Consider the following 55,518-nt stretch of genomic DNA (forward strand, 5'->3'; position numbering starts at 1 on the left):
GGCGGGCCGCTTCGACGCGGAAATCGTGCCGGTGGCGATTCCGCAGCGCAAGGGCGAGCCGCTGCAGTTCGCGACCGACGAATTCGTGCGCCACGGCGTGACGGCTGAGTCGCTCGCGGGCCTGAAGCCGGCGTTCAACAAGGAAGGCACGGTGACGGCGGCCAACGCCTCGGGCCTGAACGACGGCGCGGCAGCGGTCGTGGTGATGTCGGCGAAGAAGGCCGAAGCGCTGGGCCTCACGCCGCTCGCGCGCATCAAGGCGTACGCAAGCGGCGGCGTGGACCCGAAGATCATGGGCATGGGCCCGGTGCCGGCCTCGAAGCGTGCGCTGGAGCGCGCGGGCTGGTCGGTGAACGACCTCGATCTCATGGAGATCAACGAGGCCTTTGCCGCGCAGGCGCTGGCCGTGAACAAGCAGATGGGCTGGGACACGTCGAAGATCAACGTGAACGGCGGGGCGATTGCGATCGGTCACCCGATTGGTGCGTCGGGCTGCCGGATTCTCGTGACGCTGCTGCACGAAATGCAGCGCCGCGACGCCAAGCGCGGTCTCGCCTCGTTGTGCATCGGCGGCGGCATGGGTGTGGCGCTCGCGCTCGAGCGCGCTTGATTGCGCTTTTAAGGCAATAAGCAGCGTAGTAACCAGGCAGCAAGCGGCTCGTCGCACGCGCAAGCAGCGGCGAGCCGCCAGTAGTAGCAACCACGCGCAATACCAGAAATTAATCAGAAGCCGCGCGGTATTCGCCTTGTCCTCGTCTTGGGTGGAAAGACGAAGCGGGGCAACAGTGCATGTGGCGCCTGCACGCATGATGCGTGACGCCACGGTTTGATTGACGCTCAACTCTCGCGGATATATAGGATGACTAATCGTATTGCATTGGTGACAGGTGGTATGGGCGGCCTTGGCGAGGCCATCAGCGTGAAGCTGCATGATGCGGGCTATCGCGTCGTCGTGACGCATTCGCCCGATAACGCGGGCGCCAAAGACTGGCTGGCGCGCATGAAGGAGACCGACCGCGAATTCCACGCGTACGGCATGGACGTAGCCGACTACGACTCGTGCCAGCGCGGCGCGCAGAAGATCCAGAGCGAGATCGGCCCCGTCGATATTCTCGTGAACAACGCGGGCATTACGCGCGACATGACGTTCCGCAAGCTCGACAAGGTCAATTGGGACGCCGTGCTGCGCACGAATCTCGACTCGATCTTCAACATTTCGAAGCCGCTGTGCGACAGCATGGTCGAGCGCGCGTGGGGCCGCATCATCAACATTTCGTCGGTGAACGGTTCGAAGGGTTCGGTCGGCCAGACCAACTACGCTGCCGCGAAGGCCGGCATGCACGGCTTCACGAAGTCGCTCGCGCTCGAAGTGGCGCGCAAGGGCGTGACCGTGAACACCATTTCGCCGGGTTATCTCGCCACGAAAATGGTGACCGCCATTCCTCAGGACATTCTCGACACGAAGATCCTGCCGCAAATTCCCATGGGCCGCCTTGGCAACCCGGGTGAAGTCGCGGCGCTCGTGCTGTTCCTGTGCTCGGACGAAGCGGGCTTCGTGACCGGCGCAAATATTCCTATCAACGGTGGCCAGCACATGCAGTAACGCTATGCCAAACATGTACCGCGCATGAATGATGTCAGGCGAATTTCGCCTGATGGATGCGCGGCGCATGTCGCGTCGGCAGGCACCGCCAGGCACCCGCGGGCCCCGGTAACGCGTACCGACCGCCGCATTGCAGGGCACGTATAAAGCGCGCCGTGCAATGCGGCGGTTTTGCATGTGGCGCCCGGTTTGCGGGGCACGAACGCGGTCGGGGGTGCCGCTATAATTGGCCACCCCAAGCGTGACCGGAGACCGGCCTTTGTCGAGCATTGCGAAACTGCTGTCCATCCTCGAACTCTTTTCCGAGGCGCGGCCTTTTCTTTCCGCCGAACAGGTGGCGGCCGAACTGCAATGCTCGGTGCCGACCGCTTACCGCTATCTGCGTGAACTCGTCGATACCGGCATGCTGCTGCGCTTCGTGGGCGGCGAATATGGCCTGGGCCCGCGCATCATCACGCTCGACTACCATCTGCGTATTTCCGATCCGCTGCTCAAGGCGGGGCAGCCGGTCATGCGCGAGCTGGCGGAGCAATCGGGCTTCGACGCCGTGATGTCGCGCTGGTATGGCAACGAGCTCGTCGATACCCATCGGGAATCGCACGACGCCGTGTTCGACCTGCGCTATGGACGCGGCCGTCCGCGCCCGCTCTTTCTTGGCGCGGCACCGAAGGCGATCCTCTCCACGTTTCCCAAGGCGAAGCTCGCCGCGTTGTTCGAGCAGTACCCCGAGGACATCGCGGCTAGCGGGCTGGGCAACTCGCTCGAAGAATTCCGCGCGAGTCTGCTCAAGATCCGCCGCGCGGGCTTCTATCTCTCGAAGGGCGAACTCGAAGCGGGCATGTCCGCCGTCGCTTCGCCGCTCTTTACCGACGCATCCGGCGAAGCCGTGGCCTCGCTCGCGCTCGTCGTGCCCGAGCAACGCCTCGCGTTCTTCAACCTGGAACGCGTGGTCGAGGCCGTGAAGGACGCCGCCGCGCGCATTTCCACGCGCGTGCGTGCGTTGATCGAGTCATAAAGCCGCGGTGCGGCGTCACGCTACGCCCATACGCGCCGCCATCTCCCTTTCCCACACCGCGCGCGGGCGGAAACCCGGCAACGTGCTCGCATGGCGCTCGACTTCGGCCAGCAACGCCTCGTCGGGCAGCGTGAAGTCCACGCTCACACGCATGGGCTGATCCACGTACCACGGCGTGTCGATGAAAATCTCCAGCCGGTTGCCCTCCGGATCGCGCGCATAGAACGAGATCGCATTGCCGTGCGTGACCGCCACGATTTCCTCCATGCCTTCCTCCACGAAGCGCCGGTGAAAGCGCTTGAGCGTGGCGAGGCTGTCCGCTTCCAGTGAAATCTGGTTGATCGGATTGAACGGCAACTGCTCGGGCCTGCCGCTCGCCAGCACGATCTGGTGATGCACACGCGGATCGCGGCTGAGAAAGACCAGGCTGACCGCGCCGCGCGGTGTGGGCAGCGTGCCGCGGTCCGTCACCGTAAATTCGAGCACACGCGTATAGAAGTCTTCGACCTTCGCCATGTCGGTCACGAAAAAGCCCATGTGGCTGAGCGTGAGGCCGGTTCGCTTCGTGGTTGGTTCGGTGTTCGGCACAGTCATGCTGTCTCCAGTCGTAGTGATAAACCCTGATAAAAATCAAGTTGTGTGGCGCGTTTTTCGTAGTGTATTCTCAAAATACGATAAACGCACCAAGAAATACGCGTTTCGATTCCAAGGAAAATCCACTCTTTATCAGCGGAGCATCATGAAACTCGCCAGCTTTTCTACCCATGAAGGTTCGTCGTTCGGCGTTGTGCTCGACGGCGCGGTGTTCGACCTCAAAAAGCGGCTTGGCGGCCGCTATGCAGACCTCAAGTCGCTGATCGCGGCGGGCGCGTTTGCAGAAGCCGAGCGGGCCGCAAGCGTTGGCAAGGGCGACTATCCGCTCGCCGAAGTCGCGCTCGAGCCTGTGATTGCGAATCCGCAGCAGATCTTCTGCGTGGGCCTGAACTACGCCGAGCACGTGAAGGAGACCAACCGCGAAACCACCGAGCAGCCGGTGATCTTCATGCGTCTGCCGGCATCGCAGGTGGGCGCGGGCGAGCCCATGCTGCGTCCGCGCGAGTCCACGCAGTTCGACTATGAGGGCGAGATCGCCGTGATCATCGGCGAGGGCGGCCGGCGCATCGCCGAGGCCGACGCGTGGCGTCATATCGCGGGCTACAGCTGCTACAACGACGGCTCGGTGCGCGACTGGCAGCGCCACACGGGCCAATGGGGACCCGGCAAGAACTTCTACCGCACGGGCGCGTTCGGCCCGTGGATGATCACGAGCGACGAGATCGAGCCGAATGCGCTGATGACGCTCGTCACGCGCCTGAACGGCCAGGAAGTGCAGCGCGCGACCACGGAGATGCTGATTCACGGCATTGCGAAGCAGATTGCGTATCTCTCCACCTTCACGCCGCTGTTCCCCGGCGACGTGATCGTGACCGGCACGCCGGGCGGCGTGGGCGCGAAGCGCAATCCGCCGCTTTTCATGAAGCATGGCGACGTGGTGGAGGTCGAGGTGGATCGCATCGGCACGCTCAGGAATCCCGTCGCGGACGAAGCGTAAGTTGCAGGCCGCCGCCCGCACCATGCGGGCGGCGCGGCTATCCACGCAATTATCCATGCAGTTAGCCATGTATCAGGTGAATGGGATGAAGGATGTCGTAAACAATTCGGTATGCAAAGCAAATCCGGCGCCCGACTATGATGTCGCGATCATCGGCTTCGGGCCGACCGGCGCGACGCTCGCCAATCTGCTCACGCTGCGCGGCCTGAAGGTCGTGGTGTTCGAGCGCGACAAGGACGTGTTCCAGCTGCCGCGCGCCGTGCACTTCGACGGCGAATGCATGCGCGTGTTTCAGACTGTCGGCATTGCGCAAACGCTGCTGCCGAACCTCTTCGTCGGGCCCGGCATGAAGTTCGTCAACGCGCGCGGCGAACTGATGATCGACTGGAGCCGGCCCGGCGGCATCGGCCCTCAGGGCTGGTGCGCAAGCTACAAGTTTCATCAGCCGGATCTCGAACGGGCGTTGCGCGCGCAACTGTGTGCGCGCGGCGGGGCCGACGTGCGTTTGCGGCACGAGGTGTTCGCGCTCGACGAACGCGACGACCACGTGCGCATTCGCTTCGAAGATACGGCACAAGGGCGACTCGCTCACACGACAGCGCGTTACGTGGTGGGTTGCGACGGCGCGCGCTCGACGGTGCGCCGCTTCATCGGCACGGAACTCGCCGATCTGAAATCGCACGAGCGCTGGGTCGTAGTGGACGTGCTGCTCGCGGGCGAGCGCGCCGATCTCGGCGACTACTCGATCCAGTACTGCGACCCTGCGCGCCCGACCACCTACACGCGCGGACCGCACAACCGCCGCCGCTGGGAAATCATGGTGATGCCGGGCGACGACGAGCGCCGCGTCGGCACGGCGGAATGGATCTGGGAGCGCCTCGCACGATGGATCACGCCCGAGCACGCGCAACTCGAACGCTCGGCGATCTACACGTTCCATTCGGTGATCGCGCAGGGCTGGCGGCGCGGCAGGCTGCTGATCGCGGGCGACGCGGCGCACCAGACGCCGCCGTTCATGGGGCAGGGCATGGCCGCGGGCATACGCGACGCTTCGAACCTCGCGTGGAAACTCGCCGACGTGATCGAAGGCGCGCTGCCCGAAACGCTGCTCGACACTTACGAGAGCGAGCGCGAGCCGCATGTGCGCACGTTCATCGAAACGGCGGTGCAGTTAGGCGGCGTGATTCAGGCCACCGACAGCAACGCTGTGGCCGCGCGCGACCGCGAGATGACGGCGGCGATTCGCGAGTTCCGCACGCCGCAACCGCGCTTGGGGCCGGGCTGGCACGCAAGCGAGGCTGGTGGCGAGATCGGGCCGCAACCCGTGTTCGACGACGGTACGCGTCTTGACGACGCAGTGGGCTATCGCTTCGCGCTGATCGCTGACGAAGTGCTGGCGGTGCACGCACGAGACGCGCTTGCGAACGCGGCACAACGCGAGCGGGTGGCGATCGTTCCCGCTTCGCACGAGTCGCTTCGAACCTGGCTCGCGCAAACCGGCGGGCGCGCCGTGTTGCTGCGGCCCGACCGCTACGTTGGCGGCGTGGCGCGCGACGCGGGCGAACTGGATGCACTGCTCGAACGCGCAGGCGTTGCGCGTGCGCCGCAGCCGCGCGAGGCCGCGGCAGCTTGATCCGGCTTGACCAGGCTTCTGGGCGGCCCGCAAGGGAACGCGGCCGCCCGGGCCGACGTTTTTGAAGAAAGAGGCGCAGGACGAAGATCCGCTAGCAGCCCAAAAGCGCCGCCATGTCAAATCATTAAGGAGAGCAAATGGAGACGACCCCCTCACTGCCTGTGTCGCAGGCCGCCGCGCCTGGCCTGAGCCGCGCCCAATGGAAGATGATCCTCATAGCGAGTCTGGGCGGCTCGCTGGAATTCTATGACTTCGTAATTTACGGCTTCTTCGCCCACTCGATCGCCGCGCAATTCTTTCCGGCGAGCGACCCGCTCGTGAGCATGCTGCTGACGTTTTCGGTGCTTGCCATCGGCTATATCATCCGGCCGCTCGGCGGCATTGTGCTCAGCAGCCTTGGCGACCGCATTGGCCGACGTCCCGTGTTCGTGGGCTCGATCGTCGTCGTGACGGTAGCGACGATCTGCATTGGCCTGTTGCCCAATTACGCGCACTGGGGCTTTGCCGCGCCGATTGCGCTGATTGGCTTGCGCGTGCTGCAAGGTTTTTGCGTGGGCGGCGAAATGCCGGGCGCGATCACCTATGCGGTGGAGGCGGCGCCGCGCCGCGCGGGCCTCGCGGCGGGCGTGATCGTCTGCGCGATCAATACGGGCGTGATGCTCGCGACGATCGTCAATCTCGCCGTGCAGTCCACGCTCAGCCCTGCGGACGCCGCGAGCTACGGCTGGCGCATTGCGTTCCTCGTGGGCGGTGTGTGCGGGATCGTTTCGTATCTGCTGCGCCGCAATCTCGACGAGTCGCCCGAGTTCAAGCAGATGCAGGGCGCGGTGGTGAAGCAGCCGTTTCGCGAAACGCTGCGCCATCATCGCGGCGCGGTGGTGGGCGGTGCGCTCTCGATCGCGGTGATGGCGGGTTTCAACGGCGTGCTCTACGGTCACATGCCCGCGTATCTGATTCAGACGTTGAACTACGCGCCGCGCGACGCAGCGCTCGCACAGAATGCGTATTTGCTCGTGAGTTCGGTGGGACTGCTCGCGGCGGCCTGGGCAGGCGACTTCGTGCCGCGCCGGTACTTGCTGCGCGTTTCGTGCGTGCTGCTCGCCGCGCTTGCGTGGCCGTTCTATACGGCACTTGCGGCGCACAGCGTGAACGTGGTCGTGCTGTTCGTGCTCGCTGCGCTGGTGTTCTCGCTCGCAAGCGGCACGTGGGCCTCGGTGCTTGCCGACCTCTTTCCGGTGCAGGTGCGCTTCAGCGGCATTGCGCTTGCGTACAACGTTTCGGTGGTTGTGTTCAGCGGTTTTGCGCCGTTGCTCTGCGCGGCCTTCGTGCGCATGAGCGGATCACTCGCGGCCCCTGCGTGGTACGTGAGCGGATCGGCGTTGATCGCTCTGGCGGCGAACGTCGGGCTGCACGCCTCGTCGCGCTCGCGACTGGAGCGCTCGGCGGCAGCGGCGGGCTAGCTGCGTTCCATTGTCCGGGCACGCCCGATGCGCTAGCTGGCAAGCGGCGTATTGCGCCGGCAAGGAGGCAGCCATGAAGCATCACGAGAGCCCGAACGACGACGGCACGCACGTCAAGCATCCGCAGCACGAAAGCAGTGAGCCGCTGGCGCGGCGTCACCCGCATGAGCCGCGCTCGGTGGGCCGCCAGGGGTATAGCGACGTGGAAAGCGGGCAGGAGGACACGGACCGCTGGGGCGCAGACGCCCACCAGGAGCGCACCAAGAACGACGCTCACGTGAACCGCAATTCGCAACAGGGGCGGCGCTGACCGCTGAAGCGCTTGCGCCTGCCCCTGAGTGCGCGCTCTTACTTCGGCGAAACGTCGATATCGCCGAAGTATTTGCGGGCGAGCGACGTGACCGTGCCGTCGGACTCGATCTTCGCGATGGCCGCGTTCAGGCGATCTCGCAAGGCCGTGTCGCCCTTGCGGATGCCGAACGCCACGCCGCTGCCCAGAATCTTGTCGTCGCGCACGGCCTCGCCCACGAACGCGAAGCCTTTGCCTGCTGGCTGCGAAAGAAAGCCTTTCTGGCCAGCGGGCGCGAGCACGAGCGTTGCGTCCAGGCGTCCCGCGCCGAGGTCCGCGTAAATCTGGTTCTGGTCCTGGTAGGGCACGACCGTTACGCCCGCCGGCTCCCAGTGCACCTTTGCGTAGGTTTCCTGAATCGACGATTGCAGCACGCCCACACGCTTACCCTTGAGCGACGCTGCGGTGGCCACGAGCCCGCTGTCACTGCGCGCGATCAGGCGGCTCGGCACGCGATAGATCACCGTGGTGAAGTCGATGGCCTCGCGGCGCTTTTCGGTGGCGTTCATCGCCGAGTTGATGGCGTCGAACTTGCGCCCTTGCAGTGCGGGAATCAGGCCGTCGAATGACGTCTCGACCCATTTGCAGGTCATGTTCGCCTTCGCGCACACGGCATTGCCGATGTCGATATCGAAGCCCTGCAGCGTGCCGTCCGAGGCCTTGGTTTCGAAAGGCGGATACTGCGCTTCTACGCCGAAGCGCAACAGGTTTGTGTCCGCGAACGCCGATGCCGGGCCGAGCACGCCGTACACGCATGCGAGCGCGAGGAGCGCGTTGAGTCGCTTCATGGTGATCTCCTTGCCTATCATTGCCTATCAGTTTGCCTAAGAGTTTCGTTGTGTTCCGAACGCCGTTGCCTCAAATCGCGCACAGGCGGCGCGCGCCTTCGAGCAATGTTTCGTCATCCTTGGCAAAGCTCAGGCGAATGATGCCTTCGTCGGTACCGTCGGTGTAGAACGCCGAGAGCGGAATCGTCGCCACGCGGGCATCGCGGATGAGCCGCAGCACGAAGTCGCTATCGCGCTCTTCGGAGAAGGCGCGAAAGCGCGCGAGCATGAAAAAGCTGCCTTCGCTCGGCAGCAGTTCGAATCGCGAGGTTTCCAGTGCGCGTGCGAGCAGGTCGCGCTTGTTCTGGTAGAACGCCGAGAGGCCCAGATAGCTTTGCGGCTCGGCAAGCGCTTGCGCGAACGCATACTGCATGGGCGTGTCGGCGGAAAATACCATGAACTGGTGGACCTTGCGGATTTCGTCCATCAGCGCGGCGGGTGCGAGGCAGTAGCCCACGCGCCAGCCCGTGACGTGATACGACTTGCCGAACGACGACACGATCACGCTGCGCTCGGCAAGCTCGCGGTAGCGCGCCATGCTTCGGTGCGGCGCGCCGTCGAACACGACGTGCTCGTACACTTCGTCGGAGAGAATCACGATGTCGGTGTTGCGCGTGAGCGCCGTGAGCCGCGCGATGTCGTCCTCGCCGAATATCGTGGCCGTGGGATTGTGCGGCGTGTTCACGATGATCATGCGCGTGCGCGGCGTGATGGCCGCGCTCACCGCGTCCCAGTCCACGCGGAAATGCGGCTGCGCGAGCTTGATCGCCACGGGCTTTGCGCCCTGCAGGCGCACGATGGGCGCATAGCTGTCGAACGAGGGCTCGAAATAGATCACTTCGTCGCCGGGATGCACGAGCGCGCTGATCGTGGAGTAGAGGCCTTCGCTCGCGCTCGCAAGCACAGTGACTTCGCTCGACGGATCGTAGTGCGCGCCGTGAAGCGTCTCGAACTTGGCGGCGAGCGCTTCGCGCAAGTCACCGAGACCCGCCATCGGCGCGTACTGGTTGTGGCCCGCGCGCATGGCGGCGGCCACGTCATCCACGAGTTTCGCGCTCGGGTCGAAATTCGGCGCGCCTTGCGAGAGGTTCAGCGCCTGATGCTCGGCGGCAAGCTGGCCGATTACCGTGAAAATGGTCGTGCCTACATCGGGCAGCTTCGAGCGGGGCTGGGCAGCGCTCTGCATGGTCGGTCTCCCTTCGGGCGGCGCGCGGCCGCGTGACTTGAAAGGTGCAAGGCCGCGCACTGAGTGTGCCTCGCACGAAGCGGCCCATTACGCCGAAAGAGCGCCCCGTGTGCAATCGATTAATTCTCATGCCCGCCATGCACGGCGCTCATGGCGGCATGGACGGCGGCATGGACGGTCGCACTACGGCGCTGCGCGGTCTTGTTCGATCCACTCGCTGAACAACTGCACCTTCTTCTGCTGCGCCACGCACTCGGGGTACACGAAATAGTAGCGCGAGCCCGTGGGCACGGCGAGCTCGAACGGCATGACGAGGCGTCGTGTCTCGACATCCTCGCGCACGAGCGTGCGGTCGGTTATGGCGACGCCAAAGCCCTGCATGGCCGCAGTGGCCGCGAGATCGAGCGACTCGAACGTGGGGCCGAGATCGGCATCGACCTTTTTCGCGCCCGCGCGCGCGAGCCACAGGCGCCAGTCGGCGTGGTCGCGCGTAGGGTGCAGCAGGGTCTGGTGCGCGAGGTCGTCGGGTTTGACGAGCGGGCGGCGCGAGAGCAGCTCGGGCGTGCAGACGGGCGTGAGGTATTCGTCGAAGAGCGGCACCGCGTGCACCTCGGCGCCGGGCGACGAGCCGTAGATGATCGCCGCGTCGAACGGCTCCGCCTGGAAGTCGACTTCGTGCCCCCACGTGGTCGTGATCTGGATCTGCAGGTCGGGATGCTCGTTCTGGAAGCGCATGATGCGCGGCAGCATCCAGCGCATCACGCAGGTCGGCACCTTGAGCGCCAGTTCGGTGCGCTGGCGCGTGAGGCGTTGCGAGGCTTCCTCGATGCGCCCGAAGCCGTCGCGCACGGCGGGCAGCAGCTGCTCGCCTTCTGCGGTGAGCGTGAGCCCCTTGGACGAGCGGCGAAAGAGCGGCAGGCCGTAATACTGCTCGAGCGTGAGGATTTGCCGGCTCACGGCGCCTTGCGTGAGGCAAAGATGCTCGGCCGCGCGCGTGAAGCTGCCGTAGCGGGCGACCGTTTCGAAGATTTGCAGGGCGTTGAGCGGGGGAAGGCGTCTCATGGCGGTCGTTGGGCGGCCGGGCGGAACGTGCATCCGGCGGGAATCGAGCCGCTATGATACGACGGCCGCCCGTTTCAATCGTCCGCGCCGCCTGCGCCTCGCGACTGGTCTGCTGCGCGCGCCGCATCGATCGTTGCGTGTGCACCGAACAGGGCGCGAATGCCGGGCTCCGAGAGGAACATGGCCTCGGCGTTGTGACCCGCACCCGGCACCTCGAACCACGTATGCCGCAACTGCGGATGTCTTGCGCGCAGGTAGGCGTAGTAGGCGCGGGCGCGCGCGAGACGGTGCGGCCCCTGCGCGTTGGCCGCGCAGGAACGGTCGAGCGCCGCATGCGCGGGGTCGCAGTCGCGTTCGCCTGCCAGATAGACCACTTCCCGGCCGATATAGCGGTGTTCAAGCATCGTGGCATCGCGCGTGGCCGCCGCGTAGCGCGGGAGCTTGCGCATGCCGTACTTCCAGTCGTCGAGGTCGGGGCACGCGGCGCGATCCGCGGGACCGAAACCGCCGTCGGGTTGCGGGCGCAACGAATCGAAATACACCCAGGAAGAGGGATTCGCGATCACGAAGCGCAGGGGCACGCCGAGTCGTGCACATGGCTCGGGCGCGGCGCTCAAGATGGCATAGCGATGCGCGACCTGCGCCCCGCCCGAATGCCCTGCGATCACGATCTCGCGCAGCGCCGGGTAACGCGAGCGATCGGCAAGCTGTGCGACGAGCGCGTCGAGGGCGTCGAACGAACTCAAAGGCGCCGGGCCGCGTGCATCGGCGCCGCCCATCCACGCGGTCCACTCCCAGTGCAGGAAGTTCGCATGCGCGCGGTGGTGGTGTTCGACATCGGCGCTTGCGAGGAACTGCGGCACGACGACGAGCGTGGCGTCGTCATGCGCGGACGAAGCGGCGCGGGCGCGCAGTGTCGAGCGCAAGTAGGCGTCGGCGTCGCGCAGGCGGCCGTGCAGCACGACAAGCGCACGCGTGGCTCGCTCGCTCGCCGTGCAACCGCCCACGAACATCGGCACGGTGCCGCTGCCTTGCGCCGTGACGACAGGCAAGAGGACATCGCCGATTGCGCGCACGGGGTACTCGTTGCGCGGGCGTTCATCGCCTGCGGTGCTCGCATTGCTCACGATGGACGGCTCGATCATTACGACTCCGACTCCGCTGGCCAGGCGTTGGGCTCGCGCAGCAGGCGCCGGCCCGACACGCTCGCAAAGACCAGCACGAGCGAGACGATGCCCGTGACGATGAGATACCACGCCGGCACGATGCGCGAGCTGGTCACGCCGATCAGCGTCGAAACCGTGAGCGGCGCCATGCCGCCGAACAAGGTGACGGCGATGTTGTACGAGAGCGCGACGCCCGTGGAGCGCGTGGACGTGGGGAAAAGCTGCGTGAGCATGCCGGGATGCGCGCCGGACATCAGACTCAGCACGACGGTCGCGACCATTTGCGCGGCGAATACGCGCTCGGGTGTGGGCGCGGCGAGCACCCACGCGAAGAGCGGCCAGGCGGCGCAGATCCAGACGAGCGTCACGGGCAGGAAGAGCCGGTAGGCGCCGAAGCGGTCGGCGAGCTTGCCCGCGAGCGGATAGCCGACGATGCCGATGAGGCCCGACGCCGCCGTGCCGAGCAATGCGCTCTTGAGCGGCAGATGCAACTGGCGCTCGACATACAGCGGCATATACGAATGCCAGAGATAGTTGGTTGCCGCGCCCACGGCGATCACGCCCACGGCGCACAGCGCCGCGTCGCCGCGCTCGCGCAGGAACGTGCGCAAGGACTGGCGCGGCGCGTGGCCGAGGCGCTCGCGCAACTGCACGAATTCCGGCGATTCGGCGACCTTGTGACGGATATAGAAGCCCACCGGCCCGACCAGCGCACCGAGCAGGAAGGGCACGCGCCAGCCCCATGCGGCGAGCGCGGTGGGCGTGAGATGCGTGGTGAGCAGAAAACTGCACGCGGAGGACAGCAGCAGCGCGACGGCCTGGGACGTCATCTGAAAGCTGCCGTAGAACATCTTGCGGCCGGGCGGCGCGTACTCGGTGAGCATCGAGGCGGCGGTGGCGAACTCGCCGCCCACCGAAAGCCCTTGCAGGATGCGCGCGAGCAGCACGATGAGCGGCGCGGCAATGCCGATCGACGCATAGCCGGGCGTGACGCCCATGAGCAGGGTGCTCGCCGCCATCAGCACGATCAGCGCGGAAAGGGTCCGGCGCCGCCCGTAACGGTCGGCGAACGCACCGATCACCACACCGCCTAACGGCCGCACGACGAAGCCGATCGCGAAGGTCGCGAGCGTGAGCGTGATCGACAGAAAGCTGCTCTGCACGGGGAAAAACACGTGCGCGATGGTCTTCGCGAAGTAGCCGTAGATGAGGAAATCGAACCACTCGAGCCCGTTGCCGATGACGGAGGCGAGCACGGCGCGGCGGACCTGCGAGGTGGTGAGGTGGGGCGCGTCGAGCGCGGCCGGGTCGGCTTCGAGAATGGATTGCATGGGTCTCCGGATGTCGTCGTCGGTGTTTTGCCTCACAGACTAGGGAGTTGCGCGGCAAATGTAAAATACATATCGAATGGGGTTGCCATATTCAATACCTATACCGGAGCGTCGTATGGAGCTACGTCACCTGCGCTACTTCCTCGCGGTTTGCGAAGAGCGCCAGTTCACGCGCGCGGCAGCGCGCCTTCACATGCAGCAGCCGCCGCTCTCGCAGCAAATCCAGGAGCTCGAGCAGGAGCTGGGCTTTGCGCTCTTCACGCGGCAGCCGCGCGGCGTGGAGCTGACCGCGCCGGGCGAGGCGTTCGCTGATTGCGCGCGCAACCTTCTGCGTACGCTGGAGCAGGGCGTCACGCATGCGCGGCGCGTGGCGCTCGGGCAGGTGGGCAAGCTTCATGTGGCGCTCACGAGTTCGGCCGCGTTTCATCCGCTAGCTCCAGCCGTGATCCGCGCGTATCGCGAAGGGCATCCCGACATCGCCATCGAGCTTAGCGAGATCAACGCGGCCGAGATCATCGAGATGATGATGAACGGGCATGTCGACGTCGCGATTCTGCGCAAGCCGATCGAGACGCCCGCTCAGTTGCGCTTCGAGCGCATCGACCAGGAGCACATGCTGCTCGTGCTGCCGGTGGGGCACAGGCTGGCGGGTCCGCGTGCGGTGTCGCTCAAGCGCCTCGCGGGCGAGCCGTTCATTTTCGTGCGGCGGCCAGGCGCGCCCGGCATGTACGCCGATTTCGTGCGCGCCTGCGAAGCCCAGGGCGTGGAGCTGCGCGTGGTCGACGAGGTGCCGCGCATGGTCACGGCAATCAATCTCGTGGCCGCGGGCGGCGGCGTGACGCTCGTGCCGGCTTCCATGCGGCGCTATCAGCAGGAGAGCGTGCGCTACTGCCGCGTGGCCGGGGACGAGGCGTTTCGCGCACCGCTTCATCTCGTGACCCAACCCTCCGTGCGCAATCCGGCGGTGGAGCGGTTTCGCGAAACGGTGTTTGCGTTTGTGGAGCGTTCGCGCGAGGGCGGCTGAGCCCTTCAAATATTTTTCTCTGTCCCCTTTCGAATTGCTTCGGCCTGCCGTTAACCCGTATGCCTCTATACGGGCGCCAGGTGCAATCACAAGAGCAACACGAATAAACAGTGGCAACGAGAATCATCGAAGGAGCGGCAGTGCGGGCCGCCGCCGGGCGCGAGACGCCCATCGCAGGCCGCCCGGCGGCGCTGCGCTTGCTCAGCACGCTGCGCAACCACAAATCCAGGCTGGTGCTGCTGGCCGTCGCGGCGGGCTGCGTCATCACGTTCGCGTCCTGGCTGGGCGGACAACTGCAGCCCGCGCTCGAGGCGCGTGAGCGCAACGAGCAGGCCGCCGAAGATCTGCACGAGCGCTTCGCTCCTTGCCTGCCCAATGCAGAGCGCAGCGCGAACTCGTGGTGCGGCGCTGTGAGGATTCCGCCGCCGCCTCCGCGGCCCGTTATGCCGCTTCCCCTGATCGCGGGTGCGCCCGCGGCTTTCTGCACGGCCAACGGCAGCCCGTCCTGCTGATCTACCGGGGTCACCTTCGAACGCGTAGCCGGGTGGCGCCGATACTGGTAGCCGCGCTTGTCTTTTTCGCGCGCCGCGTTGCGCTTACGCTTGGCTCCTTCGATACGGAACGGGGAGAGCGAAATGGTCAAGGCAACGAGGCGCGGTGAACCGTATTGCGTGGCGGTGAGCAACGGGCGCGTCGAACTGCACGCCGATACGCACAAGAATGGCCAGGGCGGCGCGGCCGGCATGCGTCCGCACGAACTGCTAGAAAGCGCTCTGGCGGCTTGCGTGTGCATTTCGATCGAGATGGCGGCGGCGCGCGCGGGCGTGAGCGTGCCGAAGCCGACTGTCGAGGTGGATGTCGAGCGCAGCGACGAAGCAACCTGTTTTCGCGTTGCCGTGCACTGCGAAGCGCCATTCGCCGAAGCGGCGCGCGAGATCGTGCTAGCGGCCGTGGCGCAATCGCCGGTGGCGCAGACCTTGGGGCGCGCAGTGCGGGTGGAGTTGGGGGAGGTGGGCGCCGATATGTGACGGCATCACCGGGGCGTCGCGCCCGCCAACGCCTCACATGTCTCGAACAACAGCGCGCGCACCCACTGATGCCCGGGTGAGCGATGCGTGCGCTCGTGCCATGCGAGCGTCTTGGTGAACCCCGGGATCTCGAGCGGCGGATCGATCACGGCGAGCCCTTGCGCGCTTCCCCTTGCATCCTTCACGAGCCGCGACGGCACGACCGCAATCAGATCGCTCGTCAGCAAAATGTCGGGCAGCACGAGAAAGCTGTTCACCGACACCGTGACGCGGCGCGCGCGCCCCACGCGCGCCAGCGCCTCATCGGTCACACCGCTCAGGCTTGCGCCCGCATACGACACCAGCGCGTGATCGAGCGCGCAAAACCGCTCCAGCGTGAGGCGCCGCGCGGCAGCGGGGTGATCCACGCGCATCACGCACACGTAGCGCTCGTCGAAGAGGCGCCGCGCGTGCAAGTCGGCTGGCGTGCTTTCCGGCGTGATCAGGGCCATATCCACATCGCCGCTTTCCAGTTGCGCCTGCAGGCGCTCGTGCTGCACCGGCACGATCACGGCCCGCACGCCGGGCGCGCTTTCCCGCAGCCGCGCGAGAAACGGCACGACCACCGCGCGCAGCGCGTAGTCGGTCGAGGCGAGCGTGAGCGTCATCTCGGCCTCGGCCGGTGCGAAGGCCTGTGGCTGCAGCATCTGCTCGATTTCACTCAGCACCTGCTTGAGCGGCGCAGCCAGTTGCAGCGCGCGCTCGGTCGGCACGATGCCACGTTGCGAGCGTACGAACAGCGGATCGCCGAAACTCTCACGCAGACGCGTCAGCATCGCGCTCACGGCCGGCTGCGTGAGCGACAAGCGCTGCGCGGCGCGCGTGACGTTGCGTTCGTCGAGCAGGGCGTCGAGCGCCCGCAAGAGGTTCAGATCGAGCATTCTGATATCAACACGGTTTATGGTGAAAATAATGATCCGCGATTGGATTTATTTCAGCATAGCCCGCATGATGTCTCGTGTCCACCGCACCCAAACCGACAGCATCGAAAGGTAACGAACATGAACGAGATTTTCTGGCCCGAAGACTATTTGCCCGGCACGACCGACAACTTCTGTTCCAACGAAGTGATCGTCGCGGGCCTGTCCACCGCCGACGTCTGGCCGCTGCTCAACAAAGCGACCGCGTGGCCGAGCTATTACAGCAATTCCGCCGACGTCGGCTTTCACGACGGCCTGGGCCCCGAACTGAGCGCGGGCGCGCGCTTCCAATTCAAGACCTTCGGCTTTCCGGTACAGGCCAAAGTGACCGAGTACGCGCCGCCTGCAGCAGGCCAGCCCGCGCGCGTGGCGTGGCACGGCTGGGCCGAGGGCGACGAAGAAACGCGCCTCGACGTGATACACGCATGGCTCATCGAAGACCTTTCCGGCGGACGCGTGCGCGTACTCACGCAGGAATCGCAGAAGGGCAAGCCCGCCGTGGAGCTGGCGAAAACGCGCCCGAATCCGATGATCAACGGGCATCAGGACTGGCTCGACGGTCTCGTCGACGCCGCGCGCAAGGCCAAGGGAGCACGGTCATGAAGGCCGCCGTGCTGCGTGCGCCGGGTGGCCTCGACCAGATCGAGCTGCGCGATATCCCCGAGCCCGGCGCGCCCGCCGCCGGCGAGATCCGCGTGGAGCTGCATGCCACATCGCTCAATTTTCACGATCTGCTGGTGGCCAACGGCGCCATCCCCACAGCGGACGGACGCGTGCTGATGTCGGATGGCGCGGGCGTGGTGTCGGCCGTGGGCGCGGGCGTGACGGAGTTCAAGCGCGGCGACCACGTGGTGTCGTGCTTCTTTCCGCAATGGACGGACGGCGCGCCGTGGCAAGCCGTGGGCAACTTCGCGCAGACGCCCGGCGACGGCGCGGACGGCTTCGCGACCTTGCACGCCGTGCGGCCCGCGAGTGCCTTCACGCTCGCGCCGCGCGGCTGGACCCACGCGGAGGCCGCCACCATCACGACGGCGGGGCTCACGGCATGGCGCGCGCTGGTGGCCGACGGCGGCCTCAAGGCGGGCGACACTGTGCTGACGCTCGGCACCGGCGGCGTATCGATCGCGGCGCTGCAGATCGCGCGGATGATGGGCGCTTCGGTCATCGTCACTTCATCGTCGGACGACAAACTTGCACGTGCGAAAGCGCTGGGCGCCGACCACGTGGTCAACTACCGGCAGCACGAAAAGTGGGGCGCGCTCGTGCGCGACATCACAGGCGGCAAGGGCGTGGATCACGTGATCGAAGTCGGCGGGCCAGGCACGCTCGCGCAGTCGATCGACGCGGTGCGCGTGGGCGGCCATATCGCGCTGATCGGCGTGTTGACCGGACGCGAAGGCACCGTGCCGACCTCTGTACTGATGGCGAAACAGGCGCGCCTGCAAGGCTTGATCGTGGGCAGCCGGCGCCAGCAACAAGAGTACGTCGCGGCGCTCGACCAGGCCGGCATTCGCCCCGTGCTCGACCGCACGTTCGGGCTGGACGAACTGGCCGATGCGTTTCGTCATCAGCAGGCCGGGGCGCATTTCGGCAAAGTGTGCGCGGCGTGGTGAAGGCAATGCGGCGCCGTTTTGGCGCCGTACTGTTGATCGTCGTAAAAAGTGATTTGGATACCGAATTAATTGACGCGGTATGCGATGCGTAATGTTTCCGTTCTTTACAACGCAACACGAAGATATATAAATAAGTAGCACACGGAAATTCTGCGAACGAATCGGCCCAACAAGTCGATCGACAAATCGGCGAATAGCAAGAGCCGGGTACGTTCCATGCTCAGGAGCCCCACCATGCCGCTTTCCCGTCGTCGCTTCATGATCCTCGCCGCCTCCGTGGCTTCCACGGCAGTGCTTTCCAACGAATCACGCGCCGACGCGCCGGTGCTCTCCGAGAGCGATCCGACCGCCATGGCGCTCGGCTACAAAGCCGACGCGAGCAAAGTCGACAAGACGAAGTTCCCGCAGTTCCAGGTCGGGCAGACCTGTGCGAACTGTCAGTTGTATCAGGGCAAGCCGGGCGCACCGAATGGCCCGTGCGCGACCTATGGCGGCAAGATCGTCGACGCCAAAGGCTGGTGCGGCGCCTACGTGAAGAAGGCTTGACTTATGCGCCGCGAGGAGCACGCTGCAAGCAGTTGATCAATGCGTTTCAGGAGGCGCCATGAAGGCGGTGTGCCCGCTGCACGGGCCAACGACCATCGTCGGTACAAACGCTTACGGGTTTCCGGTTTATGCGTGTTGCCGCGACGACATTCCCTTTGTCATGCCACCGGACGCCTGTACGCGCGAGCCGGTTCAATCGGGGGATGAGCCGAAGCGCCAACCCCGGCAGCCAACGACCGGCAAGGAACCACACTGACGACCGGCGTTGACTGCGCGAACGCCACGCACACGAACGCGGTTGCCCGCGTCCGTGTGCGTTGGCATCAGGTTGCCGGTGCCGTCAGCGACGTGTTGTACGTGGTGCCTGCGATCACCACGTTGGTCAGCGTAATGCCGCTCACATTGCTCGCGAAGACCGGACCCGGCGCGGCCGACGCGGACGTTGCTGGCGTGGTCGGCGCCGCGCCCGTGCACACCGGATTGCCGAGGTTGCAGTTCGAGATCGTGACGCCGCTGATCGGACTCACGGTCGGCACCGGCAGCGGACCGTTGTAATCGACGGCCTCGGGGCCCTGCATGACGAGCGCCTGGAAGCACGAGTTCGACCCGGCCGCGAAGCCCGAAGGCATCGAGTACGACACCGCGCCCGAGACGTTGCTCGCGTTCACGTTCGTGATGTTGATGTTGCTGATCACGGACGGACTCCAGCGTACTGCGTCGCCGGACGGGCTGTAATCGCAGTCGAACGTGATCAGGCCGCCCTGGCCCGTGGACGGGTTCGTCGCGAGACCGGTCGTTCCGGTACCCGTGATCTTGCTGATCGCGGCGCCGAGCGACCCGCCGCCGTACTTGCCGGCAAGGTTCACGCCGTTGGACAGCGTCACTCCGTTGATCCACACGTTGTTGATGAACCCGCCGCGGTTCATGTTGCTCTTGAACCGCAGCGCGATATTCAGCGGATTGCTCGCCCAGTTCTCGTTTTGCATCGTCAGGTTGCGAGCATAGACGTTGCGCACGCCCGCGCTCATTTCACTGCCGATCGTCAGACCGCCGTGCCCGCTTTGCATCGTGCAGTTTTGCACGACGATGTTCTGCATCGGGCCGTACTCGGTGTCGAGGTACTTGCCGGACTTGATCGCGATGCAGTCGTCACCGGTGTTGAACTGAACGTTCTGCACCAGCACGTGGTTGCACGCGTCCGGATCGAAGCCGTCGTTGTTCGGCCCGACGCTGTCGGCGAACACGCCGTCGATCACCACGTTCGTGCAGTCGGTGGGGTGGTGTTGCCAGAACGGCGTGTTCTGCGTGTGATAGTTCTGCAAATACACATTTGTGCAGCCGATGAACTCGATCATGCACGGACGCAGATAGTGACCGTTGCCGAAAATGCGGTTCTCGACCGGCACGCGCAATTCGGAAAGCGCGGGCAGATAGTTCTGGTCCTGGTTCCAGCCCGTGCCCGTGAGCAGGCCCATTAGGGTAGTCGTCGTTCCGTACTGATTCGTGAAGGAGACGTTGGCCTGCGGGTTCTGGATTTGCGCGGCGGGGAGGCTGGTGAGCGCGACGTTGTTCGGATTCGCATAAGCCTGCGAGGGCGTTGACGAGCCCGCGCAACCGTACGTGTTGCTGCTTCCCTTGTAGGTCCACCAGCAGGAGGTTGGCGCCTGGGTGCTGGGTTGCATGGGCGTCATCGCCTGACCGTTCAGCACGCAGGTGTTGTCGTCGGCGGTGACGGCAATGTTGGTCTGGCGGAAGGCGTAAATCGGCGAGCCGAAATTCAGGCAGTCGTTCGCCTGCCAGCGCGTGTGGTACAGATTGCCGTTCGCCGTCTTGTACGGGCCATTCTTCGCGTAGTCCGCCGGGTTCGGACTGAAATAGATCGTGCAGCCCGACTCCAGGTGGAGATTCACATGGCTCAGCAGCACGATCGGGCCGCCGCAATACCAGTTGCCGGCCGGGATCACCACGCGGCCGCCACCGGCGCGGCTCGCGTCGACGATTGCGGTGTTGAATGCGCTGCACGAGTCGTATTGCGTGCCCGTGTAGTCGCACGGGACCATCACGCCGGAGCCCGGGCTTTGCAGGTCGCTGGTCGGATGCGCGGTCTGCTCCGTGCCGCCCGTCACCCATGGAATCTTGCCGCTCGGCCATGCGGTCGACGTGATCAGCGCGGAGGCGGGGAGCGTGCGCGCGCCGTAGCTCGTCACGTGAAATTCGGCGCGGTTGAACAGCGAGCGATCGACGTGAGCGAGCCTCCTGATGATGGCCGTGGCCTGGCCGTCCGGGCCCCAGATCGGGTCGCCGGCGGCGTGGCCGGGCGGCTGAGGAAGGTGCCCGCCGAAGGTGGCAGGCGTGGGGAACATGGAGTCTGCTGCTGCCGCACCGCGGCTGGCCGCGAGCAGGCTTGCGCCTGCGGACGCGCCGGCAAAGGCCATGAACGCGCGCCGTTTGGGCGAGGCGGGGGCGTTGGTGCAGCCTTCGGAGAGCAGGGGATCGTCTTTGCCTTGTGTTGTCATTTGGTTCGTTATCCTATGTTATCTCGCTGATTTATTTCGCTGACAGGGTGGCTGGACTTCGGCGGCCTTTGGGCCGCGTGACGACGCTATTGCGAACGGGAGAGGCACGGTTACAGCGAAGAGAGATCGAACAGGAGCGGCTGGCCGATCACCATGGATATTGTTGTCAGACGACATCGAAATCGTCAATCAGATTTATCTAGGTGATGAACCTGGTGCTTCCAGTTGTCGCGCATATCTACCGCTAGCTTACGGGCGTTGGGAATTTGTCTGACGAGCGGGGTGGGGTTCTCTGATGCAACGCGGGCGGCGTTGTTTGGTGTGAAGGTGTGTTGGGTATTTGTAATGGAGGCAAAGCCGATGTTGAAGTTTGCGACGCATAAGGACAGGCAACGAGTGCGTGCGGTCTTTCGGCGTTCGAACGAGCCAGCGGCGTTAGTTGATGACGAAGCCCGCCTGCGATTGTCCGGGGCGGCGATGATTGTCTGTTAATTTGGATTCCTGATTGGTGAATTCGCACGCGCATCGGCTTGGCCGGGCGAGAACACCATCGGTTGCGGCCCAATGCGGAGCGGCGAAAGCGTGGCGGTGAGCCTGCAGGGCGCACAATCGTCATTTGGCAGCCCGCTGTCTCCAGTCGGCTTCGGGCCTCGAACGCCACCCCCGGCGCTCCCGGTCCGTCAAAATAAGGGAACCGAACGGTCGACTCTTTCATATACTGCTCGTAACAACAGTCTGATTGCATTCGACCTGCTCGCTGCCGACGCAGGTGCAATTCAGGAGAAGCCGCGATCGACGCCGGCCGCCTCACTACGCGTCGCCACGCTAATGCAATCTATGCGCGGAAGTCGAGTGCGACCGGCGGCGTTGCGCCGCGTGAGTCGTGCCTATCGGACGCGTGGAGATACGCTATGAAAACCCTCCCGAGAAACTGCGCGACGCTTGCTGCATTGGCGCTCATGCTGATGGGGTGCGTCACCGCAGGCGCGCCACAAAGCGGGCCGCATCTGAGCCCTACGGAGTGCCGTGACCTGGCCGCGCTGAAAAGCAACCCGTCGCCAACGAAGGCGCAACGCCAAAGCGAGCTTTCGGCGTTGAGGAAGGCGGGCTACGACCCGGCGCCCTGGAACGACGACCCAAACTACCCGGATGATCTACACGCGGCGCAGCGGCTGGTCGACCACTGGTTCCAGACGGATTGCCAACAGGTTCAACCCGGGTGAGATGCCCCGGCGGCCCTGCGGACCTCCTCGCACCTGGCGAGCAGCAACCGTGCGCGCCGGCAATCACGCAGGCACGACTGAACGTCGCGCTGCCTATGATTTGCCGTCGGTATAACTCTCTCGCGGAGGGTACACACCGGCGAGGCGCGCGATCAGGATCGCGACGAACAAGCTGCCGGTGATCTGTTCCACCATGCACATGCCGCGCGCCGGGCGCGTGAGTGGCGTGATGTCGCCGAAGCCGGTGCTTGTGAGGACGGTGATGCTGAAGTAAAGCGCGTCGGCATAAACGAGCCGCCCCGATTGTCCGACGATCATGTATGACTTCGGATAGAAGAATCCGATGCTCGCGTATATGTACGCCCAAAGCACGCCAATCAACAGATATGCCGCCGCCGCGCCAAACAACTTGTCAGGCGTCATGATCCTGGGCTGGAAAACGTAGCGCAGAAGATAGGCAACCGTGATGGAATAGAGCACTGCGCAGAACAACCAGGATACGGCAAGGCTGCTATCGTCGTCGTGCCAAAGGCCGAGGTACTGGAACCACATGGCCGGAATGGCAAGCAAAAGCGCAATCGCAAACGACAGTGTCGTGCGTCCGACCGCTGCCACGGTTGCGATCAGAAGAAACATATTGACGACGTTCAGGAACAGGCGGCCACTATCGCTCGCCGGGACAAACGAAACCGCGCCGATGAGCGCGAGCAGCACGACAAACAGCCAGAAACAGCGCTGGTAGAAAATGCGAGACAGCGCTTCGCGCGTGGTATGGAAGGCCATGATGTTCTCCCCTGGGTTCGCGCATGTCTCGGCCAGACCCGCCGGGCCGCGTGTGACGGAAGTATAGAGCGGTAGCACACGCAGCCGCGTTCGCCCGCGCTGGCGCGAGTCGACCCGTGGCGGACAGTCACGATTACCTTAACAGGACGTTCGCAAGGGTGAAACCGGCTATTTGCCTTGTAATGTGGGTGGCGTTACACTGCGCCCGCGCTGAGGCGGCGCCTGGTGGCAAGCCTCCAGTGAGGGATCTGCGAGATCCCGGTGAAAACGAGTTAGGGCGAAGGAGGAAACAGTAACGTGACTGCTCCATTTTCCGGCGGCTGTGCATGCGGATCGATCCGTTACGTATGCTCGCGCGCGCCAATTGCGACGTTAAACTGCCACTGTCTGGACTGCCAGCGCTCAAGCGGCGCTCCTTTTGCTTCCGGCTTCATCGTCCGGGTCTCGGACATGACGATCACGGGGACGCCGAAGACGTACTCGGTCCGCGCCGGCAGTGGCCGGCTCGCGACTCGCAGCTTTTGTTCCGATTGCGGCTCTCCTCTGTTCACCTATGGCGAGACTGCACCAGAAGTCATGTCCGTCCGTTTCCCTACGCTCGACAATTCGTCGGAGTTTCAGCCGATGGTGGATATCTGGACATCGAGCGCCCAACCGTGGGTTTGCCTTAGTCAGACAATTCCTCACTATCCTCAGTCGCCGTGATTCGCTCGCCGCTATCGTGCGATTGTGCGATTGTGCACGAGCAGCGCCCTATGTCGGCGAGGCCGTTCAAACCAGTCGCTTTTCAAACCAGTGATGGGCATAGGGTTCCGCGCTGAACGCATCGACTTCGATGTATCCGGATTGCCGGTATAGCGAAATCGCTTCGCGCAGAGCGCGGTTTGTCTCCAGGCGAATCACGCGCGCTTTGGCCTGCCGGGCACGCTTCTCCGCCTCGACAATCAACCGGCGGCCTACACCCAAACCACGGGCGGCGGGACTCACCCACATTCGCTTGAGTTCGGCCGGAGACTTCTTGTGAAACTTCAGCGCGACGCAGCCTATGGGGCTTCCATGGAGTCTCGCGACGATCAACGCGCCTTCCGGCGCCGTCAGTTCATGAGCATCTGCGGGCAGGCTCATGGACGGGTCGAATCCCGCCTCGAAGCGCTCGTTTAGCTCACCGAAGTATTGCTCAAAGCACCACTGCGCATCATCGCTATCCGGCTTCTCAAGCACGTATTGCACAAGGGATGCCTGTAGCAAACGCTCAACCTCAGACATGGCTGCGACCAGTCTGCGTCGCTGCTCATCGCTGAGCGGCTCGAGCGCACGTGAAGCGACGGCGTCGGAGAGCCGCTCGAGTTCGGCCCTTTCGGTGAGCCCTTGTGCAGTCAGGCAGGCCCGGCGTACGCGCCGGTCGTTCGGATGAGTGAGGACGGCAACAAGGTTTTGTCGCTCAAGAGACGCCAGGGTCCGGCTGACATAGCCTGAATCAAGGTTTAGCCGCGCGCGAAGCGCGCGAATGTCCGCACCGTCGACACCAATCTCCCATAGCAGGCGTGATTCACCCATCGGGCGGCCGCGTCCGAGGAAATGATCGTCGATGGCGCCGATGCTTTCGGCGACGATGCGGTTAAAGCGTCGAATCTGGAGAATGTCGGCTGCGCTCATATCTCTGACTTTAGTCAGGGATATGGCTCCCGTCAACATAGAGTCGATGCTGTGCTGTCCCCAAAGGACAGGCTCGGATGAATGCCGGCCGCGAACCGCCAGCCTGTTCCAGGGCTGACGTGACGCATCCCCACGGATCAGGGTTGGCGTTTGCCGCGGCCGCCCGCGGGTTTGCCAGCTGGCTTACGTGAACCCGCAGCCGGCTTGCTGGCGGGTTTGCCGCGTGGCTTTTGCACGCTGAATGGGCTACCGCTGGTCAGGCTCGTGCCTTTGCCCGCGGCCACCGTGCGCTGCGCTGCAGGCTTGGGTTTGTTTGCGCCATTTTGCGGGCGCGGTTTTTTGCCGGGCGCCTGCACGGCACCCGTCGCCGCTTGCGGCACTTTGGGCTTCTTGGGCTTTTTGGGTTTCTTGATGATCTGGCCCGTCGCGCTGGTTTCCGGCACGCGGTGTTCGGCTTCAAAGCCCGGCTCTTCTTCACGGCGCAGCGTTTGCCGGATCAGCGCTTCGATCGCGGCCAGTTGCGGCGCTTCATCGGCGCACACGAGGGACACCGCCACGCCGCTGGCGCCCGCGCGGCCGGTGCGGCCAATACGGTGCACATAGTCTTGCGCCACGATCGGCAGATCCACGTTGATCACGAGCGGCAGGTCGTCGATATCCAGCCCGCGCGCAGCCACGTCGGTGGCGACCAGCATCTGGACTTCGCGCGTCTTGAAGCGCTCCAGCGCCCGCAGACGCGCGGGTTGCGGTTTGTCGCCGTGGATGGTGTCGACCGCATAGCCCGCATCTTCCACCATGGCCGCCAGGTAATCCACGCCACTGCGGGTTTTGACGAACACCAGCGCGTGCTCCCAGTGGTTCTCGGCCACCAGGTGCATGAAGAGGTCGGGCTTGTTCCTTTTATCGACCGTCACCACCCACTGCTTGATTTTGCTGGCCGTTGCGTTGGGCGGGCTGACGCTGATATTGACCGGGCCGCGCAGAATGTTCGCCGCCATGGCGCGGATATCGTCGGTAAACGTGGCAGAGAACAGCAGCGTCTGGCGCTGAGCGGGCAAGGCGGCAAAAACGGCGTTGAGTTCGCGCGCAAAGCCCAGATCCAGCATGCGGTCGGCTTCGTCCAGCACCAGCGTTTGTACCTGATCAAACTGCACGGCGTTCTGTCGATTCAGGTCGAGCAAACGGCCCGGTGTGGCAACGAGCACATCCACGCCTTTGCGCAACTTCATCATCTGCGGGTTGATACTCACACCGCCGTAGGCGGCCAGAAGTCGTAAGTCGAGCCCTTTGCCGTAAGCCATGAAGCTCTGCAGCACCTGTTCAGCCAGTTCGCGCGTGGGCACCAGCACCAGAACGCGCGCGCGGTTGCTCGACACCGCCGGTCCGTGTTGCACCAGCCGTTGCAGCAGCGGCAGCGCAAACCCCGCCGTTTTGCCAGTGCCGGTTTGTGCCCCAGCCATGACGTCACGGCCACTGAGGACAGCAGGAATCGCCTTGGCCTGCACCGGCGTAGGTGTCTGGTAATTGAGGTCCTGCACATTGCGCAGCAAGGGATCGATCAGGCCAAGCGAGGCAAAAGACATTGGCGTATTCCGGGCTAAAACCGCAATTCTAGCGGTTACCGGCTGATCGCGCCGCGCTGGCAAGCTGTGCTACGAGGCGGCGATGCGCGGCACCGCCGACACCCGCTGCCCGAAACAAGGATGAAATCTTGTCGGGCCATTCGTTGTGGAAATAAGCAATCCTACTCATTTGCGAGTGCTATCGCTTCGTTTGCGTTAGCGAGACGCGACCCTCAGACTATTGCTGATCGATTTGAAACATCATGTCTTTGCTGTCCGGATTCCCGAAGGGTACACGCTGAATCGTCGATCAATCGGGTATTCCCAAATTCGCGCAAATCGGTAATCTGCGAGGTATTGGTGAACGAAAATGCCTCGCTGCCTGACTGCAACCATTCGGATCCTCCATGACTGAGCCTCGTCTGACGTTCCTTGACCAGAATGAATGGGAAAACTGGTTGACGCAAAACGGCGCGACCGCGACCGGGATCTGGCTTCGCCTCGCCAAAAAGGGTGCCGGGAAGCCAACCTTGACCTACGAACAGGCGCTGGAAAGCGCCCTTTGTCATGGCTGGATCGACGGCCAGAAACAGACAGAATGTGAAGCATACTGGTTGCAACGCTTCACCCGGCGCTCCGCGAAAAGTATCTGGTCCAAACTCAACAAAGACCGGGCCGAAGCGCTGATCGCGGCAGGCAGAATGCTTCCTTCGGGCTTGCGAGAAGTCGAGAAGGCCAAAGGGGATGGCCGTTGGGAGGCCGCCTATACCTCGGCCAGCAACTCGGTCGTGCCGGACGACCTGCAGGCCGCACTGGATGCCAATCCCAAGGCCAGCGCGTTCTTTGCGACGCTGAGCGGCCGAAACCGCTACGCCATCCTGTTTCGGATACAGAATGCCAAAAAGCCCGCAACACGGGTGCGCAAGATCGAGGAGTTCATCGGCATGCTGAATCGCGGCGAAACCATTCATCCCTAGACGCGCATGATCGGCCGTTACGAAAATCCGGCTGAGCGTCGGGTTCTGGCCGCACGGAGAAGCCGCGAGGTTGCAAAAGACCGCTGCATCACGCAAGCGGACCCTCGGTATCCTTCCTGCTTACGGCGACGGCAATTGCACTACCGACAATCAACGCTATTCCGAAGAGGGACAGCGGTTGCATCGTCTCATGCCACACGATGTAACCGAACACCGCCGCCCACACGATGCTTGTGTAGTTGTAGGGTGCGAGTCTGCCTGCGTCCGCCTGACGAAAAGCCACCGTCATTAAAAGTTGCCCGGCTGTCGCGAAGGCTCCGAGAATTGCCATAATCAGCAGCGAACTGGCGGACGGTGTTCGCCAGCTGAATAGAAGTGTGCATCCGGTAACGACCGTTCCCACCATGGTGAAGAAGAGAACTGTCGTCTCCGAGTCGTCGGTAGAGCGAATGCGCTTTATCTGCAAGATGGACAACGCGCCAAAGACCGCGCTCAGTAGAAGGAAAGCCGGGCCGAGCCAGCTCGACTGCCCACCGCCCGGACGCACCACGAGCAGCACGCCCAGGAATCCAACGATCGCTGCCGCTATCGAACGCAGCGTCAAGCGTTCTCGCAGAATCAACGGTGCGAGGAGAATAACGATCAACGTCTCGGAATAGGCAAGCGCTACCGCTTCACCCAAGGGGACGTAAGGCAATCCCGCGAAGAAAAGGCCCGATGCGCCCAGAAGCATCAACGCCCGCACGGTTTGCCCTCCAAGATCGACATTTGCCAGTCGCCTGGTCAGGGAAACAGGTCCCACACAGCACATCATCACCGCGGGGACCAAGCCGAACAGCATCCGAAAGAACGTCACCTCATTGGCTGGATATTGCAGCGCAACCGTCTTCGCCAGCGCGTCCACCACAGCAAAGCAGAACATGGACGCGAGTATGCTGCTGATGCTGCTCAGGGGAAGGGCGTTGGCGGACGTTGCGCTGGAAGATGACATGACCTGCCGCATTAGACGTGAATCCTGGCATGATCTCATAGGCTTGGTGAGAGCCAGGCCGAAAATCATGGCCATGTGTGCACTATCGCGACCGACCGGTCAACGAGAGATGCGACTTGCGTGATTGTCGGCTCTGCCGGTCGAGGAGACGCGCCGCATTCACCCGCCGCCTCTCATGCAAAAGTCATAACCCGCAACAGGGAAGCAGCGGGCCATCGGGAAGGCGGCTTTTCTCAACGCCCGGGGCGAGAAAACAGGTTGACGAGATTCCCATCCGGGTCGCGCAGCAGGAGCGAGCGATTGCCCCAAGGCATCAACGTCGTCGGCATCACGATGGTTGCTCCGGATGCATTCATCCGTTCGAACACCGCGTCAACGTCCTCCACTTCGAACTCCAGGATTGCCGATTGATTGGCTGCGGCAGTGGCGGCGCCGACATTGAATAGCTTGATCAGGTGCTCAGATGATATCGCCAGTGTAGAGCCCTCGAATCGCATTTCGGCGAACCCATCGGCCAGACGGACAGCCTCGATCCCGGAAAGCCTCTGATAGAACTCGACCAGCTTTTCGATATCCGTGGTCACAACGCGAACCGATGCGAACTTCATTTTGAACTCCTCGCCAAGAAAGGAGCTTCAGTCTACTGATCGATACTGTCAGATTCTGGCAGTATGGTGCGGCTGGCGGCCTGATTGCGCTTGCGCCACTCACGAAGCAGTGTGGAGCGCCTCTTTGGGCAGCGCTCCTCCATCTGCTCGACGCTCAAGATCCGATCCGAACGGAAATTCCGAAAATCGGCTCGCATCTCGCACCACGCCATCAGGACTCGCGCCTGGTCGAAATACACCAGGGCAAAAGGCCAAACGATACGCCGGGAGTGAATGCCAGCGCCGTCCACGTAAGTTATTTCGAGCTTTCGTTCCGCACGGACCGCGGCACGCAAAAGGTCCGGCGAGATTATGTGGGCCGGTCTCGTCAACGGCGCGCCGACCAGCAGCGAAGATTCCTCCAGTTCGCGGCGCAATTCAGCGGGCAGTACAGCGGCTATCTTCGCAAGCGTGCTGAGCGCGCCGGCCGATAGCGTCTTGTCGCCGCGATCGGCCACCCAGCGCATGCCAAGCACCAGGGCATCGAGTTCCTCCGAGCGGAACATGATGGGGGGAAGCATGAAGCCCGGTTTCATCACGTAGCCAATGCCTGGCTCCCCCTCGATCATGGCGCCTTGCGCCTGCAAACTGGCGATGTCCCGGTATAGCGTGCGGATGCTCACGCCGAGCTCGTCGGCGAGGGTCTGGCCGCTCACAGGGCGTCGATAACGACGTAACACTTGCAGGAGTTGAAGGAGACGTTCGGCACGGGACATAACTCAATCCGGATATCGATACTGAAGGAAATCGACGACGCGCCCCGTTGCTGCAGACCGAATGCATTGGGTTCACGTTCAATAAGCAATCGGCTCACGGCCCGCTGGCTTTAGCAGCGACAATGCGCGCGCCGACCCTGGAAAAACAGTCGGCAACAATCTCGAATGCCTGCTGCGCAGCGGGCACGAGCGTGCGCTCGGCGTGATGCACGATGCCGAGCGTCAGGTCCATGACCAATGGCGGATCGACGGCGAGCGCCACCGCATCGCCAGATTCCAGTTTCGAGACGATCGCGAGTTCGGTCAGGGCGACGATGGCGTCGCTCTTTTGCAGAATGCTGTGAACCGTGCCGACGTCGTCGGTCGTCACGGAGAAATAGTCGATGACAGGCGCATTCAGGCCATAAAGGTCGCCGAGGCGCCTGGCCAGCGAGGGTTCGACGTAACCGGCGGCAATGAGCGGATACGCGCGCATATCGTCGAAAGTCACCTTCCGGCGGCCCGCGAGCGGATGTCCGCGCCGGGCGAACCAGCCGAAGGTGCATGGGTACAACGCCATGACGCGCAAATCGGCGTGCTCGCGCGCAACGCGAATATCGCCGACAAAGAAGTCCAGGCGTTCGGCCAATAGCGCGGCCACCAGCCGTTCGGATGTTTCGATCACGCTATGCAATTTCACGCCGGGCGATGCGTTCATCAAGCCGAGCACGATGGGCTCGAGGAGAATGGGCGCGAGTGACGAACCCATTCCGAACGCGAGCGACCCCGATTCGCCCGACTGCATCAGCGCCAGCAGGCGCGCGCCTTCCTTTTCGTCGAGAATCATCCGCCGCGCGCGAGGCTCGTAGGCCTGTGCGTAGGGCGTCGGCCGCAGCCGGCGCTCGGTTCGGTCAAAGAGCGGCACGCCCAGCAGGTCTTCCATCGAGCGGATGCTGCGGGAAAGCGCGGGCTGGCTCAAATGAACGGCTTCAGCCGCGGCCGCAAGCGAGCCGTGGTCGAGCAAGGCGAGAAAGTGCCGGATCTGGCGGGTGTTCATTTCGTGGGTTCACTTGCAGAAACTGCATTGTATCCCCCAGAAATACGCAATGTACACAAGTCGCTGCGCTGCTTAGACTGCGCGGGCATTGACTCACTCTTCACGCCCATGCCTCTCGATACGACCCCAAGCCAGCGCCGTCCTGTTGTCGGCATCATCTCCGACAGCATCGAGCACTACGGGCATCGCGGGCATTCCGTCCTGCACGGCTACGTGCGTGCCGTTGCCACGATCGCGCGCGCGTTGCCCGTGCTGTTGCCGGCCTGCACCGAGGCACTGGACGGCGAGACGCTGGCCGCGACGCTCGACGGCATCGTGCTGACCGGCAGCCCTTCCAATGTCGCCGCCGAGCGCTATGGCGCTTCGCCGCTGCCGGAAACGACACGGCAGGACCGCTGGCGCGATGCAGCCGTTCTCGACGTGTTGCCGGACCTGATCGCGGCCGGCATCCCGACGCTCGGCATTTGCCGTGGCTTGCAGGAGCTCAATGTCATGTACGGGGGCACACTCGAGGCCGCGGTGCACGCGCAGCCTGGCCGGCTCGATCATCGCGAAGGCGATCACGACCGGCCTATCGAACGCTGGTACGACGACAGCCACGCTGTGCGGATCATGCGCGGCGGTGTGCTCGACCAGATCGGCACGAACCCGGTGGAGCAGGTGAATTCGCTGCATCACCAGGGAGTCGACCGCCTGGGCGCTGGGCTGCGCCCGGAGGCCGTCGCAACCGACGGACTGATCGAGGCGTTCTCGATTGGCTGCGTGCCGCAGTTTGCGCTGGCAGTTCAGTGGCACCCCGAGATGCGCATCGACGACAGCCCGCTGTCGCTCGCCATTTTCGAAGCCTTTGGTGCCGCCTGCCGTTCGCGCCGTGACGCGCGCGCACACAATGCGCGCGTTTGACGTGCGCCCGCGAGACACAGCAACCCCCTCATCGAATCATGTCGAACACTCAATTTCGCGCCCTGTTCAGTCGCAACTACGCTGAAGCGCGCGACAAATTCCTCAATGCCGCCACCGCACGCGGCCTCGCCGTCGACTCGCATGTCCTGCCGCTCGAAGGCAAAGATGGAGAAGTGCTCGCGACCGATGTCGTGCTCGACGGTCCGCGCGAGGCTGCGAAACTCGTGATCCTCATTAGCGGCGTGCACGGCGTGGAAGGCTATTGCGGTTCCGCGATCCAGACCGGCGTGCTCGGTCTCGGGCGTGTCGCCGACGCCGACACTGCCGTGCTGCATATCCATGCCATCAACCCGTACGGCTTTTCGCATTCACGTCGCGCGACACACGAGAACGTCGATCTGAACCGCAACTTCGTCGACTTCAGCACCGCGCAGCCGGTGAACGAACGCTACGCGCAAATCCACGACCTGCTGCTGCCGGCCACGTGGCCGCCCGCTGACGACAACGAATCGACGCTCGACCTGTTGCGCAGGCAATGGGGTGCCCGCGGCTTTCAGCGTGCAGTCGGACTGGGTCAGTACGTTTTCGCGGACGGTCTTCACTACGGCGGCGCCGAACCGGCGTGGAGCAATCGCACGTTTCGCCGGATTCTTCGCGAGTACGCCCAGCGTTGCCTTCGCATCGGCTCGATCGACATTCATACGGGCCTCGGTCCCTATGGCCACGGCGAGCGGATTTTCGCCTGTCTCGATGAAGGCGGCGCGTTGGCGCGCGCGCGCCGGTGGTGGGGCGACGATGTGACCTCGGTGAATCAGGGCACGTCGACCAGCATTCCGATGACCGGCCCGATTCAGTACGGACAGTTCGAAGCGTGCCCGCAGGCCGAGCACACCAATATCTGCCTGGAGTTCGGTACGCATCCGCCTTCGCTCGTGCTGCCCGCCATGCGCGCCGAGCACTGGCTGCACCGAAGCGGCGGCGCCGACGTGGCGCAGGCCGCGTCGATTCGTCAGGCGCTCAAGGACGCGTTCTATCCGCAGGCCGACGACTGGCAAGCCGCGATCTGGCAGCAGGGGCGCGACGTATTTCTGCAGACCGTGCGCGGTTTGCAGGAGCCAGCGAACGCGACCGAGGCCGGTTGACGCGCCTGCGAACGAACCGCACCCGATAACGGAGACATCATGCGATCTACCCTTGTCGACGCACCCGGCAACTGCCAGGGCGTCCCAAACACAGCGCCGGCCGGAACCGTCAGCGGCCTGCGCCCGGTCATCAGCCGCAAGGCCGTTGCGGCAGCCGTGACCGGCAATGCGCTCGAATTCTACGACTTCGTGATTTACGCGTATTTTGCCGTCTATATCGGGCACGCTTTCTTTCCGGTCGGTGGCCAGTACGGGAGCCTGCTGCTTGCGGCGGCGACGTTCGGCGTGGGCTTTTTCACGCGCCCGCTAGGTGCGGTGCTGATCGGCGCTTTTGCCGATCGTGCGGGCCGCAAGCCCGCACTCATTCTCACGGTTGCGTTGATCACGGTCGGCACGCTGGGAATGGCCGCCACGCCGTCATATGCCAGCATCGGCATGGCGGCGCCGCTCATCGTGGTGCTGTGCCGGCTTCTGCAAGGCTTTGCGCTAGGCGGCGAGGTCGGTCCGGCGACGGCGCTTCTCATCGAAGCCGCGCCACCTGGGCGGCGTGCGCTCTATGCAAGCTGGCAACTCGCAAGCCAGGGCATTGCAGTCGCCGTGGGGGGCGTATTCGGTGTGTTGGTATCGATGACATTGCGTGCGGACCAACTGGCGGCATGGGGCTGGCGTATTCCGTTCATCGCGAGCCTGCTGCTCGTTCCAGTGGCTGTCTATATTCGCCGGAGTCTGCCCGAAACGCTCGAGGACAACGACGCTCGCACGGCGTCTGAGGTATTGGGCGGCGTCGTGCGTACGCATCGGCGCTACCTGGTGCTGGGCGTGTTGATGACGCTCTCGGGCGCGGTCTCCTCGCAGATCGGCAACTACATGACGACCTACGCCATCCAGACGCTGAAGCTGCCGCCAACGATCGCGCAGACGAGCGCACTGGTCGGCGGCCTGTTGACGTTTGCAGGCGGCCTGGCCGGCGGATGGCTGTGCGACATGCGCGGCCGCAAGATCGTGCTGATTGCACCGCGCGTGCTGCTGATGCTGTTGAGCGTGCCGATGTTCCTGTGGCTGCAGGCCGCGCCGGGCGCAACGAGCTTCCTGCTGGTGACGGTGATTCTCGCGTTGCTGACGGCCATGAGCGCAACGGCGGCGATGGTGGTCATGCCCGAATTGCTGCCCGCCAGCTTTCGCAGCACGGGTGTGTCGCTCGTCTACGCAATCGGCACGACGCTGTTCGGCGGCACCACGCAGTTCGCCGTGACGGCCTTGATTGCCTGGACCGGAAGCCCGATGGCGCCCGCGTGGTACATGGTGGCGACCAGTGTGCTGAGCCTTGCCGCCATGGCGATGCTTCCCGAAACACGCAACGTGGACGTGTCCAGATAGCGTTCGGCACCGTGCGCGGCAGTGCCCGCGCCCGGCCAGCTACTCACCGCACCTTCGCATCATGCCGGGCGTAAGCCTGGCAGGGGCGCTCGCGCGCCTGCATTTTCACCATAAAGACAATAGAACGAGACATGAAAAAGACCATGATCGCCGGCCTCGTGCTGGCCGGTATGCACGGTGCTGCGAACGCGCAGTCGAGCGTGACGATTTTCGGCAGCCTCGATACAGGGCTGACCTACGTGAGCAACGTCCACGGCAGTTCGTCTTTCGCCATGGCAGACGGCATCAACAAGAGCAACTCGCTAGGTTTCACGGGTGTCGAAGACCTGGGCGGCGGCAAGCATGCGCTATTCAAGCTGGAAAACGGCTATTCGGTGAACACGGGTACGTTGGGGCAAGGCGGACTGCTGTTCGGCAAGCAGGCTTATGTCGGCCTGGGCGATGCGTCGATTGGAGATGTGACGCTCGGGCGTCAATACGACTTCGCGTACTCCATGATCCGCTATTTGCCGTGCTTGTCGTGTGGCATCTACAGTGTTGAAAACGGCGACCTGGATCGCGTTTCCGGCGAGCGGTTGAACAACACGGTGCAATTCATGTCGCGCACGGTTGCGGGCTTTTCGGCCGGCGCGCAGTACAGCTTCGGCGCAAGTTCCGGCAGCACGACGACAAACGCCGGTCGCGCGGTGAGTGCAACGGTGCAATACGCCGGCAGCGCCTTTGCCGCAGGCGCCTTCTACACCGATATCAATGGCGCCCCCGTCTATGTCGGCATGACTGGCGCGGCGGAAATCTTCGGGCGCCCGATCACGCCCGCTACCGCGTTGCTCGTCGACAAGCAGCGCATCTTCGGATTTGGCGCGACCTATACACCGGGTCAATGGCGGGTGTCAGCGGTTTATACCAATACCCATCTGGAACTTGGAAACGCCAGCGCACAGGATCAGGTGATTCACGTCGGCGGTGAGTATCGGCCCCGGCCCGATCTCGTGCTCGCTACCAAGCTCACGTACGACAAGCTCGATGCGTCGCATTGGCTCACGCTCTCATGCGGCGTGGACTATTTGCTCTCGAAGCGCACAGATGTCTACCTCGACGTGCATGCGCAGCGAGCATTCGGGGACAGCACCAAGGCATCGATCGCGCTGGCCGGCACTTCGTCGACAGACAGCCAATTCCTGTCGCGTGTGGGCATCAGGCATTTGTTCTAGCCGTTCTCGCGGGTACGGCCTGATTTTCGGGGGCGACGCTCTGGTCACACCCCGACGCCCAGCGGTGATCAGAGGTCTCCGCGCACTTCACCGGTGCCCAGCACGTTGCGCTGCCGGTTGACCTCCGCCCAAAGCGCATCGCTGTCGTCGTCGCGCAGCAGGACCATCCAGTCCAGTTGATCGTCGGTCACGCCGAAGTATTCCAGGATCTCCCTGCGAACGGCATCGACGAACTGCGCGTATTCCGGCGTTGCCTGGGCCTGCGCGTGCAAGGCGTCGTATGCCGCATCGTCCACGCCGCCGCCGTGCTCGTCGATGTAGTGCGAGATCCACTGGTCGCGTTCGCGGTCGTAGTCGGCCTCGGCGCGCATCGCCTGCACAGCCGTGTAGAAGTCCAGTTGGGCAAACGCGGCGATCGCCGCCGTTGTTGCCTCGTCGAATGGGGTTGTCATCGCATATCTCATGTGGGCCGTGGCACATTATCGCGCGGGCCGCGACTGGACGCCCGAGACTCCCTCACTTTCGCAACTGCGATGCCCGCGCAGGCGGCCTGCGGCGCGTTCGAACGCTGTCGATGCGGCAGCTGCCACACACCGCGTTCTGCCCGGGTACGCCCGCCTGGGGGCTTGCAGCGCTGGCGATAGAGGCGTAACGTTGTTGCAGGAGATGGCATTCTCCTGGAACCGCCCCGACGGGCTAATGATGCCTACCGGCCTGGGAACAGGCACTGTCGGTGCATGCGGTTTCTTCGCTGGCCCCACCTGTGTCTGTGCCGTCAAGACGGCATCTCCCGGTTCACATCGTCACAGCCCAACCTTCGTTGGGCTTGGGTTTCGTCGCGCTCTGCCAAAGGCGTGGCGACGAGGGACTGGAAATGGGATTTCACAGCATCCTGTTTGAGACACCCGAAGACGGGCCGCTTGCTGGCGAAGTGCACGAGCCGGAGTGCTTTGGCGACCTGAATCTCGACCAGATTGAGCTGAAGCTCACGCAAGGCTATGACGAGTACGACCTGAAGCCGTTCTTTCGTACAGCGCTCGATCGTGAGAGTGCAATACGGTACCGGCACGACGTGATGCGCGACCTCGGGAGCCACGAGATTTCCCGCTGTATTCACGCCTTTGCGCAGTCGATGCGCAAGATGCGCTCAGCGCTGGCACAGGCAGAGAAGCTTTACTATCCGCGACAAAAACAATGGTGGTTTCTCGAAGCTGCGTTCCGGTATTGCGATGCGCTTGGGACGTTAGAAGCCACGCTACATGAGACTCACCCGAAGTCGGCAGGCTTGCGCGAGTTCAGCGCGTGGCTTGCAGGGTATCTTCGTGGCGAGGACTTCATCGGACTCAGGCGAGATGTGGTGGACCTGCAGACGGCGCTGGAAGCCGTTAGATACGCGGTGCACATTCACGGCAACGCGGTGGCCGTGCTGAATGACGACCGCGAGAGCGATTACAGCGCATACGTCGTGGCTATTTTCGAGCGATTCAAGCAGGGTGAGGTCAAGGACCACAGTGTCGAGGTCAAGGAATGGCCGGAAATGAATCACGTCGAGGCACAGATACTGGACTACGTCGCCAGGCTCCAGCCTCAACCATTTGCGATGCTCGCCAGCTTCCAGCTCAATCACACTGACTTCCTTGACGCCACCATCGCCTCATTCGACCGCGAGGTGCAGTTCTACATCGCGTACGACGCCTATATTCAGAATTGCCGGGAGCAAGGTCTTCCATTCTGCTTCCCGGTGGTTTCGTCGTCGAGCAAGGCCGAACGTTGTCACGATACGTTCGACCTCGCGCTCGCGCACAAGCTGTGTGCAGACAAGCTTCCAGTTGTGCGCAACGACTTCTGGCTGGAGCGTGCTGAGCGCATTATTGTTGTCTCGGGTCCCAACAACGGCGGCAAGACGACTTTCGCCAGAGCGTTCGGGCAACTTCACTACCTCACGAGGCTGGGTTGCCCGGTGCCCGGCAGTGAGGCGCGCCTGTATCTCTGCGATCAGCTCTTTGCACATTTTGAGCGTGAAGAGAATACGAAGGACATGCGCGGCAAGTTGCAGGATGACCTCATGCGCATGCACGCCATCCTGGCGCGAGCCACGCCCCGCAGCGTCATCGTGATGAACGAGATTTTCAGTTCCACGACGCTTGCCGATGCGCTATTTCTCTGCCGCCGGATCGTCAACCGGATTATGGAACGCGACGCGCTTTGCGTATGCGTGACCTTTGTCGAAGAGTTGGCCCGGCTCGGCGCGCAGACAGTGAGCATGGTCAGTGAAATCTGCCCGTCCAATCCGGCGCAGCGAACGTTCCGTATTCGCCGAAAGCCCGCCGATGGACGCGCATACGCCGTCTCTGTGGCCGAGCAGTACGGGCTCACCTATGAACGCCTGAAGGAGCGCCTTGCATCATGAAAGCATGGTTGCTCTATGCGCAGCGCGATTTCGACTGGCATCGCGGTGAACAATGGAACGAAACCACGCTCACGCGGGATCTCGAACTCGCCACCGTCTTTGCGGCGATGGGGGCGGGCGACGAATTTCTCGAGGGTGTGGCGAAGAAGGTCGTGACCGTCAGTCTGGATGAGCTTGGCGACATTCTTTATCGACAGGCCGTGCTCAGGGATTGTCTGAGCCACGAGGCCGTTGTACGGCGGCTCTATGCGATTGCCGTGGAGGCGCAGGAGACGGAGCGCAAGAGCTTCTACTGGGGATTGACGGCTTCGGCGAGCAGCGTCCTGCACTCGGCCCGAGACCTCGTGCAGGCGTATTTCGCCTCGTTGGTGAAGTTGCGCCAGCTCGCGGACGACGAAACGTCGTCATTCGAATCGGCCGGGTTCAGACGGTTCTTCGCGATGGTGCGCGAAGCGTTGCCGGATGACTATTTCGCAGCTGTTAAGCATTGCCTGAGGGAACTCAGGTTCAACCGCGGTGTGCTGATGAGTGCGCAACCAGGTCGTGGCAACAAGGGCACCCGCTACGTTTTACGCAGACCCCACGAGCCGGACCCGAATCTGATTCGCCGTCTATTCGCAAGGCGGCCACGCTCATACACGTTCCGCATTGCCGAGCGAGATGAGAACGGCGCCCGTGCGGTCGCCGAACTTGAAGCGCGCGGCATCAACCACGTTGCAAACGCGCTTGCCCAGTCGGCTGATCACATCAAGCGCTTCTTCGCGATGTTGCGCGCGGAGCTTGGCCTCTATCTGGGTTTCATGAATTTGCGCAACAGACTGGCAAAGCGAGGTTTGCCAGTCTGTTTTCCTGTGCCTTTTCCGGTTGAGCAGCGCAGGCACAGCTTCTCAGGGCTGTACGACATCAGTCTCGCACTGCGTGTGGAGCACGCACCGGTGGGCAACGATGTCGACGCGAACGGCAAGGATGCTATGGTCGTGACCGGCGCGAACCAGGGCGGGAAATCGACTTTTTTGCGTAGTATTGGAATCGCACAAGTACTGCTCCAGGCGGGCGGCATCGTCGGCGCCTCGGCATTTGAAGCAAACGTCGCGACCGGGATCTTCACGCACTACAAGCGGGAGGAAGATGTCACGATGCAAAGCGGAAAATTCGACGAAGAGTTAAGACGCATGAGCGAGGTCGTTGACCATATCCGGCCTCACGCGCTCTTCCTGTCAAACGAGTCGTTTGCATCGACCAACGAACGTGAGGGCTCGGAAGTCGGTAGAGCGATTATCGAGGCTCTGCTCGAGGCGCGCGTAAAGATATGCCTTGTCACGCATCTGTTCACGTTGGCAAAGGGTCTCGCTACTGAATGCGCGTTTCCCGCAGTCTTTCTGCGGGCCGAACGCCGGGAAGACGGCGAGCGCACGTTCCGCCTGATTCAGGGAGAGCCGCTGCAAACGAGTTTCGGGCAGGACTTGTACCGCGCCTTATTCGAGGAAGACGCCATGGAGTCAGACGATGCTGGGCATAGGCAGGAGCGTTCGCCACGCGTTAAGGCTTGACCCCAGGGCAGCAGCCAGCGGGGCGTCGTCGCTTCTCTGGCTTTTGGCCCGGCACAGTTCATTAACTTGATCAGGAGGTGTTTATGCAAGGTAGTCAACTGACCATCTATGCGGCTAATCAGAGTCATCGCGTCCGGCACCTTTCTGTCGTTGACTGGATACTTGAGGAAGCCAGGCATGCGGACATTCATGGCGCCACGGTGGTCGAGGTAGCCGAAGGTGTAGACCACAAGGGAAAATATCATGCGGCTCGCTTTTTCGAGCTTGCGGAACAGTCGGTCGCCGTCACCCTTATCGCCGGAGATGCGCAGATTGACAACCTGCTCGACACGCTCAACGGCGGCGGTGTTCCCCTCTTTTATACGCGTACGCGAATCGAATACGCCACGCTTGGAACGAAAGCTGCGGACTGAGGACAGAACACGCTGAGCTTGTGCCCTATGTCGCGCGCGTGCGCTGCAATGCAGCACATGTCGGCGCCAGACCCTTGCACTAGAATGGATTGAGGGTCCTTCGGTGCCGGGTCGGCACCGAAGGACCTTCCGGCTGCAGCTTCTGCTCAGCGGTCTCCCGCGCGTGGAGGAGGGCATGAACGGCTTTCAGCTTACGTTTTACACCGAACATGACCGCCATCACGGACATCGGACGGTGTGCGAATGGCTGCTTCACGAAGCGGGCCGCCTGGGAATCCACGGCGTCACAGTGATCAACTGCGCGGAGGGGACTGGGCATGCCGGCGCACATCATGGGGCGCATCTGCTGAATCTCGCTGACCAACCGGTGCAGGTTATTCTCGCCGTCACGGAAGACGAGGCGCAGCGCATGCTCGACGCCGTTGAAGCTGAGCACGTTCACGTCTTCTACACGCGGTTTCCCGTCGAGTTTGGGGTGCTCGGTGCGGACTCGCAGCAGGCAGGGAAAGCGCGCTTTTCCCTATTCGGTCATAAGCCGAAATAGTCACTTCACACCATGCGCCGCCAGGTCTTCGTACTGCGAATCTGCGGCGGCGGCGCCGGCGTGCTATTCACGCGCGTGTGAACTATTCTGAAGTGGTGACTAGCGGCTGGTTTTCTTCTACGCATTCGACAGGAGGTGTGCCATGTCGATGTCGACCACTCTGCAGGAACGCCTGCGCAGCAAGGGCTCACGCTACGAAATCGTGCGCCACCCATACAGTCATTCGAGCATGGAAAGCGCTGCGGCAGCGCACATTCCCGGCGACCGCCTTGCAAAAACCGTACTGCTCGAAGACGAGCACGGCTATGTGGCCGTCGTACTGCCCTCGACCTATGCTGTGCAATTGTCGGAGCTTTGGAACAAGACAGGCCGCAGGCTCGCCCTCGCGACAGAAGCCGACCTGCGCGAGCTGTTCAAGGACTGCGATGCTGGGGCATTGCCGCCAATCTGCGGGGCGTATGGCATGAAAACCTATCTCGAAGCGAACCTGGCGGGGCAGCCGGACATCTACTTCGAGGCGGGCGATCACGAAGAGCTGGTTCATATGGAAGCGGACGAGTTTCTGGCGCTGATGGACGACGCGGAGCGTGCCCATTTTGCAAGGCGCATGCGAGGCATGAGTGGCCGCGCGTGAGTGAGCGGTGCGGGGCCGCCGCGCATTGAATGTCGACGTAGCGGTAAAACTCCCACGTTCGCGTGCAGATCTCGCGCGACGAAAGGGCGCGCTCGTGCTCGTACGAATGGGCGGCAGGACGCGCGGGCGCGGCGGCGATACCCGCGGCATCGAAGGAACGCACGGCGGCGACTCAAGGAGCGAACGATGAAGTTCTATGCGCGTGAGTACGAAGGGCGTCTGGAGGTGTTCAGCTTCGATGGCGTTTATCGAATCCGTATCACCCAGTTGTGCGGCGCGGCACAAAAAGCGTTCGTGGATACCGTCCAGCTATGGATCAATGACGGCGTATCGGCAGACGAAGCCATTGCGCGAGAGGCAGAGTCGCTGGCCCGGTTAATTAAGGAATACTAGAAAATCCGGCGTTCGGCGAAGCCGCGACGTGCTCACCCGCCCCGTAGGAGAACCCGGATGGCCTCGCCCGAAGAGATCAACGCCGACATGCTTGCCTTCTGGAACGGGAACGGCGGCGACATCTGGGTGGCGCGACAGGCGCACACCGACATCACGCTCGCGCCGGTGACAAACGCCTTGCTTGCCTTTGCCGCACCGCATGCCGGAGAGCGGGTGGTGGATATCGGCTGCGGTTGTGGCGCGCCCACGCTGGAATTCGCGCGCGCCGTGGGTTCGTCCGGCCGCGTGGCGGGGTTGGACATTTCCGGGCCAATGCTTGCTGAGGGTAAAAGGCGCGCGAGCGCCGCCGGCATTGCCAATGTCGATTGGCGGCACACGGATCCGGCAACGGCCGCACTGGACGAATACGATTTGCTGATTTCCGCGTTCGGCGTGATGTTCTTCGGCGACCGGGTGGCGGCATTTGCCAATATGCGCCGCGCCGCCGCGTCGGACGCGCGCATGGCGCTCGTGTGCTGGCGCGCGCTGGCCGAAAACCCGTGGATGGAAGTGCCGATGACCGCGGCCGCGCGGCACTTGCCGCCGAGGCCGCAGCCGGTGCCCAACGCGCCCGGAATGTTCGCCTTCGCCGATCGGAACCACGTGACCGAGGTTGCCACGGCGGCCGGCTGGGCGCCGCCGCACTTCGAGAAGCTCGACATGGACCTCGATATCGCCGCTGGCCGTGGGCTGGAGGAGGCGGTGGTTCAGTCAACCCAGATCGGCGCGGTGAATAGTTGGTTGCGCAATCAGCCAGCGCAGATTATCTCTGCCGCCACCGCATCGGTTCGCGAGGCGCTTGCGCCCTATGCGGACGGTGCGAGAGTGCGGTTGCCCGGCGCGATGTGGTTAATCAGCAGCACGCCCGCTTGAATGAGCGTTGGCCAGCTGCCGTACCGATCAGGCTGTGCCCCTTTCAGCGCGCGGCAAGATGCCATCCTCGACGAAAAAACGCCGACGCGCCGTTTCGTCCGACGGAGCCTCGGGCCCCATCCCTCTGATATCGGGCATGCGATCGGGCTCCATCGCGAGACAGGGCAGAACACGGGCGCGGCGCTCATCAGCGATCTTTCCGCGTTCGTACAGCAGTTGGGCGAGCCAATCGTGCACACGGTGCAGCGCGCCGTAGTACCGGTCGTGCTCAAAAGCGTATGCGTGCGCAGCGGCTTCCCAGTCATCACCCGCAAGCAAACGGTGAAGCAGCACCCTGACGTCACGCAGCGTCAACGACAGCCCTCCTCCCCACGCCGGGTCACTGGCCGCCGCGGCGTCCCCAATCAGCACCACGCCGCCGTTGCAGGGATGATCGACCCAGCTATCGGCACCGGGATATGAGGCAAGCGGGCCAATGACGCGCGCGTGTTCGAACCAGTCGCGCGGCACGCCCGTGTCGACACACGCATCGACGAATTCGCCGATGTGGCCGTTTCCGCTGATGGGCCGCGCAAGCTGCCCGACCCGTGAGACAAAATATGTGCGAAATCGCTGACGGCCGATTGGATAGATCAGTGCGGTCTGTCCCAATGCCGGGCACTGGAAGTGGTGGATCGCGTCTTCTGGAGCATCCAGCCCTTCACACAAAACCCCGGCAACAATCAGTCGTCCGGCGTCCTGATTAAGCGAAAAGCCCGCGGTCCGGCGCACTACCGACCTGCGACCGTCAGCGCCCACGACGAGGCGCGCTTTCGCCCAATGTTTGCCGTCGTTCGTGCGTATCTCGGCAACCGGCGCCTTGCCCGACACATCACCGGGTTCGACGCCTACCACCTCGGCTCCACGCAGCACAATTGCCCCCGATGCTTCTGCCGCGTCCAGCAGGGTGCGTTGCATCGCCGGGTGAAAAAAGTTCAGACACGTAGTGTGTGCGGGGGTAGTGGCGGCAAGGTCCCGGCAATCCATATGACCCGGTCCCGTGTATTTCTTCCAGAAGGGCACCACGTGCGCCCCATCGTCGAGAAGCAGGCGTTCAATCCCGAGCGTACTGGCTTCGACCACGCCCCACGGGAAGATGCCTTCGCCACGCACGCGGTCCTTGAACAACGTTTCGCGCTCGACAATGAGCGTGTGCGCCCCGGCGCCCGCCAGTGCGCGGCCAAGCGCGGCGCCGCCAAGGCCGCCGCCCGCGATCACGACGTCGTAGCTGCACGGTGTCATCTGTAGACCTCCGCCGCGAATGACGTTAGTAAACCGGCATCGAATGAGCAGGCGCCAGTGCACCTGGTCGCGCATTCGTCCATCGCCATTATGCAGCTTGCATGTTTTGGCGCACCACAATTCGGTGAGCTGTCAACTCGCACTCGAACTTGCGAGCGGTGCAGGTCGCGCGCTGGCCGCGAGGCTGTTTGCCTGCGCGAGAGCGCCCGGTCGTAACAGACAGCCACGATTTCGGCAAAAAGACAGCATAGGTGAGAGTATTCAGGATGCCGAAGAAGCAGTTCCAGCAGCGTGATGAGCCGATGCGGACTCCGGCGGACGCGCTGTAATTGGTTGTCGTTCCTGGACAACTATCTGCCTTATTCTGGAATGCCGCCAGGTCCGTAGTCGATAACCTCGTTACAGGCGACTTCGGAGAATAAGTATGCAAGCGCAGTTTTTGATCGGCGTCGCGGCCGCCGTTTTTGCAGCCTTCTCGTGGTCACTGAATTTCGTGGCCCCGTATGTCGTTGGCCCCTACACCATTTACGACATGGCCGTGACACGCTTCCTGCTCTCAGGAATTTTGGGCCTGCTGTTGTTCGTGGCGGTGAAGGATCGGGGCGCACGCACGGCCACAGGTGACTGGCTGGTCGCCGCGTGGCTCGGTTTCGTCGGGTATGTTGGCTATTTCGTGACCATCATGGCAGCTGTACGGTTCGCCGGCCCGATTATCCCGCCCGCCATCGTCGCAACTGTGCCCGTGGTGTTGGCCATCGCCGGCAACCAGGGCCCACAAGCCACGTCGTGGAGAGTGTTGAGCCTGCCGCTAGGCTTCATAGCGTTGGGGCTGGTAATGGTGAACTGGCCCGGGCTCATCGCGGCACTTAACGGCTTGTCGGCAAGCGTGATCGCCGGAGTCGCGATTTCATTCGGGGCAGTCTCGCTGTGGACAGCGTTCGCACTGTCGAATCGGAACGCACTCAAAAAACGCCCGACAATGGATCCGCGCAAATGGACAGCGATGATGATGATCGGTGGCGCAATCGAAATCGCGTTATTCGTTCCTGTGGCCACGCATCTTTCACTACTGAACTTCGCCAGCCTCGGATTGCAATGGCCGGCGTTCGGGATCATCCTCCTCAGCTCCTTGGTGCTCGCCGCGGTGGGGTCGATTGCCGGTTCGTGGGCATGGACGATTGCGTCAAAGCGGCTTCCGATTGGGCTCGCGGGTCAGCTTATCGTCACGGAAACCGTGTTCGCCACGTCGTTCGGTCTGGTGGCGAGTCGCCGATGGCCGACGTTCAACGAGGCAGTCGGAGTCGGAGCCATTGTCTGCGGGGTCGTCCTCGCGCTTAAAGTTCGGCCTTCGTCGGCGGTCGAGGCGGAGGAGGTCGTCACTTAGATCGATACCTCGCGCGCATGCGACCTGCGCATGGCTACAACCGGCGTTGTGCTAAGGTTCATATGACGTTTTCCGTGGGTTCGCCAGTGCGGCGCCGATGTGCCGCAAGGAGACCGAATATGGTTTGCCTGAGCATTGAGGGGCGCGAGCTGGAAGCGCCGGCCACCTGCTCGATCCTGCAGGCCTTTGTGCATGCTGGCCAGACGCTCGTCGAAGGCGTCGGTTGCATGGGGCAAGGTGTGTGCGGGTCCTGTCGCGTCATGGTTCGGCGCAGCGGTGAGCCGGAGGTCAAGACCGTACTCGCGTGCGAGACGCTGGTCGAAGAAGGCATGCAGGTCGCATTCCTCGATTACCTGACGACGCCTGCGCGCCACGTGTATCGCATGGAGGACCTCGGCGATAGCTGGCAGGCGCTACGCACCATGTCCGAAATATTCCCGGAAGCGTCCCATTGCCGCCATTGCAGCGGCTGTGATCGCGCCTGTCCGAAAGGCCTCGAAGTCCAGCGTGGTGTGAACCTGGCGGTGGAGGGCAGGCTCGACGCATCCAGTCAGGTTTTCGACGAATGCGTCATGTGCAACCTCTGCACGCTCGCTTGTCCCGAGCACATTCGGCCCAACCATCTCGGCCTGTTCGTGAGACGCATGATTGCGGCTCACTCGCTGCGTCCGGCCAATCTTATCCGCAGGCTGCAGCAGATCGAACGCGGCGAAATGAAGATCGACTTCGACGCACCAGGCGCGCAGCCGCCGCGTTGACCGCTCCCTACGAACATGTCTATCGGCATCCCTTACGAAAACGCGCTTCTGCGCTACCGCGCCGGCGTTGCGCCCGTGCTGCGTGCGGACGGCCAAGCCGTCGACGATCTCCTCAAGGGCTATCACCCCGACCACGGGCCGAATGCGCGCGTGGCCCTGGCCGTTGGTGTGAACCGGGGCGAGTCCTGCCAGCCGGATCTCGCGCGCCAGTTGCAGGCCAACGCGTTGATCGACGACGTCGACCTGGCCGGCGCGCAACTCGTGCATACCGACGTGCTGGTCGTCGGCGGCGGTGGCGCAGGGTGCGCTGCGGCGCTCACCGCGGCGAAAGAGGGCGCGCAGGTCATGCTTGCCTGCAAGCTGCGCCTGGGCGACAGCAACACCGTGATGGCGGAGGGGGGAATCCAGGCGGCCGTGGGGGAGGACGACAGCCCCCAGCTGCACTTCGAAGACACATTGCGTGCCGGCCACTTCTGCGGCGACCCTGAGCTCGTCGCGCAAATGGTGATGGACGGCCCCGATGTGATTCGCTGGCTCATCCAGCTCGGCATGATGTTCGATCTCGAGGACGACCGGCCGATCGGCGGCAACCTGTTGCGCAAGAAGCCCGGTGGCGCCTCGGCGGCGCGCATTCTCTCGTATCGGGACTACACCGGGCTCGAGATGATGCGCGTGCTGCGCGAGGCCGTCGACCTCGATGCCGGCATCGAGGTCTGGAACCGTTGTCCCGTGGTCGAACTGCTCTCGGACGAGCGCGGAAACTGCGCGGGCGCCGTGCTCTACAACCTCGAATGGCGGACCTTCGTGCTGGTGCGAGCCCGTGCCGTGATTCTCGCCACGGGCGGAGCGGGGCGGCTGCATTTGAATGCCTTTCCCACCTCCAACCACTACGGTGCAACCGCCGACGGCCTCGTCCTGGCGTATCGAATCGGCGCGCGGCTGCGTGAGCTCGACTCGTTCCAGTATCACCCGACCGGGGTGGCCTGGCCGCCCCACATGGCGGGCGGCCTGATCTCGGAGGCGGCGCGCTCCGCAGGGGCGAAGCTGATCAACGGCGAAGGCGAACGTTTCGTCGACGAGCTCAAGGCGCGGGACGTGGTGGCGTCGGCAATCCTGCGCGAATGCGCGCAAGGGCGCGGCATCACGCACGACGGTCAGGTCGGGGTGTTCCTCGACACGCCGACGCTCGAAATGGAGAATCCGGGCATTCTGGCGCAACGTCTCGTCACGTTGCGCCACCTTGCGCACAAGTGCGGTATCGATCCGGCACGGCAGCCGTTTCTTGTTTATCCCACACTTCACTATCAGAACGGCGGCGTCGCAGTAGACAAGCATGGTGCGACGAGCGTGCCCGGCCTGTACTGCGCGGGAGAGGTCACAGGAGGGATCCACGGGCGCAACCGGCTGATGGGCAATGCCCTGCTCGACATTCTGAGCATGGGCCGCCGGGCTGGGGCGAGAGCGGCAGCGTCGAAGGCGCGCACGATGGCCAGTCGCGCGGGCATCGGGCACGTTCACGCGTGGCAGCGCGAACTCACTTTGGCTGGATTGCCGTTGCACATGAGGGCGCCGCAGCTCTTCCCCGACTACGCGCATTTCGATTTGCAGGCCGACGCCAGCCTGCGCCCGGATGCACGCGCACGCGCGGCCCGCAGCATCCGGTAACGCGATCCACGGAGCGCCAATGGACAAGCTCAATCAGATTCTGTTGCGCGATGAGATCCGCGTAGGCGCGAATCTCGATGGCTGGCTCGCGCGCGGCGGCGGTGAAGGACTCGAGAGGGCGCTGCAAGACCCAGAAGCGATCATTGCGGAAATTGCCGCGGCGGATTTGCGCGGCATGGGCGGCGCCGGATTCCCGACGCATCGAAAATGGACGCCGGTTGCCGCTGCCCCAGAAGGGGACAAGTACATCATCTGCAATGGCAACGAAGACGAGCCCGGCACCTTCAAGGACCGCTTTCTGCTGGAACATACGCCTCACCAGGTGATAGAAGGCGCGCTCATCGCGGCACTCGCCACGCGCGCCAACCACGTCGTGCTTTATGTGAACCCGCATGAGCAACAGGCACTCGCGGTCACGCGCGAAGCCGTGCGGCAGTGGCGCGAGCATCCTCTATTCACGGCGATCGAACAGGTGATCGGAAGGACCGTCTCGCTTTGCGTTCTCGCCAGTTCGGGGCTGTACATCGGAGGAGAGGAAACGGCGGTCATTGCCAGTGTTGAGGGCGGCTTTCCGTTTCCACGGCGCAAACCCCCATTCCCCGCACAACAGGGCGTACATGGCGCACCGACCATCGTCAACAACACGGAGACGCTGGCTCACGTACCGGGAATATTGCGCCATGGCGCACAGTGGTATCGGGACCTGGGCGTTGGCGATGCCGCGGGAACCAAGCTTTACTCGCTCTCGGGCGACGTCTTGCGTCCCGGTCTGTACGAACTGCCGATGGGCACGAGCCTCGCGGCGCTCGTCTTCGAGTGCGGCGGCGGCATGCTGCAGGACAAGGAGTTCAAGGCGGTCTTCACCGGCGGCCCCTCCAACACCCTGCTGACGAAACGCGAACTCGATGTTGCGCTCGACTTCGACTCGGTCCGGCAACGCCGCTCGCGTCTTGGCACGGGCGCGATGATCGTCGTTTCGGAAGGCACCAGCATCGTGCGCAAGGTCGCGGAGTATGTGAGCTTTTTTGCCCAGGGCTCGTGTGGGCAGTGTCCGCCGTGCAAGGGCGGGACGTTTCAGTTGATGCGGCTTCTCAACCGGCTCGACACGGGCCGCGGCGTACGCGCCGATCTCGATTCGCTGGAGAACCTGTGCCGCATTCTTCCGGGCAGCGGACGTTGCGGTCTCATCGACGGCGCGGTGACTGTCGTGGAAAGCTCGCTCAACCAGTTCCGCGAAGAATACGAAGCACTTCTAACCTAGCTGGCCTAGCTCACGAAAGGCAGCTTTTCATCGCGTGCGGTTGCGAGCATCGACAGCGTGATCTTTCGCACCTCCAGCTTGCTTTGCGTGATGTGAGCGCGCAGCAGGATGCTCGCTTCGGCAAACTTCCTGCGATCGATGAGATTGAGCATCGTCGAATGCTCGTCGTAGGTGGCGCTCGTGCGATGCGCCTTGAGAAAATCGAGTCTTCGCACGATGCGGATACGTTCGGTCACCTCGTTATGCACGCGCAGCATCTCGTCGTTGCCCGCTGCGCTCACGAGGCCGCGATGAAAGCCCTCGTCCAGTGCGAACATGGCAGCCGGATCGCTTTCGCGTTCGCTTTCCTCGATGCACCACACGGCCCGCAGCGCGTCCATGGCGTGGTGGGGGACGCCAGGGAGCCGCTCGATCGCCGCCAGCTCGAGCACGATGCGCAGGTCGTAGAGCTGGTCGAGCCGGTTGAAGTCGATATCGCAGACTTTCCAGCCACGCCGGAATCCCACCTCGAGATACCCTTCGCGCAGCAGGCGGAACAGCGCGTCGCGCACCGGCGTGCGCGACACGCCGTAATGCTGGGCGATGTCGTTTTCGGAAAAACGGTCGCCGGGAAACAGGCGGAAGTTGAAGATGTCCTGCTTGATCAGCTGATACACCTGTTCCGCAAGCGGGTTCGCGCTATAGACCATCTTCGCGCCAGATGCTGGGGAGGCCTCGGCGGCCGCTTCGGGCAAGTCGTTCATGAGTCGGGTGTAGAAAACGTCGATAGTTTTGCAGCGCGCCCGTGTAACGCGGGCGCCGAAAGCCGGTTCCTTATTATCCGCGCTTAGACAGGTTCGATGAGGCTCACGTGCGCCGCCACGATCATCCAGCCGCCGAACGTATCGTCCGGAGTGTGCAGCCGCGCCCACGTCTGCATCTGGCGGCCTGTCAACGGCGTTGCGTCGCTCGTGAACTCCGTGCTCACCGTCGCATAGTCGGCGCCGAAAGTCGTCACCACGGTGCGATGCAGGCGTCTCGAGCGTGGCACGGGCACACAGGTCTCCCGCCAGCGGCGGATCGCCTCGCCGCCGTGCTGAATTTCGGCGATGCCGTAGCGTACGGTTTCCGGTGCGTCCCAGAAGAGTGCGTTCATCGTTTCGACGTCGTTGTCGACAAGCGCGCGCTCGTAAGCCTCGAAAGCCGCTTGCACCTGCGCGACAATTTCGGGCCGGTTCAGTTCGAGCGTCATCGGGCTGCCTCCAGCAGGGCGTCGAGCGGCGCCGTCCAGCCGACGATACCGCCCTGCGAATGAATCATCGCAATCGTGGCCTCGCGAAACGCGGGAATGTAGCTCGCCGTTGCATCCTCGATCAGCAGGCATTCATAGCCTCGGTCGTTGGCTTCGCGCATCGAGGTTTGCACGCAGACCTCGGTTGTCACGCCCGCGAACACGAGGTGCGTGATGTCCCGCATCGCCAGTTCCTCGCCCAGGCGCGTGGCGTAGAAAGCGCCTTTGCCAGGCTTGTCGATGACGAGTTCGCCATCGAGTGGCCTCAGCGAATCGATGATTGCGTTGCCGGGCTCGCCGCGCACCAGGATGCGGCCCATCGGCCCTTCGTCGCCAATGCGCGCATTCGGCGTGCCGCGCAGGCGTTTGGCCGGTGGGCAATCGGACAGGTCGGGTGCGTGCGATTCACGCGTGTGTACCACCTGCCAGCCCTCGGAACGTGCGTGGGCGAGCAGCCGCGCGACCGTCGGCACGATGCCGGAAAGCAGCGACACGTCGTTGCCGAGCGCCTCGCCAAAGCCGCCTGGCTCGATGAAATCGCGCTGCATGTCGATGACGATGAGCGCCGTGTGGCGCGCGTCGAACGTGAACGGAACGGGCTTGGCCCGGGCGATGGTTGTCATCGCTGTCCTTCTCCCTTTGTGCTGTGTGTTGTTCGAGTGTCGGCTCAGGCGCTTGCATGCAGCACGGTCGCCTCGGCCGGCTGCGGCTTGCCTTCGTCGCCATGGCCTGCCATGTGACGCCCGAGCACCACGCGGTCCGCAACGCTTGCCGCCGTCTCGTACACGAGGCGGCCTTCGGCCATCACGACAATGCGGTCGGCGAGTTCCAGGAGTTCGTCGAGGTCTTCGCTCACGAGCAGAACCGCCGCGCCGGCATCGCGAGCCGCGAGAATCCGGGCATGGATATCGGCCACAGAGGCGAAGTCGAGTCCGAACACCGGATTGGCGACGATCAGCACGTTCACTTCCTGACCTAGCTCGCGTGCCAGTACGGCGCGCTGCACATTGCCGCCGGAAAGCGTGCCGATGGCGCGTTCGGGCAGCGGCGGCCGCACGTTGAATTCGGCGATCAGCCGCTCGGCGCGCGCACGCATCGCACGACGGTCAAGCCACCATCCCCAGCGCCGCAGCGGCGAGCGATCGAAATCGCGCAGCGCCATGTTCTCCGCCACGCTCATCCCCGCGACGCAGGCGTTGCGCAGCGGCTCCTCGGGAAGCGCGAACACCCGCAGCCGGGTCATTTCCTCGCGTGTCGCGGCATAGGGCGCGCCCTCTACGCGCATCTCGCCCGAGACCACCTTGCGCTGGCCAACGAGCGCTTCGATCAGCTCCTTCTGGCCGTTTCCGGAGACGCCCGCGAGCCCGAGAATCTCTCCCGCCCGCACCGAGATCGAGGCTTCGCGGACTGCGGCGTGGCCGCGGTCGTCTACGACCGAAAGGCTCGATAGCGAGAGCTGTACCGGGGCGTCAGGCGAGTGAGTCCGGCGCGCAAGCCGCGCCTCGCCAGCGTCTTCGGCGGCCCCTTCGCGCGCTTCGAGGCTCGCGTCGCTGCCCATCATCCAGGCGGCCAACTGGTCGCGGTTGGTGTTGGCAACGGCGCAGGTCGCGACGAAGCGTCCTTTGCGCAGCACGGTCACGTTGTCTGCATAGGCCATTACCTCGCGGAACTTGTGCGTGATCATCAGTACCGTGAGGTCGCCGCACGAGGCGAGCTTGCGCATGAGGCCGAGCACTTCGTCCGCTTCCTGAGGGGTGAGCACGGACGTCGGCTCGTCGAGGATCAGGAACCGCTGTTCCAGATACAGCTGCTTGAGGATCTCGAGTTTCTGTTTCTCACCGGCCGCGAGGGACGACACGGGCGCGTCCAGCGCCAGGCGAAACGGCATGCGCCGCATGAACGCGTCGAGTGCCTTGCGCTGCGCCGCCCAGTCGATCTTCCACGGCAGCTTGCCGCGCGCGAGGAGCAGGTTCTCCTCGACGCTCAGCCCGGCCGCCAGCGTGAAATGCTGGTAGACCATGCCGATGCCGAGCGCCTGGGCATCGCGCGGGGACGTAATGTGCACCTCGCGTCCGTCGGCCAGGATCGCGCCGTGATCGAGCACGCCGTAGCCCACGAGCCCTTTCACGAGCGTGCTCTTGCCCGCACCGTTTTCCCCGAGCAGGGCGTGGACGGTCCCGGGCGTCACCTTGATCGTGACGTCGTCCAGTGCGCGGAATGCACCGAATGACTTGGTAGCGCCGATGACCTCGACGCCGAGCGCTCGCGCCGGGCTCGCCATGATCAGCGCTCCAGGGCGGCGACGAGCGCCGCCGAATCGGAGACCGTGCCGAACACGCCTCCCTGCATCAGCACCATGTTGAGCGCCGCGTCGTGATTGCGCTTGTCGGTCGCCCCGCAGCAGTCTGCGAGCAGGGTGCATTCGAAGCCGCGGTCGTTCGCCTCGCGCATGGTCGTGTGGACGCACACGTCGGTGGTGATACCGGTGAGCACGAGGTTGGCAATGCCGCGCGTGTGCAGGATCAGCTCCAGGTCCGTCGCGCAGAACGAGCCCTTGCCTGGCTTGTCGATGACGATCTCGCCGGGCAGTGGCGCCAGCTCGCCGATGATCTCCCAGCCAGGCTCCCCGCGCACGAGAATGCGCCCGCACGGTCCGATGTCGCCGATGCCCACGCCATTCGTGCCCGCCTGGCGGCTGCGCCAGCGCTTGTTCGCGGGCAGATCGGACAGATCCGGGCGATGCCCTTCGCGCGTATGGATGATCGTGAAGCCTAGTTCGCGCATGAGGCCCAATACGCGCTTGATCGGCTCGATCGGAGCGCGGGTGAGCGAGAGGTCGTAGCCCATCTTGTCCACATAACCGCCGTAGCCGCAAAAGTCGGTCTGCATGTCGATGATGACGAGCGCCGTGTTGTCCGGGCGCAGGTCGCCGTTGTAGGGCCAGGGGTAAGGACGCGCTTCGATGTACTGGGTCATTTTCGTTCTCCGGGCGTGCGCTTTCGGGCGCACGCGATTCTCGATTCGGGCCGGCCGTTCAGGCGGCGTTCACGCTCAGCGCGTGAGGCTCAGTTCGCCTGGCGCGCCGGTCAGCGTGCGGTCGGGCCGGCAGTTGACGATCATGAGCGCGAGCGTCAGCACGTAAGGCGCGGCGTTGAAGAGGTAGTAGCCGGTCGTCACGCCGATTGCCTGCAGGGCCGGGCCAAGCGCGCCGGCGGCGCCGAACAGCAGCGCCGCCCAGAGACAGCGCAGCGGCTGCCAGCGCGCGAAGATCACGAGTGCGACGGCCATGAGGCCCTGGCCGCTCGACAGTCCCTCGTTCCAGCTGCCGGGATAGACGAGCGAGAGATACGCGCCGCCCACGCCCGCGAAGAGGCCGCCCACCGCCGTCGCCAGCACGCGCACGCGCGTGACCGGGTAGCCCATGGCGCGGGCGCTCTCGGCGTTCTCGCCCACGAGCCGCAGCGTCATGCCCCAGCGCATCGAGCGAAGGCCCCACTGCAGCGCGACCGCAAGCACGACGCCGATCACGAACAGCAGGTTGATGTGCAGCGCGTTGTGCACTTGCGGCGAGGCCGCCCACGCGCCGAGATCGATCGACGGGAGCATCGGCGCCTGCGGCTCGATAAACGGCTTGCCGAGATAGAACGCGAGGCCGGTGCCGAACAGCATGAGCGCGATGCCGAATGCGATATCGGACACCCGCGGCAGCGAGCAGACGAGACCGTGCAGGCAGCCGAGCACGAGACCGGCCGCCGCCGCCGCGAGCACGCCGATCCACGGCGAGCCCGAGAGATACGAGCCCGCATACCCGCACATGGCGCCGGAGACGAGAATCCCTTCGAGGCCGAGATTCACGCGTCCGCCTTTCTCGGTCAGGCACTCGCCGAGGCTCACGAACAGATAGGGCGTGCTCACGCGAATGGCGCCCGCGAACAGCGAGAGCAGCAACACCGCGACAGGCGAGTGGAGGCTAGACATGATGAGTACGCTCCAGCGAGACGGAAGAGGCGTCGAGCGCGGCGGCCTGCAGCTTCACGCGCCAGGCGGCGAGGCGAGGCGCGAGCGCCTCCCACGCGAGCAGGTTGGCGAAAAGCAGGCCCTGCAGCACGAGCGTGGCGGCGTCGGGCAGGTCGAGGCGGCGTTGCAGCAGACTGCCGCTCGCCTCGATGCCGCCGACCATCAGCGCGCACACGATCACGGCGAACGGGTTCTGGCGCGCCGCGAACGCGACCAGGATGCCTGCGTAGCCATAGCCCGAGAGCAGCGACGCATTCGCGCTGCCTTGCACGGCCGCCACTTCGAACATCCCGGCAAGTCCTGCCGATGCCCCGCCGAGCGCACAGGCGGCGAGCGCGAGTCCGCCCACGGGCAAACCAACAAGGCGCGCCGCGCGCACGTTGCCGCCCGTTATGCGCATGGCGAAGCCGAGCGTGCTGTGGCGCACGAGCACCCAGGCGGCGAGACACGCGAGCGCGCCCCAGAAGAGCCCCCAGTGCACGTCGAGACCCGGCAGCGAGCCGATGGTCATGGCGTCGGGGATGGGAAGCGTCGACGGCTTGTTGAGGCTCGCGGGATCGCGCAGCGGCCCTTCGACCAGAAACTTGAAAACCGCGATGGCGATATACGACATCAGCAGGCTGCTGATGGTCTCATTGACGCCGCGCCATTGACGCATCGCGCCTACCGCACTGATCCACAAACCGCCCGCGAGCATGCCGGCGATGGCCATCAAGGGCGTGGCGATGAACCAGGGCGTCGCGTGCGGCAGGCATGGCGGCACGACGGCCGCCGCGAGCCCGCCGAGCGCGAGCGCACCTTCGCCGCCGATCACGATCAGGCCGACCTGGGCGGGCAGCGCGACGCACAGGGCAGTCAGCATGAGCGGCGCGGCGCGCAATAAGGTGTTCTGCCAAGCGAACGACGAGCCGAAAGCGCCCTGGACAATGAGGTCAAGGGCCTCGACGGCCGGCTGCCCCTGGACGAGCAGGAACGCGCCGAACAGCACCAGCGTGGCGGCGATCGCGCATAGCGTCGGCAACGCAGGCAGTACGGCAAGCACCAGACGCGCAATGCCAGCGGGCAGTCGCGGCCGCCCGTGAACCGGCGAAAGGGAAGTGGACATCACGACTCCTGGTGAGGACGCAAGCAATCCTCAGATCTGGCCAACCACACCGGCAACCAGATAGTTCATGCTTTCGAGCGCGATATCGGTCTGGGCGTAACTCGTGCCGGACGCAATGGCGCTACCACCCTTGTTGTCCTTCATCGGCCCCTTGAAGATCACGTAATCGCCCGCGACCATTTTTGCCTTGATTGCATCGGCATTCGTGCGGGCATCCGGGGTCACCTTCGCGCCATACGGCGACATCTTCACGAAGCCTTCACGCAGGCCGCCACGCAGGATATTGGGTTGCGTCTTGCCCGTTTGTGCGTTGGTGACGAGCAGCTTGTAGGGCGTGGCCCAGTCCCATTCGGCACCCGTCAGATAGCCCTTCGGCGCCAGCGCCGCCTGGCTTGCGTGGTAGCCGCAGCTCATGGCGCCACGCTTTTCCGCTGTCTCGATCACGACCTTCGGGCCGTCCACGTGGCACGTGAGGACATCGCAACCTTGATCGACGAGGCTGTTCGCGGCTTCCGCCTCTTTCACCGGCATCGACCAGTCGCCCGTGAAGATCACATGCGTCGTGATCGACGGATCGACCGATTGCGCGCCCAGCGTGAACGAGTTGATGTTGCGCAGGACCTGCGGAATTGGCTTGGCCGCGACGAAGCCGAGCTTCTTCGTTTTGCTCGCATGGCCCGCCACGACGCCGTTCAGGTACTGGCATTCGTCGATGTAGCCAAAATAGCTCGAAATGTTGGCCGGATTGCCGATCTTCCAGAGGCCGCCGCAGTGTGCGAAGCGAACCT

At 63.9% G+C, this 55,518-nt stretch carries 56 protein-coding genes and 1 riboswitch (1 of these 57 only partly in view); of the genes, 31 read left to right on the forward strand and 25 right to left on the reverse strand.

Features of this window, described 5'->3' with window-relative positions:
- From U5A57_RS18970 to U5A57_RS18980, 3 genes are all read left to right on the forward strand, one after another.
- Positions 1-610: acetyl-CoA C-acyltransferase (locus tag U5A57_RS18970; RefSeq protein ID WP_321913201.1), on the forward strand; the 610-nt coding region annotated here is incomplete at its 5' end.
- A 249-nt stretch (positions 611-859) separates the two neighbouring features.
- Positions 860-1,603 carry an acetoacetyl-CoA reductase gene (phbB, locus tag U5A57_RS18975; RefSeq protein WP_035514360.1) on the forward strand — a complete coding sequence of 248 codons (744 nt, stop codon included), beginning with the start codon at positions 860-862 and terminating at the stop codon, positions 1,601-1,603.
- 259 nt (positions 1,604-1,862) lie between these two features.
- Entirely contained in the window at positions 1,863-2,618 is a 756-nt protein-coding gene (locus U5A57_RS18980) for an IclR family transcriptional regulator (protein ID WP_321913202.1), read from the forward strand.
- 15 nt (positions 2,619-2,633) lie between these two features.
- Here the strand turns inward: U5A57_RS18980 and U5A57_RS18985 are convergent, their stop codons facing one another.
- Positions 2,634-3,212: a VOC family protein gene (locus U5A57_RS18985; protein WP_321913203.1), complete on the reverse strand. Its 579-nt coding sequence runs from the start codon at positions 3,210-3,212 to the stop codon at positions 2,634-2,636.
- Between the two features lie 145 nt (positions 3,213-3,357).
- Here U5A57_RS18985 and U5A57_RS18990 point away from each other — a divergent pair, with 145 nt between their 5' ends.
- From U5A57_RS18990 to U5A57_RS19005, 4 genes are all read left to right on the forward strand, one after another.
- Positions 3,358-4,209 (forward strand): fumarylacetoacetate hydrolase family protein, encoded by an 852-nt coding sequence (locus U5A57_RS18990; RefSeq protein ID WP_321913204.1) that lies wholly within the window; start codon positions 3,358-3,360, stop codon positions 4,207-4,209.
- Between the two features lie 85 nt (positions 4,210-4,294).
- A complete protein-coding gene (locus U5A57_RS18995) occupies positions 4,295-5,842 on the forward strand; it encodes a bifunctional 3-(3-hydroxy-phenyl)propionate/3-hydroxycinnamic acid hydroxylase (RefSeq protein WP_321913205.1) in 1,548 nt (515 codons plus the stop codon).
- 137 nt (positions 5,843-5,979) lie between these two features.
- On the forward strand, positions 5,980-7,302 hold the full coding sequence (locus U5A57_RS19000) for an MFS transporter (protein ID WP_321913206.1): 1,323 nt from the start codon (positions 5,980-5,982) through the stop codon (positions 7,300-7,302).
- Positions 7,303-7,375: 73 nt separating this feature from the next.
- Positions 7,376-7,612 (forward strand): hypothetical protein, encoded by a 237-nt coding sequence (locus tag U5A57_RS19005; protein ID WP_321913207.1) that lies wholly within the window; start codon positions 7,376-7,378, stop codon positions 7,610-7,612.
- Positions 7,613-7,650: 38 nt separating this feature from the next.
- Here U5A57_RS19005 and U5A57_RS19010 read toward each other — a convergent pair whose 3' ends face one another.
- The 5 genes from U5A57_RS19010 to U5A57_RS19030 form a co-directional block, all read right to left on the reverse strand.
- A complete protein-coding gene (locus U5A57_RS19010) occupies positions 7,651-8,439 on the reverse strand; it encodes an ABC transporter substrate-binding protein (protein ID WP_321913208.1) in 789 nt (262 codons plus the stop codon).
- A gap of 70 nt (positions 8,440-8,509) precedes the next feature.
- The gene (locus tag U5A57_RS19015; protein ID WP_321913209.1) at positions 8,510-9,664 is read right to left on the reverse strand and encodes a pyridoxal phosphate-dependent aminotransferase; all 1,155 of its coding nucleotides are present in this window, start codon (positions 9,662-9,664) and stop codon (positions 8,510-8,512) included.
- Between the two features lie 183 nt (positions 9,665-9,847).
- A complete protein-coding gene (locus U5A57_RS19020; protein WP_321913210.1) occupies positions 9,848-10,726 on the reverse strand; it encodes a LysR substrate-binding domain-containing protein in 879 nt (292 codons plus the stop codon).
- Between the two features lie 74 nt (positions 10,727-10,800).
- Entirely contained in the window at positions 10,801-11,871 is a 1,071-nt protein-coding gene (locus U5A57_RS19025; RefSeq protein WP_321913211.1) for a hypothetical protein, read from the reverse strand.
- Positions 11,871-13,223 (reverse strand): MFS transporter, encoded by a 1,353-nt coding sequence (locus U5A57_RS19030; protein ID WP_321913212.1) that lies wholly within the window; start codon positions 13,221-13,223, stop codon positions 11,871-11,873. The genes U5A57_RS19025 and U5A57_RS19030 overlap by 1 nt, the downstream gene beginning before the upstream one ends.
- 115 nt (positions 13,224-13,338) lie before the next feature.
- Between U5A57_RS19030 and U5A57_RS19035 the strand changes: the two genes are divergently transcribed.
- The 3 genes from U5A57_RS19035 (at position 13,339) to U5A57_RS19045 (ending at position 15,275) form a co-directional block, all read left to right on the forward strand.
- Positions 13,339-14,247: a LysR family transcriptional regulator gene (locus U5A57_RS19035; RefSeq protein WP_321913213.1), complete on the forward strand. Its 909-nt coding sequence runs from the start codon at positions 13,339-13,341 to the stop codon at positions 14,245-14,247.
- Between the two features lie 110 nt (positions 14,248-14,357).
- Positions 14,358-14,759 carry a hypothetical protein gene (locus U5A57_RS19040; protein WP_321913214.1) on the forward strand — a complete coding sequence of 134 codons (402 nt, stop codon included), beginning with the start codon at positions 14,358-14,360 and terminating at the stop codon, positions 14,757-14,759.
- 123 nt (positions 14,760-14,882) lie between these two features.
- Positions 14,883-15,275, forward strand: coding sequence for an OsmC family protein (locus U5A57_RS19045; protein WP_321913215.1), 393 nt, complete (start codon positions 14,883-14,885; stop codon positions 15,273-15,275).
- A gap of 5 nt (positions 15,276-15,280) precedes the next feature.
- Here the strand turns inward: U5A57_RS19045 and U5A57_RS19050 are convergent, their stop codons facing one another.
- A complete protein-coding gene (locus U5A57_RS19050) occupies positions 15,281-16,195 on the reverse strand; it encodes a LysR family transcriptional regulator (RefSeq protein ID WP_321913216.1) in 915 nt (304 codons plus the stop codon).
- 120 nt (positions 16,196-16,315) lie between these two features.
- On the opposite strand from U5A57_RS19050, the gene U5A57_RS19055 reads away from it, so the two are divergent.
- From U5A57_RS19055 to U5A57_RS19065, 3 genes are all read left to right on the forward strand, one after another.
- Positions 16,316-16,837 carry an SRPBCC domain-containing protein gene (locus U5A57_RS19055; protein ID WP_321913217.1) on the forward strand — a complete coding sequence of 174 codons (522 nt, stop codon included), beginning with the start codon at positions 16,316-16,318 and terminating at the stop codon, positions 16,835-16,837.
- Positions 16,834-17,847, forward strand: coding sequence for an NAD(P)-dependent alcohol dehydrogenase (locus tag U5A57_RS19060; protein ID WP_321913218.1), 1,014 nt, complete (start codon positions 16,834-16,836; stop codon positions 17,845-17,847). Before U5A57_RS19055 ends, U5A57_RS19060 begins: the two co-directional genes overlap by 4 nt.
- Before the next feature lie 234 nt (positions 17,848-18,081).
- Positions 18,082-18,393 carry a high-potential iron-sulfur protein gene (locus U5A57_RS19065; RefSeq protein WP_321913219.1) on the forward strand — a complete coding sequence of 104 codons (312 nt, stop codon included), beginning with the start codon at positions 18,082-18,084 and terminating at the stop codon, positions 18,391-18,393.
- Between the two features lie 323 nt (positions 18,394-18,716).
- Here the strand turns inward: U5A57_RS19065 and U5A57_RS19070 are convergent, their stop codons facing one another.
- Positions 18,717-20,909, reverse strand: coding sequence for a glycoside hydrolase family 28 protein (locus U5A57_RS19070; RefSeq protein ID WP_321913220.1), 2,193 nt, complete (start codon positions 20,907-20,909; stop codon positions 18,717-18,719).
- Between the two features lie 911 nt (positions 20,910-21,820).
- On the opposite strand from U5A57_RS19070, the gene U5A57_RS19075 reads away from it, so the two are divergent.
- Positions 21,821-22,132, forward strand: coding sequence for a DUF4148 domain-containing protein (locus U5A57_RS19075; protein ID WP_321913221.1), 312 nt, complete (start codon positions 21,821-21,823; stop codon positions 22,130-22,132).
- Positions 22,133-22,225: 93 nt separating this feature from the next.
- Here the strand turns inward: U5A57_RS19075 and U5A57_RS19080 are convergent, their stop codons facing one another.
- Positions 22,226-22,846: a potassium channel family protein gene (locus tag U5A57_RS19080; RefSeq protein ID WP_321913222.1), complete on the reverse strand. Its 621-nt coding sequence runs from the start codon at positions 22,844-22,846 to the stop codon at positions 22,226-22,228.
- A gap of 366 nt (positions 22,847-23,212) precedes the next feature.
- Between U5A57_RS19080 and U5A57_RS41690 the strand changes: the two genes are divergently transcribed.
- Positions 23,213-23,620: a GFA family protein gene (locus U5A57_RS41690; RefSeq protein WP_415774064.1), complete on the forward strand. Its 408-nt coding sequence runs from the start codon at positions 23,213-23,215 to the stop codon at positions 23,618-23,620.
- A 66-nt stretch (positions 23,621-23,686) separates the two neighbouring features.
- Here U5A57_RS41690 and U5A57_RS19085 read toward each other — a convergent pair whose 3' ends face one another.
- Positions 23,687-24,571: a helix-turn-helix domain-containing GNAT family N-acetyltransferase gene (locus U5A57_RS19085; protein ID WP_321913223.1), complete on the reverse strand. Its 885-nt coding sequence runs from the start codon at positions 24,569-24,571 to the stop codon at positions 23,687-23,689.
- Between the two features lie 137 nt (positions 24,572-24,708).
- Positions 24,709-26,154, reverse strand: coding sequence for a DEAD/DEAH box helicase (locus U5A57_RS19090; RefSeq protein WP_321913224.1), 1,446 nt, complete (start codon positions 26,152-26,154; stop codon positions 24,709-24,711).
- Positions 26,155-26,540: 386 nt separating this feature from the next.
- Here U5A57_RS19090 and U5A57_RS19095 point away from each other — a divergent pair, with 386 nt between their 5' ends.
- On the forward strand, positions 26,541-27,110 hold the full coding sequence (locus U5A57_RS19095) for a YdeI/OmpD-associated family protein (protein WP_321913225.1): 570 nt from the start codon (positions 26,541-26,543) through the stop codon (positions 27,108-27,110).
- Between the two features lie 88 nt (positions 27,111-27,198).
- On the opposite strand, the gene U5A57_RS19100 is transcribed toward U5A57_RS19095, so the two are convergent.
- The 4 genes from U5A57_RS19100 to U5A57_RS19115 all read right to left on the reverse strand — a co-directional run bounded on the left by U5A57_RS19100 (position 27,199) and on the right by U5A57_RS19115 (position 30,500).
- Positions 27,199-28,101 (reverse strand): DMT family transporter, encoded by a 903-nt coding sequence (locus tag U5A57_RS19100; RefSeq protein WP_321913226.1) that lies wholly within the window; start codon positions 28,099-28,101, stop codon positions 27,199-27,201.
- 233 nt (positions 28,102-28,334) lie between these two features.
- The gene (locus U5A57_RS19105; RefSeq protein WP_321913227.1) at positions 28,335-28,709 is read right to left on the reverse strand and encodes a VOC family protein; all 375 of its coding nucleotides are present in this window, start codon (positions 28,707-28,709) and stop codon (positions 28,335-28,337) included.
- A 32-nt stretch (positions 28,710-28,741) separates the two neighbouring features.
- Positions 28,742-29,464 (reverse strand): YafY family protein, encoded by a 723-nt coding sequence (locus U5A57_RS19110; protein WP_321913228.1) that lies wholly within the window; start codon positions 29,462-29,464, stop codon positions 28,742-28,744.
- 94 nt (positions 29,465-29,558) lie between these two features.
- On the reverse strand, positions 29,559-30,500 hold the full coding sequence (locus U5A57_RS19115) for a LysR family transcriptional regulator (RefSeq protein WP_321913229.1): 942 nt from the start codon (positions 30,498-30,500) through the stop codon (positions 29,559-29,561).
- On the opposite strand from U5A57_RS19115, the gene U5A57_RS19120 reads away from it, so the two are divergent.
- From U5A57_RS19120 to U5A57_RS19135, 4 genes are all read left to right on the forward strand, one after another.
- Complete coding sequence (locus tag U5A57_RS19120; protein WP_321913230.1) at positions 30,456-31,403, forward strand: gamma-glutamyl-gamma-aminobutyrate hydrolase family protein; 948 nt, start codon at positions 30,456-30,458, stop codon at positions 31,401-31,403. The genes U5A57_RS19115 and U5A57_RS19120 overlap by 45 nt on opposite strands.
- Before the next feature lie 38 nt (positions 31,404-31,441).
- Positions 31,442-32,545 (forward strand): M14 family metallopeptidase, encoded by a 1,104-nt coding sequence (locus tag U5A57_RS19125; protein WP_321913231.1) that lies wholly within the window; start codon positions 31,442-31,444, stop codon positions 32,543-32,545.
- A gap of 39 nt (positions 32,546-32,584) precedes the next feature.
- Positions 32,585-33,922: an MFS transporter gene (locus U5A57_RS19130; protein WP_321913232.1), complete on the forward strand. Its 1,338-nt coding sequence runs from the start codon at positions 32,585-32,587 to the stop codon at positions 33,920-33,922.
- A gap of 131 nt (positions 33,923-34,053) precedes the next feature.
- Positions 34,054-35,133 (forward strand): porin, encoded by a 1,080-nt coding sequence (locus tag U5A57_RS19135; RefSeq protein WP_321913233.1) that lies wholly within the window; start codon positions 34,054-34,056, stop codon positions 35,131-35,133.
- A 68-nt stretch (positions 35,134-35,201) separates the two neighbouring features.
- On the opposite strand, the gene U5A57_RS19140 is transcribed toward U5A57_RS19135, so the two are convergent.
- A complete protein-coding gene (locus tag U5A57_RS19140; protein WP_321913234.1) occupies positions 35,202-35,585 on the reverse strand; it encodes an ATP-dependent protease in 384 nt (127 codons plus the stop codon).
- A gap of 201 nt (positions 35,586-35,786) precedes the next feature.
- Positions 35,787-35,849: riboswitch (Fluoride riboswitch) on the forward strand.
- A gap of 158 nt (positions 35,850-36,007) precedes the next feature.
- Here U5A57_RS19140 and U5A57_RS19145 point away from each other — a divergent pair.
- From U5A57_RS19145 to U5A57_RS19175, 7 genes are all read left to right on the forward strand, one after another.
- Positions 36,008-37,543 (forward strand): MutS-related protein, encoded by a 1,536-nt coding sequence (locus U5A57_RS19145; protein ID WP_321913235.1) that lies wholly within the window; start codon positions 36,008-36,010, stop codon positions 37,541-37,543.
- Positions 37,540-39,093 (forward strand): MutS-related protein, encoded by a 1,554-nt coding sequence (locus U5A57_RS19150; RefSeq protein ID WP_321913236.1) that lies wholly within the window; start codon positions 37,540-37,542, stop codon positions 39,091-39,093. The genes U5A57_RS19145 and U5A57_RS19150 overlap by 4 nt, the downstream gene beginning before the upstream one ends.
- Before the next feature lie 83 nt (positions 39,094-39,176).
- On the forward strand, positions 39,177-39,506 hold the full coding sequence (locus U5A57_RS19155) for a DUF190 domain-containing protein (RefSeq protein ID WP_321913237.1): 330 nt from the start codon (positions 39,177-39,179) through the stop codon (positions 39,504-39,506).
- A gap of 175 nt (positions 39,507-39,681) precedes the next feature.
- Positions 39,682-40,050, forward strand: coding sequence for a DUF190 domain-containing protein (locus tag U5A57_RS19160; protein ID WP_321913238.1), 369 nt, complete (start codon positions 39,682-39,684; stop codon positions 40,048-40,050).
- A 142-nt stretch (positions 40,051-40,192) separates the two neighbouring features.
- The gene (locus U5A57_RS19165) at positions 40,193-40,684 is read left to right on the forward strand and encodes a YbaK/EbsC family protein (protein WP_321913239.1); all 492 of its coding nucleotides are present in this window, start codon (positions 40,193-40,195) and stop codon (positions 40,682-40,684) included.
- Between the two features lie 186 nt (positions 40,685-40,870).
- Complete coding sequence (locus tag U5A57_RS19170) at positions 40,871-41,077, forward strand: hypothetical protein (RefSeq protein WP_321913240.1); 207 nt, start codon at positions 40,871-40,873, stop codon at positions 41,075-41,077.
- A 57-nt stretch (positions 41,078-41,134) separates the two neighbouring features.
- Positions 41,135-41,989, forward strand: a complete 855-nt coding sequence (locus U5A57_RS19175) for a class I SAM-dependent methyltransferase (RefSeq protein ID WP_321913241.1) — start codon at positions 41,135-41,137, stop codon at positions 41,987-41,989.
- A gap of 27 nt (positions 41,990-42,016) precedes the next feature.
- Here the strand turns inward: U5A57_RS19175 and U5A57_RS19180 are convergent, their stop codons facing one another.
- The gene (locus U5A57_RS19180) at positions 42,017-43,345 is read right to left on the reverse strand and encodes an FAD-dependent oxidoreductase (RefSeq protein WP_321913242.1); all 1,329 of its coding nucleotides are present in this window, start codon (positions 43,343-43,345) and stop codon (positions 42,017-42,019) included.
- A 349-nt stretch (positions 43,346-43,694) separates the two neighbouring features.
- Between U5A57_RS19180 and U5A57_RS19185 the strand changes: the two genes are divergently transcribed.
- From U5A57_RS19185 to U5A57_RS19200, 4 genes are all read left to right on the forward strand, one after another.
- Positions 43,695-44,654 carry a DMT family transporter gene (locus U5A57_RS19185; protein WP_321913243.1) on the forward strand — a complete coding sequence of 320 codons (960 nt, stop codon included), beginning with the start codon at positions 43,695-43,697 and terminating at the stop codon, positions 44,652-44,654.
- A gap of 119 nt (positions 44,655-44,773) precedes the next feature.
- Positions 44,774-45,412 carry a 4Fe-4S dicluster domain-containing protein gene (locus tag U5A57_RS19190; protein WP_321913244.1) on the forward strand — a complete coding sequence of 213 codons (639 nt, stop codon included), beginning with the start codon at positions 44,774-44,776 and terminating at the stop codon, positions 45,410-45,412.
- A gap of 15 nt (positions 45,413-45,427) precedes the next feature.
- The gene (locus tag U5A57_RS19195; protein WP_321913245.1) at positions 45,428-47,077 is read left to right on the forward strand and encodes an FAD-dependent oxidoreductase; all 1,650 of its coding nucleotides are present in this window, start codon (positions 45,428-45,430) and stop codon (positions 47,075-47,077) included.
- Positions 47,078-47,096: 19 nt separating this feature from the next.
- Positions 47,097-48,338, forward strand: coding sequence for an NADH-quinone oxidoreductase subunit F (locus U5A57_RS19200; protein WP_321913246.1), 1,242 nt, complete (start codon positions 47,097-47,099; stop codon positions 48,336-48,338).
- Positions 48,339-48,343: 5 nt separating this feature from the next.
- Here U5A57_RS19200 and U5A57_RS19205 read toward each other — a convergent pair whose 3' ends face one another.
- From U5A57_RS19205 to U5A57_RS19240, 8 genes are all read right to left on the reverse strand, one after another.
- Positions 48,344-49,081, reverse strand: coding sequence for a GntR family transcriptional regulator (locus U5A57_RS19205; protein WP_415774287.1), 738 nt, complete (start codon positions 49,079-49,081; stop codon positions 48,344-48,346).
- Between the two features lie 83 nt (positions 49,082-49,164).
- Positions 49,165-49,569 (reverse strand): oxalurate catabolism protein HpxZ, encoded by a 405-nt coding sequence (gene hpxZ / locus U5A57_RS19210; protein ID WP_321913247.1) that lies wholly within the window; start codon positions 49,567-49,569, stop codon positions 49,165-49,167.
- Complete coding sequence (locus U5A57_RS19215; RefSeq protein WP_321913248.1) at positions 49,566-50,231, reverse strand: isochorismatase family cysteine hydrolase; 666 nt, start codon at positions 50,229-50,231, stop codon at positions 49,566-49,568. The genes hpxZ and U5A57_RS19215 overlap by 4 nt, the downstream gene beginning before the upstream one ends.
- A 44-nt stretch (positions 50,232-50,275) precedes the next feature.
- On the reverse strand, positions 50,276-51,889 hold the full coding sequence (locus U5A57_RS19220; protein WP_321913249.1) for an ABC transporter ATP-binding protein: 1,614 nt from the start codon (positions 51,887-51,889) through the stop codon (positions 50,276-50,278).
- A gap of 2 nt (positions 51,890-51,891) precedes the next feature.
- Positions 51,892-52,584 (reverse strand): isochorismatase family cysteine hydrolase, encoded by a 693-nt coding sequence (locus U5A57_RS19225; RefSeq protein WP_321913250.1) that lies wholly within the window; start codon positions 52,582-52,584, stop codon positions 51,892-51,894.
- Between the two features lie 75 nt (positions 52,585-52,659).
- On the reverse strand, positions 52,660-53,586 hold the full coding sequence (locus U5A57_RS19230) for an ABC transporter permease (RefSeq protein WP_321913251.1): 927 nt from the start codon (positions 53,584-53,586) through the stop codon (positions 52,660-52,662).
- Complete coding sequence (locus tag U5A57_RS19235) at positions 53,579-54,730, reverse strand: ABC transporter permease (protein ID WP_321913252.1); 1,152 nt, start codon at positions 54,728-54,730, stop codon at positions 53,579-53,581. The genes U5A57_RS19230 and U5A57_RS19235 overlap by 8 nt, the downstream gene beginning before the upstream one ends.
- A 30-nt stretch (positions 54,731-54,760) precedes the next feature.
- Positions 54,761-55,518, reverse strand: partial view of a BMP family ABC transporter substrate-binding protein gene (locus tag U5A57_RS19240; protein ID WP_321913253.1) — the 3' portion only. 340 nt of this gene lie beyond the right edge of the window; 758 of the gene's 1,098 nt are visible here — the last part of the coding sequence; its start codon lies beyond the right edge, outside the window; the stop codon is at positions 54,761-54,763.

It is taken from the genome of Paraburkholderia sp. J11-2, from assembly GCF_905220185.1.
Classification (GTDB): domain Bacteria; phylum Pseudomonadota; class Gammaproteobacteria; order Burkholderiales; family Burkholderiaceae; genus Paraburkholderia.

Excerpts from the sequence above, each read along its gene's own strand:
- phbB (WP_035514360.1), top strand. The coding sequence starts at position 860 with ATGACTAATCGTATTGCATTGGTGACAGGTGGTATGGGCGGCCTTGGC.
- U5A57_RS18985 (WP_321913203.1), bottom strand. The coding sequence starts at position 3,212 with ATGACTGTGCCGAACACCGAACCAACCACGAAGCGAACCGGCCTCACG.
- U5A57_RS18990 (WP_321913204.1), top strand. The coding sequence starts at position 3,358 with ATGAAACTCGCCAGCTTTTCTACCCATGAAGGTTCGTCGTTCGGCGTT.
- U5A57_RS18995 (WP_321913205.1), top strand. The coding sequence starts at position 4,295 with ATGAAGGATGTCGTAAACAATTCGGTATGCAAAGCAAATCCGGCGCCC.
- U5A57_RS19000 (WP_321913206.1), top strand. The coding sequence starts at position 5,980 with ATGGAGACGACCCCCTCACTGCCTGTGTCGCAGGCCGCCGCGCCTGGC.
- U5A57_RS19005 (WP_321913207.1), top strand. The coding sequence starts at position 7,376 with ATGAAGCATCACGAGAGCCCGAACGACGACGGCACGCACGTCAAGCAT.
- U5A57_RS19010 (WP_321913208.1), bottom strand. The coding sequence starts at position 8,439 with ATGAAGCGACTCAACGCGCTCCTCGCGCTCGCATGCGTGTACGGCGTG.
- U5A57_RS19015 (WP_321913209.1), bottom strand. The coding sequence starts at position 9,664 with ATGCAGAGCGCTGCCCAGCCCCGCTCGAAGCTGCCCGATGTAGGCACG.
- U5A57_RS19020 (WP_321913210.1), bottom strand. The coding sequence starts at position 10,726 with ATGAGACGCCTTCCCCCGCTCAACGCCCTGCAAATCTTCGAAACGGTC.
- U5A57_RS19025 (WP_321913211.1), bottom strand. The coding sequence starts at position 11,871 with ATGATCGAGCCGTCCATCGTGAGCAATGCGAGCACCGCAGGCGATGAA.
- U5A57_RS19030 (WP_321913212.1), bottom strand. The coding sequence starts at position 13,223 with ATGCAATCCATTCTCGAAGCCGACCCGGCCGCGCTCGACGCGCCCCAC.
- U5A57_RS19035 (WP_321913213.1), top strand. The coding sequence starts at position 13,339 with ATGGAGCTACGTCACCTGCGCTACTTCCTCGCGGTTTGCGAAGAGCGC.
- U5A57_RS19045 (WP_321913215.1), top strand. The coding sequence starts at position 14,883 with ATGGTCAAGGCAACGAGGCGCGGTGAACCGTATTGCGTGGCGGTGAGC.
- U5A57_RS19050 (WP_321913216.1), bottom strand. The coding sequence starts at position 16,195 with ATGCTCGATCTGAACCTCTTGCGGGCGCTCGACGCCCTGCTCGACGAA.
- U5A57_RS19055 (WP_321913217.1), top strand. The coding sequence starts at position 16,316 with ATGAACGAGATTTTCTGGCCCGAAGACTATTTGCCCGGCACGACCGAC.
- U5A57_RS19060 (WP_321913218.1), top strand. The coding sequence starts at position 16,834 with ATGAAGGCCGCCGTGCTGCGTGCGCCGGGTGGCCTCGACCAGATCGAG.
- U5A57_RS19065 (WP_321913219.1), top strand. The coding sequence starts at position 18,082 with ATGCCGCTTTCCCGTCGTCGCTTCATGATCCTCGCCGCCTCCGTGGCT.
- U5A57_RS19070 (WP_321913220.1), bottom strand. The coding sequence starts at position 20,909 with ATGACAACACAAGGCAAAGACGATCCCCTGCTCTCCGAAGGCTGCACC.
- U5A57_RS19075 (WP_321913221.1), top strand. The coding sequence starts at position 21,821 with ATGAAAACCCTCCCGAGAAACTGCGCGACGCTTGCTGCATTGGCGCTC.
- U5A57_RS19085 (WP_321913223.1), bottom strand. The coding sequence starts at position 24,571 with ATGAGCGCAGCCGACATTCTCCAGATTCGACGCTTTAACCGCATCGTC.
- U5A57_RS19090 (WP_321913224.1), bottom strand. The coding sequence starts at position 26,154 with ATGTCTTTTGCCTCGCTTGGCCTGATCGATCCCTTGCTGCGCAATGTG.
- U5A57_RS19095 (WP_321913225.1), top strand. The coding sequence starts at position 26,541 with ATGACTGAGCCTCGTCTGACGTTCCTTGACCAGAATGAATGGGAAAAC.
- U5A57_RS19100 (WP_321913226.1), bottom strand. The coding sequence starts at position 28,101 with ATGTCATCTTCCAGCGCAACGTCCGCCAACGCCCTTCCCCTGAGCAGC.
- U5A57_RS19105 (WP_321913227.1), bottom strand. The coding sequence starts at position 28,709 with ATGAAGTTCGCATCGGTTCGCGTTGTGACCACGGATATCGAAAAGCTG.
- U5A57_RS19110 (WP_321913228.1), bottom strand. The coding sequence starts at position 29,464 with ATGTCCCGTGCCGAACGTCTCCTTCAACTCCTGCAAGTGTTACGTCGT.
- U5A57_RS19115 (WP_321913229.1), bottom strand. The coding sequence starts at position 30,500 with ATGAACACCCGCCAGATCCGGCACTTTCTCGCCTTGCTCGACCACGGC.
- U5A57_RS19125 (WP_321913231.1), top strand. The coding sequence starts at position 31,442 with ATGTCGAACACTCAATTTCGCGCCCTGTTCAGTCGCAACTACGCTGAA.
- U5A57_RS19130 (WP_321913232.1), top strand. The coding sequence starts at position 32,585 with ATGCGATCTACCCTTGTCGACGCACCCGGCAACTGCCAGGGCGTCCCA.
- U5A57_RS19135 (WP_321913233.1), top strand. The coding sequence starts at position 34,054 with ATGAAAAAGACCATGATCGCCGGCCTCGTGCTGGCCGGTATGCACGGT.
- U5A57_RS19140 (WP_321913234.1), bottom strand. The coding sequence starts at position 35,585 with ATGACAACCCCATTCGACGAGGCAACAACGGCGGCGATCGCCGCGTTT.
- U5A57_RS19145 (WP_321913235.1), top strand. The coding sequence starts at position 36,008 with ATGGGATTTCACAGCATCCTGTTTGAGACACCCGAAGACGGGCCGCTT.
- U5A57_RS19150 (WP_321913236.1), top strand. The coding sequence starts at position 37,540 with ATGAAAGCATGGTTGCTCTATGCGCAGCGCGATTTCGACTGGCATCGC.
- U5A57_RS19155 (WP_321913237.1), top strand. The coding sequence starts at position 39,177 with ATGCAAGGTAGTCAACTGACCATCTATGCGGCTAATCAGAGTCATCGC.
- U5A57_RS19160 (WP_321913238.1), top strand. The coding sequence starts at position 39,682 with ATGAACGGCTTTCAGCTTACGTTTTACACCGAACATGACCGCCATCAC.
- U5A57_RS19165 (WP_321913239.1), top strand. The coding sequence starts at position 40,193 with ATGTCGATGTCGACCACTCTGCAGGAACGCCTGCGCAGCAAGGGCTCA.
- U5A57_RS19170 (WP_321913240.1), top strand. The coding sequence starts at position 40,871 with ATGAAGTTCTATGCGCGTGAGTACGAAGGGCGTCTGGAGGTGTTCAGC.
- U5A57_RS19175 (WP_321913241.1), top strand. The coding sequence starts at position 41,135 with ATGGCCTCGCCCGAAGAGATCAACGCCGACATGCTTGCCTTCTGGAAC.
- U5A57_RS19180 (WP_321913242.1), bottom strand. The coding sequence starts at position 43,345 with ATGCGCGACCAGGTGCACTGGCGCCTGCTCATTCGATGCCGGTTTACT.
- U5A57_RS19185 (WP_321913243.1), top strand. The coding sequence starts at position 43,695 with ATGCAAGCGCAGTTTTTGATCGGCGTCGCGGCCGCCGTTTTTGCAGCC.
- U5A57_RS19190 (WP_321913244.1), top strand. The coding sequence starts at position 44,774 with ATGGTTTGCCTGAGCATTGAGGGGCGCGAGCTGGAAGCGCCGGCCACC.
- U5A57_RS19195 (WP_321913245.1), top strand. The coding sequence starts at position 45,428 with ATGTCTATCGGCATCCCTTACGAAAACGCGCTTCTGCGCTACCGCGCC.
- U5A57_RS19200 (WP_321913246.1), top strand. The coding sequence starts at position 47,097 with ATGGACAAGCTCAATCAGATTCTGTTGCGCGATGAGATCCGCGTAGGC.
- U5A57_RS19205 (WP_415774287.1), bottom strand. The coding sequence starts at position 49,081 with ATGAACGACTTGCCCGAAGCGGCCGCCGAGGCCTCCCCAGCATCTGGC.
- hpxZ (WP_321913247.1), bottom strand. The coding sequence starts at position 49,569 with ATGACGCTCGAACTGAACCGGCCCGAAATTGTCGCGCAGGTGCAAGCG.
- U5A57_RS19215 (WP_321913248.1), bottom strand. The coding sequence starts at position 50,231 with ATGACAACCATCGCCCGGGCCAAGCCCGTTCCGTTCACGTTCGACGCG.
- U5A57_RS19220 (WP_321913249.1), bottom strand. The coding sequence starts at position 51,889 with ATGGCGAGCCCGGCGCGAGCGCTCGGCGTCGAGGTCATCGGCGCTACC.
- U5A57_RS19225 (WP_321913250.1), bottom strand. The coding sequence starts at position 52,584 with ATGACCCAGTACATCGAAGCGCGTCCTTACCCCTGGCCCTACAACGGC.
- U5A57_RS19230 (WP_321913251.1), bottom strand. The coding sequence starts at position 53,586 with ATGTCTAGCCTCCACTCGCCTGTCGCGGTGTTGCTGCTCTCGCTGTTC.
- U5A57_RS19235 (WP_321913252.1), bottom strand. The coding sequence starts at position 54,730 with ATGTCCACTTCCCTTTCGCCGGTTCACGGGCGGCCGCGACTGCCCGCT.